Below are 57,292 nucleotides of genomic sequence, written 5' to 3'. Positions count from 1 at the left end.
CGCTCGCCGCCGGCGAGATCGACGTGCTGCTCGTCTCGCCGGAACGACTCGCGAACCCGTCCTTCGGGCGGCGCGTGCTCGACGCTCTCGAGGGCTCGCTCGGCCTGCTCGTGATCGACGAGGCGCACGCGGTCTCGGACTGGGGCCACGACTTCCGGCCGGACTACCGCCGCGTGTCCGACGTCCTCACCCGGCTGCACCCGCAGACCCCGGTGCTGGCCACCACCGCCACCGCCAACGCCCGCGTCACCGAGGACGTGGCCGCCCAGCTCGGCGACGCCACGCTGGTGCTCCGCGGGCCGCTCGCGCGCCGGTCGCTGCAGCTCAACGTCCTGCCGGCGCTGGCGCCGATCACCCGGTACGCGTGGGTCGCCCGGCACCTGCCGGACCTGCCCGGCTCGGGCATCGTCTACGCGCTGACGGTGGCCGACGCGGAACGGCTCGTCGACGGCATCCGCGCGGTCCACGGCCCCGGGTACCCCGTGGCCGCGTACACCGGCAAGCTCGACCCGGACACCCGCGCCCGCCTCGAGGATGCGCTGCGCGCGAACGAGATCAAGGCGCTCGTCGCCACCTCGGCGCTCGGCATGGGCTTCGACAAGCCGGACCTGGGCTTCGTCGTGCACGTCGGCTCGCCGCCCTCGCCGGTCTCGTACTACCAGCAGGTCGGCCGTGCCGGCCGCGCCATCGACCACGCCGTCGTCGCGCTGCTCCCGTCGGAGTCCGACGCGGGCGTCTGGGACTACTTCGCCACCGCGACCATTCCCGATCCGCAGCTGATGGACCGCGTGCTCGCGGCCCTCGCCGACGACGAGACGGGGGGCGGGCAGTCCGCCATCGCGCTCGAGGCCTCGACCGGCATCCGGCGCACCCGGATCGACCTCATGCTCAAGCAGCTCGCGGTCGACGGCGCCGTGGAGCGGGTGGAGGGCGGCTACCGCGCCACCGGCGCGCCCTGGCACTACGACGGCGCCCACTACGACGGGATCGTCGCCACCCGCCGCCGAGAGGCGGACATCATGCGGGCCTACACGCGCGGCGAGCGCTGCCTGATGCAGCTGCTCACCGAATCGCTCGACGATCCCGAGGCCGCGCCCTGCGGCCGCTGCTCGGTCTGCCTCGGGCACGTCCCCGACGGACTGGGCGAGCCCGTCCCGCCGGACACCGCGCGGGCGGTCGCGGGGGCGCTGCGCTCCCAGAGCCAGGTGCTCGAGCCGCGCAAGATGTGGCCGGGCGGCGTCGCGGGCCGCAAGGGCCGGATCCAGCCCGACCTCGCGGCCGAGCCCGGCCGGGTGCTGGTCTTCGCGGACGCCCCGGAGTGGACGGGCACCGTCGGGGCGGCGCGCTCCGGCGATTCCCAGGCGATCGCCGACCTCGCCGACGCCGCCGTCGCGGCGCTCTCGCGGTGGCGCGACCAGTGGCGCGCCCGGCCCGAGGTCGTCGCCTCCCTGCAGCTGACCGACCGCCCGGCCCCCGTCGAGCCGGTCGCCGACCGCATCGCCGAGGTGGGCCGGCTGGACCGCGTGAGCCTGCCGGTGCCGCGCGGCCCGGCGCCCGGGCGCGACGCCTCCGGGGCACAGGAGGCCGCGCACTGGCTGGACGCGATCGACGCCGCTCCCGCCGCGGAGGCGGTCCGCGGCAGATCGGTGCTCCTCGTGGTCGACGAGTCCGGTACGGGCTGGGCCGTGACCGTCGCGGCGGCCCGGCTCCGGGAGGCCGGAGCGGCCGTGGTGTTGCCGCTGGTGGTGCACCGTCCCGCCTGACCCGCGCGAGATGTGGAACACTGGAACACCGAGTGCCGCTCAACACTGGGTGGCCGCATATGCGGGCCTACCGCGACCCGACCACGGAGGATTAACCAATCATGGGCAATTTGCTGCTGCCCCTTCTGCTCGTCCTGATGCTCGTCTTCATGTTCTTCCAGTTCCGGAAGCAGAAGAAGCAGATGAACGAGACCATGGAGATGCAGGCCGCCCTCACCGTGGGTACCAAGGTCATGACCAGCACGGGCCTGTACGGCACCGTCGTCGGCCTCGGCGAGGACACGATCGACCTGGAGATCGCCCCCGGCATCAGCACCACCTGGGTGCGGCGCGCCGTCGCCAAGGTCCTGACCCCGGAGGAGCTCGACGCTCCGTCGATCGAGACCATCACCGAGGACGAGGGCCAGATCGACCTGGACAAGCGCTCCGAGGACCGCTGACCCGCATCACCGTCACCACCGACGAACTTCTCCGGCGGACCTCCGCCGGGGAAGTTCTCCACGCCGAGGAGTCGTAACCGCCCGTGGCCAGGAAAACATCGAGCAGCGACCGCACCGAGTCGCGGCTCCTCATCGCCTTCGGGCTGATCTTGATCGCGGTCTTCGGGCTGGTGTTCTTCACCGGTGACCGCGAGCCGACGCCCAAACTCGGCATCGACCTGCAGGGCGGCACCTCCGTCGTGCTGCAGGCCGTCACGCCCGACGGGAAGGCGCCCGAGGCGGAGAAGATGGAGCAGGCGCGCGACATCATCAACAAGCGCGTCAACGGTCTCGGCGTCTCCGGCTCGGAGGTCAAGATCAGCGGGCGGAACCTGATCATCACCGTGCCCGGCTCCGACGGCGACCAGGCCCGCACCCTCGGCCAGACGGCCCAGCTCAAGGTGCGCCCCGTGCTGGCGACGCAGGCGGCTCCCGCGGTCAACACGCCCGCGCCCGACCTGACCGATCCGGCGGCCGCGAAGAAGGCGATCGACGAGGCGCGCGCCACGCGCCAGTCGACCGACCCCGCGGTGCAGAAGAAGGCGATCGAGACCCTCAACTGCAACGCCCCGTCGGACCCGCTGGCCGGCAACGACGACCCGTCGAAGCCCCTCATCACCTGCGATCGGCCCGACGAGCGCAAGGAGGGGCAACCCAGCGCCGTCTACACGCTGGGCCCCGCGATCATCGACGGTCAGTCGATCAAGAACGCCTCCTCGGGTATTCCGCAGAACCAGGTCCAGTACGTCGTGACCCTTGAGTTCACCGGCGAGGCCTCCCGGGTGTGGGCGGACTTCACCTCGAAGAACGTCGGCAAGCAGGCCGCCTTCGTCCTCGACTCGCAGGTCATCACCGCGCCGAACATCAACGGCCCGATCACCGGCGGCCAGACCCAGATCACGGGCGACTTCAACCAGCAGACGGCCGGCGACCTGGCGGGCGTGCTCAAGTACGGCTCGCTGCCGCTCTCGTTCAAGCCCGGCACCGCGCAGACCGTGAGCGCGACGCTCGGCTTCGAGTCCCTCAAGGCCGGCCTCATCGCCGGCGCGATCGGCCTGGTCCTCGTGCTCATCTACGCGCTGGCCTACTACCGCGCGCTCGGCGTGCTCGTCGCGCTGTCGCTGGCGCTGTCGATCGCCCTGCTCTACGGCCTCCTCGTGCTGCTGGGCCGGTGGATCGGCTACTCACTCGACCTCGCGGGCATCGCCGGCATCATCATCGGCATCGGCATGACCGCCGACTCCTTCGTCGTCTACTTCGAACGCATCAAGGACGAGATCAGAGAAGGCCGGAGTTTCCGGTCCGCGGTCCCACGCGGCTGGGCGAGCGCCCGCCGCACCATCTGGACGGGCAACGCGGTCTCGCTGCTCTCCGCCGTCGTGCTGTACGTGTTGGCGGTGGGCGACGTGCAGGGCTTCGCCTTCACGCTCGGCCTGTCGACCATCCTCGACGTCGTCATCGTCTTCCTCGTGACGCACCCGCTCGTGTACTTCGCATCGAAGACCGAGTTCTTCGCCAAGCCGTCGATGAACGGCCTCGGCGCCGTGGCCGCGATCGGCCGTGAGCGCAAGCGCGCCGCAGCTACCACCGGGGAGGCGTCCGCATGACCGACACCAGCATCGAGAGCGAGAAGAAGGCCTCGTTCTTCACCAAGCTCTACACCGGCACCGGCGCCTTCGACATCGTCGGCAAGCGCAACCGGTACTACCTCGCGACCGGTGTCATCATCGTGATCGCCATCCTGGGCATCCTGATCCCCGGCTTCAAGTTCAGCATCGACTTCGAGGGCGGCACGCAGATCTCGTTCCCCGTGGGGAACGCCCAGGTCGACACGGCCAAGGTGCGCGAGACGGTGCGCGAGGCGACGGGCGTCGAGCCCTCGGCCGTGCAGACCGCCGGCACCGGCGCGGCGCAGACCTACCAGGTGGCGCTGTCCGAGCTGAGCAACAACCAGATCACCCAGGCGCGGGACGCCCTGTTCGAGACCTTCCACCCGCCCGCGCAGGACGGCAAGCCGGCCGAGAACACGATCAGTTTCTCGGGCGTGAGCTCGACCTGGGGCGATCAGATCACCCAGCGCGGACTCCTGGCGCTCGCGGTCTTCCTCGTGCTGGTCACGGTGTACATCGCCGTCCGCTTCCGCGAGTGGGACATGGCGCTCGCCGCGCTCGCGTCGCTGTTCTTCGACGTGGTGGTCACGGCCGGCGTGTACGCCTGGTCCGGTTTCGAGGTCAGCCCGGCGACGGTGATCGGCCTGCTCACGATCCTCGGCTTCTCGCTGTACGACACGGTCGTCGTCTTCGACAAGGTCGAGGAGAACGTGCGCGGCGTGCTCAACACCAGTAGGCGCACGTACGCCGAACAGGCGAACCTCGCGATCAACCAGACGCTCATGCGCTCGATCAACACCACAGTGATCTCGGCGCTGCCGATCATCGCGCTGATGGTCGTCGCCGCCGGCATGCTCGGCGTCGGCACGCTCATGGACCTGGGCCTGATCCAGCTGGTCGGCGTCGTGGTCGGCACCTACTCGTCGGTCTTCTTCGCGGCGCCGCTGCTGGTCACGCTCAAGGAGCGCCGCCCGCAGTACAAGGCGCACAACGAGAAGGTGCTGGCCCGCCGGGCGCGCGCCGAGGCAGGGGAGACCGCCGACGCGGTGGCCGCGACGGATTCGGGCGCGGTGCAGCTCGACAAGGCGCCGGCCCGCCCGCAGACCAAGCGCAGCCGTCGTCGTGACTGACGCGGCCCGCGCGGCCGTCGCCGCGCACACGCGGCACGTCGCCGGCTTCCCGGAGCCGGGGGTGGTCTTCGCGGACCTCACGCCGGTCTTCGCCGACGGTGCCGCACTCGCCGCCGTCATCGACGGACTCGCGGCGGCCGGTCGCGGGCCGGACGGCGACGCCACCGTCGACCTGGTGGCCGGGCTGGACGCGCGGGGCTTCCTCCTGGGTTCCGGCGTGGCCCTGCGCCTGGGCGTGGGCACTCTCGCGGTGCGGAAGGCCGGCAAGCTGCCGCCGCCCGTGCTGCGTGAGGAGTACCAGCTCGAATACGGCTCCGCGGCGCTGGAGATCCCCGCGGAGGGCATCGCGCTGGAGGGCAAGCGGATCCTCATCGTCGACGACGTGCTCGCCACCGGCGGCACCGTCTCGGCGGCGGTCGCGCTGCTGCGGCGCGCGGGCGCGATCGTCGACCGCGTCTCGGTCGTCCTCGAGCTCGAGGCGCTCGGCGGACGCGCCCGACTGCAGGAATTGCCCGGCGGTGCCATCGCGGTGTCGGCTATCTCGGTAGGCTGAATCCCTAGTCCAGTCACGTCGTCCGGGCGGGGAGGCACCATGTCGCTGCAGTCTCAGGGTTCCGACTCCGCGGGTACGCCTGTCGCCTCGTCGCAGCCGGCCCCGCCCAACCTCGAGACGACGGGCTCGACCACCCGCCGGGTCCGGGCGCGCCTCGCCCGCCGGATGACGGGCACGCGCAACCACGTCCGGCCGGTCCTGGAACCGCTGGTGGCCCTGCACCGGGAGGTGTATCCGAAGGCGGACGTCGCGCTGATCGAGCGCGCCTACGACGTCGCGGAGCAGCGGCACGCCAGCCAGATGCGCAAGTCGGGCGACCCGTACATCACCCATCCGCTGGCCGTGGCGACGATCCTCGCCGAGCTGGGCATGGACACCACGACGCTGGTCGCGGCGCTGCTGCACGACACCGTCGAGGACACCGGGTACACGCTCGAGCAGCTCACCGCCGAGTTCGGCTCCGAGGTGGCGCACCTCGTGGACGGCGTCACCAAGCTCGACAAGGTGGCGCTCGGCAACGCCGCCGAGGCCGAGACGATCCGCAAGATGATCATCGCGATGGCCCGCGACCCGCGGGTGCTGGTGATCAAGGTCGCGGACCGGCTGCACAACATGCGCACGATGCGCTTCCTGCCGCCGGAGAAGCAGGCCCGCAAGGCCCGCGAGACCCTCGAGGTGATCGCGCCGCTCGCGCACCGCCTGGGTATGGCGACGGTGAAGTGGGAGCTGGAGGACCTGGCCTTCGCCATCCTCCACCCGAAGAAGTACGACGAGATCGTGCGGCTCGTCGCCGACCGCGCACCGTCGCGCGACACCTACCTGGCGGCCGTGCGCGCCGAGATCAACGGCGCGCTGTCGGCCCAGCGGATCGTCGCCGACGTGCAGGGACGGCCCAAGCACTACTGGTCGATCTACCAGAAGATGATCGTCAAGGGCCGCGACTTCGACGACATCCACGACCTGGTCGGCGTGCGGATCCTGTGCGACGAGGTGCGCGACTGCTACGCCGCGGTCGGCGTGGTCCACTCGCTGTGGCAGCCGATGGCCGGCCGGTTCAAGGACTACATCGCGCAGCCGCGCTACGGCGTCTACCAGTCGCTGCACACCACGGTGATCGGCCCGGAGGGCAAGCCGCTCGAGGTGCAGATCCGCACCCGGGAGATGCACCGCACCGCCGAGTTCGGCATCGCCGCGCACTGGCGGTACAAGGAGACCAAGGGGCGCTCCGGCGGCGGCGCCAAGGGCTCGGACCTGACCGAGGTCGACGACATGGCGTGGATGCGCCAGCTGCTCGACTGGCAGCGGGAGGCCGCGGACCCGGGGGAGTTCCTCGAATCGCTCCGCTACGACCTCGCGGTCAAGGAGATCTTCGTCTTCACCCCCAAGGGCGACGTGATCACGCTGCCCGCGGGTAGCACCCCCGTGGACTTCGCCTACGCCGTGCACACCGAGGTGGGTCATCGGTGCATCGGCGCCCGCGTCAACGGCCGGCTCGTGGCGCTCGAGCGCAAGCTCGAGAACGGCGAGGTCGTCGAGGTCTTCACCAGCAAGGCCGAGAGCGCGGGCCCGTCGCGCGACTGGCAGACGTTCGTCGTCTCCCCGCGGGCCAAGGCCAAGATCCGGCAGTGGTTCGCCAAGGAGCGCCGCGAGGAGGCGCTGGAGAACGGCCGCGACGCCATCGCCAAGGAGGTGCGCCGTTCGGGCCTCCCACTGCAGCGCCTGACGAACGCGGAGTCGATGGCGGGGATCGCCAAGGAACTGCGCTACGCGGACGTCTCCGCGCTGTACACGGCCGTGGGCGAGCACCAGGTGTCCGCGCACACCGTCGTGCAGCGGATGCTCGAGCAGCTGGGCGGCATCGAGGAGGCGACGGAGGAGCTGGCCGAGCGCAGCACCCCGTCGACGATCTCGGGTCCGACCGCGACGACCGACGTGGGCGTGCTCGTCACCGGGCAGCCGGGCGTGCTCGCGAAGCTCGCCAAGTGCTGCACGCCCGTGCCGGGCGACGAGATCGTCGGCTTCGTGACCCGCGGCGGCGGCGTCAGCGTGCACCGCACCGACTGCACCAACGTCGCCGAGCTCCGCAAGGAGCCCGAGCGCTTCCTGGACGTGAAGTGGGCGCCGTCCGCGTCGTCGGTGTTCCTGGTCGCGATCCAGGTCGAGGCGCTCGACCGGCACCGCCTGCTCTCGGACGTGACGAAGGTGCTCGCCGACGAGAAGGTCAACATCCTCTCCGCCTCGGTGACCACGTCGCGCGACCGGGTCGCCGTGTCGCGCTTCACCTTCGAGATGGGGGACCCGAAGCACCTCGGGCACGTGCTCAACGTCGTGCGCAACGTGGAGGGCGTCTACGACGTCTACCGTGTGACCTCGGCGCAGTAGCGTTCCGCCGGCACCGCACGGTCGCGGCGCGCCCCGAACGACGAAGGCCCCCGCCGGAGCGGGGGCCTTCCTCGTACGTCGGACTACTGGCCGGCGAGGGCCATGGTGGTGATGTTCACCGGGTCCTTGGGCTTACCGTCGGTGACGGGGGTGCCCGGCTTCGGGGCCGGGTCGCCCGGCTTCGGGACGATGCCCTTCTTCGCGATCATCTGCAGCACGGTCAGGCCGGCGTCATCCGTCTTGCCGATCACCGAGTAGTTCGCGGGCAGCGTGGTGTCCTTGTAGACGAGGAAGAACTGGCTCGAGCCCGTGTTGTAGGTGCCCTCCTGGCCCGTCTGCGGGTTCGACTGCTGGTTCGCGTTCGCGACGGCGATCGTCCCGGCCGGGTAGATCACGTTCTGCGAGGCCGCCATCGGGTTGGCCTCCGCGGTCGCCGGCTTGAGGAACTTCGGCGCCTCGTCGGGCGAGGTCCAGCTCGGGCCGCCGAGGCCGGTGGCCGACGGGTCGCCGCACTGCAGCACGTAGAGGCCGCTCTTCTTGTCGGCGGCTTCGCTGGCCGTCTCGCGGTGGCAGGTCGTGGCGTCGAAGAACTTGGCCTGCATCAGTGCGACGAAGGTCTCCACGTTGCACGGCGCCTTCGAGCGATCGAGCTCGAAGCCGATGGGGCCCGCGTTGGTGGTGATGGTGCCCGTCATGGTGCCGGTGTTCGGGACGTCCTTGCCCTCGGGCTTGGTGAGCGACTTGTTGCGCTCGGCGAGCCTGTCCAGCTGCGGCAGCTGCTTCTCCGCCTCCGCGATCGTCTTCTCCGAGGCGTCGGTCTGCTCGATCGCCGCGTCGATCTGCTGCTTGAAGGAGGCCTGCTGATCCGCGGGCATCGTCGGCAGGCGCTTCTGCGCGTCGGCGATCTGGGTACGCATCGTCGCGATCTGCTTCTTCTGCGCGTCGAGGTTCTTGCGCGCATCGGCCGCGGGGTCGCGGTCGCCGAAGTCACAGGTCACGTGGAGCGACTTGTACTTGTTCTCCGCGGCCACGCGCAGGGGAGCGCGGGGACCCGCCGGGACCCAGATGTAGGCGGCCACGACGGCGGCCACCGCCACCACGGCGACACCTGCTCCGATGGCCTTCACCTTGCGCTTGCGCGCGTCGGACTCACGCCGCTCGTTCTGCTTGGCCAGCTTCTCGCGGGCTGCCTGGCGGCGCTCTTCATTGCTCGGCACGGTGTGACGACCTCCTCATTACCGACATCCGGCGGGCACAACTGATCGCCAAGTCTGCCAGCTAAACCTGATAGACGCCGTCACCGGGTCTGGTGCCACAATGGTCGGATGCTGATCACCGGATTCCCCGCGGGGGTGTTCCAGACCAATTGCTACGTCGTCGCGGCCGGTCCGGACTCCGACGCCGTCGTCATCGACCCCGGTCAGGACGCCGTCGCGCCGCTCAAGCAGTTGCTGGCCGAGCATCGCCTGAACCCGGTCGCGGTCCTGCTCACGCACGGTCACCTCGACCACACGTGGACCGCGCAGCCCTTCGCCGACGAGTACGGCATCCCCGTCCACATCCACGACGGCGACCGGGCGATGCTCGCGGATCCCGCCGTCGGCATCGGCGCCGCGCTCGGCGCGATGATCGGCGACCAGGTCTTCGTCGAGCCGCAGAAGGTCATCGACCTCGTCGACGGCGAGCCCGTCACCCTCGCCGGGATCACGTTCGGCGTGGACCATGCGCCGGGCCACTCCGCGGGCTCGATCGTCTTCACCGTCGAGGCCCCCGCCGTCGACGGTGCCGGAACCCCTGTCGAGGGCGAGACCGTCACCGTCGCCTTCGACGGCGACGTACTGTTCCAGGGTTCGATCGGCCGGACGGACCTGCCGGGCGGCAGCCACGAGCGGCTCCTCGAATCCATCGCGGCGAAGCTGCTGCCCCTGCGCGACGACACCGTCGTCCTGCCCGGGCACGGCCCCGCCACCACCATCGGACGGGAGCGGGCGTCGAACCCGTTCCTGCAGGGCCTCACCGGCACGCAGACGCCGGGTGAGCGGAAAGGACGATACGGACTGTGAGCGCCGGTAGCTTCCAGGCTCCCAAGGGCATTCCCGACTACATCCCGGTGCCGTCGGGGGAGAAGAACAGCTCCGCCGACTTCCTCGCCGTGCGCACCGCGCTGCTGCGGGCGACCGCCGAGGCGGGATACGGCTACATCGAGCTGCCGATCTTCGAGGACACCACGCTGTTCGCGCGGGGCGTCGGCGAGTCGACGGACGTGGTCGCGAAGGAGATGTACACCTTCGCCGACCGCGGCGACCGCTCGGTGACGCTGCGCCCCGAGGGCACCGCGGGCGTGGTCCGCGCGGTGCTGCAGCACGGCCTCGATCGCGGCCAGCTGCCGGTGAAGGCGGCCTACGCGGGCCCGTTCTTCCGCTACGAGCGTCCCCAGGAGGGGCGTTACCGGCAGCTGCAGCAGGTGGGCATGGAGGCCATCGGCGTGGACGACCCGGCGCTGGACGCCGAGGTGATCGCCGTGGCGGACCGGGCCTACCGCAGCGTCGGGCTCGACGGCTTCCGGCTGGAGGTCTCGAGCCTCGGCGACGCGACGTGCCGCCCGCAGTACCGCGAGAAGCTGCAGGAGTTCCTCTTCGCGCTCGACCTCGACGAGGAGACCCGGCGTCGCGCCGAGATCAACCCGCTGCGGGTGCTCGACGACAAGCGGCCCGAGGTCAAGGCGATGACCGCCGATGCGCCGCTCATGATCGACAACCTCACGGCGGAGCCGAAGGAGCACTTCGAGAAGGTGCTCGGCTACCTCGACGCGCTGGGCGTGCCCTACGTGGTCAACCCGCGGCTGGTCCGCGGGCTCGACTACTACACCAAGACCTGCTTCGAGTTCGTCCACGACGGCCTCGGCGCGCAGTCGGGCATCGGCGGCGGCGGCCGGTACGACGGCCTCGTCGAGCAGCTCGGCGGCCGCGAGGGCGTCACCGGCGTCGGCTTCGGGCTCGGCGTCGACCGCACGCTCCTGGCGCTCACGGCGGAGGGGAAGCGCGCACCGGCGGCGCCCCGCGTGGTGGCCTTCGGCGTGCCGCTCGGGGACGCCGCGCGCGACGCCATGGTGCCGCTGCTCGGCCGCCTGCGCCTGGCCGGCGTCGCGGCCGACATGGCCTACGGGAACCGCGCCATGAAGGGCGCGATGAAGGCCGCGGACCGTTCGGGCGCCCGCTTCGCGCTGATCCTGGGTGATGCGGAGCTCGAGCAGGGCGTCGTCATGGTCAAGGATCTGGCGAAGGGGGAGCAGCGCGCGCTCCCGATCGATACCGTCGTGGACGTGATCGTGACCGAGAGCGCCGAGAGCGCAGGGTAGCCCGCGTGTCGTCCAGTCCCGCCGAGCCCGGCGCCCGCGACCCGCGGGAGCTGAGCGCGGAGGACGCCGTCGATGTGGATCTGATCCCGCCCCGCGTGGTGCTGCCGAAGGTGCGCCGCGCGGTGGCGGTGGGGCTTCTCGTTACCGTCGTGGTCGCCGTCGTCGTGACCGTTGTGGCGGGCCCGGTGTGGGGCACCGCGGTGCTGCTCGCCGGTGCCGCGCCGGGCCTGGGCGGGTACCTCGGCGTCGCGCGGCGGCGCGTGGTGCTCGATCACCGCGTGCTCACCCGGCGGACGCTGCGCACGCAGCGGGTCAACCTCATGGACGCCGACGAGGTCGACCTCGTCGCCGAGGTGGCGCGGTTCGCCCAGGTGTCGTTGCGCATCCGGCACGGGAGGACGACGGTGCGCCTCCCGGTCGCCCTGTACGAGGGGCCCGGCCGGGGCCGGGTGCGCGGCCGCGAGCTGCCGATGCTGGGCACCCGCCGGCTCGCGGAGGCGCTGGACCGCAACCGTCGCGCGGAGGTGCGTGACATCGGGCGGGTGCTCGCGGAACAGTCCAGGTCGCAGGCCTCGTCGACGCCGATGCGCGACCGCCCGCTGTTCCGCGCGGCCGGGATCGCGCGGGAGGTCGGCGGCGCCGAGGAGCTGGTCTTCACGGCCGACGAGGTGGACGAGATCGCCCGGCCGCCGTGGTAGACGCGCGGTGTTCGAACGCTTGACTGCGCTCGAACAAAATGTTCGACTAGCGGTGTGCGATGGGACGGTCAGCTGCTGAGTGATGCCGGTTCGGGCGTGCGTGCGCTGCCCGGCCTCGAGGGCGTGGGGCGCACGGTCACGACGCCCGAGTTCGAGGGCATCACCTTTCACGAGGTGCTCTGCAAGAGTGCGCTGAACAAGCTGCCGGAGTCCTCGGCGATGCCCTTCTCCTGGACCGTCAATCCGTACCGCGGGTGCACCCATGCGTGCACGTACTGCTTCGCCCGGTCGAGCCACGAGTACCTCGAGTTCGATGCCGGCGGCGATTTCGACTCGCAGATCGTGGTGAAGACGAATCTCGTCTCGGTGCTCAAGAAGGAGCTGCGCCGCGCGTCGTGGAAGGGCGAGCCGGTGGCGCTCGGCACCAACACGGACCCGTACCAGCGCGCCGAGGGCCGGTACCGGCTCATGCCCGGCGTCATCGGGGCGCTGGCCGGCGCGGGCTCGCCGATCTCGATCCTCACCAAGGGCACGCTGCTGCGGCGCGACCTGCCGCTGCTCACCACGGCCGCGACGCGCGTGCCGGTGCAGCTGTCGGTGTCGCTGGCGCTGCTCGATCCTGAGCTGCAGCGCTCGCTCGAGCCCGGGACGCCGAAGCCCGAGGCCCGGTTGGAGCTCATTCGGGCCATTGCGGACGCGGGCTTCGACTGTCACGTGATGGTCGCGCCGGTCGTGCCGTATCTCACTGACGACGCCGTCTCGCTGCGTGCGCTGATCGCGGCGCTCGCGGATGCCGGGGCGGCCAGCGCCTCGGTCATGGCGCTGAATCTCACGGGGCGGTACCGGGACTGGTTCCTCGGGTGGCTGTCGGAGAATCATCCGATGCTGGTGCGGCGCTACCGCCAGCTGTACGGCTCCACCGGCCGGGTCTCGGCCGACTACCGCACGCACCTGCGCGCCCGCGTCACGCCGATGCTCGAGGAGTTCGGGCTGCTGCGCCTGGAGGATCCGTATGCGAGCCCGCCGCAGCGTGCGCCGCGCACCCCGCGGGTCCACGGCTCCGCCGCGCCGGACCTGCAGGAGTCGCTCTTCTAGACAGGTGCGTAACCAATGCGTTACGCTTCTGAGGTGAGCGTCTTCGCGGCCATCGCCGACCCGGTGCGTCGGCGGATCGTGCTGCTGCTGAGCGCGGCTCCGATGACCGCGGGGCAGATCGCCGCCGAGTTCGACATCAGCCGGCCGGCTGTCAGCCGGCATCTGCGCGTGCTCCGCGACGCGGGCGTCGTCGAGGGCGGACCGTCGGGCGAGGACGGGCGCGAGCGCTCGTACGCGCTGCGGCTCGCCGCTCTCGAGGAAGTCGACGGCTGGCTGGCGCGGGTTCGCGGCCCCGCCCGGCTCGCGGGCCTGCTCGCCTCGCCCGCGCTGGACACCGAGGTGCGCCGCACCCGGCGCGACCACGCCCGCGCCGCGGGCGGGACCACTGAGATCGACGGACCACGAGAACGGGGAACGGCATGACCAAGCAGGCGACGGGGCGCGTGGAGCCGACGGACGGCGGACGCGACCTGATTCTCGAGCGGTACTTCGACGCGGGCGTCGACGACGTCTGGGCCTCGATCACGGAGCCGGAGCGGACGGCGCGGTGGTTCGGCCCCTGGACGGGTGAGCCCGGCGTCGGATCCGTCGTGCAGGTGACGATGGGCTTCGAGGAGGGCGCTCCCGTCATGCCGATGACCATCACGGCGTGCGAGCCGCCCCGCAGGCTGGGCGTGCACTCCAAGGACGAGTACGGCGAGTGGAACCTCGAGGCGCTCGTCGAGCGGGACGGTGACCGCACCCGGCTGACGTTCGTCCACCACCTCGATGCCGCGGCCAACGCCACGGAGGTGGGGCCGGGCTGGGAGTACTACCTCGACGCGCTCGTCGCCGCCGAGACCGGCAGTGCGACACCCGATTTCGGCGACTACTTCCCGGCGATGTCGGTGCACTACGGCGGCGAGTGACGGGGCCGCCCTCGCGCCACTAATGAAAACGATTACTATTAGTGGCATGACCGACTCAGCCCCACTGCCCGTCACCGTCCTCTCCGGCTTCCTCGGCGCCGGCAAGACCACGCTCCTCAACCACCTGCTCACCAATCGCGACGGCCTGCGCGTCGCGGTGATCGTCAACGACATGAGCGAGGTCAACGTCGACGCCGCGCTGGTCGATCTCGGCGGCTTCGATCGCACCGAGGAGAAGCTCGTCGAGCTCAGCAACGGGTGCATCTGCTGCACCCTGCGCGAGGACCTCGTCGACGCCGTCGGGGCGATCGCGCGCCAGCGCACCCCCGAGGGGCTGCCCCGCTTCGATCACCTCGTCATCGAATCCACCGGCATCTCCGAGCCCATGCCCGTGGCCGCGACGTTCGACTGGACCTTCGACGACGGCAGCCGTCTCGGCGACCTCGCCGCCCTCGACACGATGGTCACCGTGGTCGACGCCAGCACGTTCCTCGGCGAGATCGCGCGCGGTTCCAGCCTCGCGCAGCGCGGCCTCGGCGCGGCCGCGGGCGACGAGCGGTCCATCGCCGACCTGCTCATCGACCAGGTCGAATTCGCCGACGTCGTGCTCATCAGCAAGCTGGATCTGGTCTCCGCCGCGGCCGGCGGCGCGGTCGAGGCGACCGTGCGGCGGCTCAATCCACGGGCGCGGGTGCGGCCGCTGCCGCGCGGCGAGATCGCGGTCGCCGAGGTGATCGGCACCGGCCTGTTCGATCACGAGGCCGCGTCGTCTGTCGCCGGATGGGACGACGAGGTGATTGGCGGCCACACGCCCGAGACGGAGGAGTACGGCATCTCCTCGACCGCCTACCGGGCCGACCGGCCGTTCCATCCGCAGCGGCTGCTCGAGTCGCTGGCGGAGGTGCGGGCGGTGCTCCGGAGCAAGGGCTTCTGCTGGATCGCGAGCCGTCCCGACCTGGTGGGCGTCTGGTCGCAGGCCGGGCCGAACCTCACCATCGAGCCCGCCGCCTACTGGTCCCAGGTCGACGGTGCGCCGCAGCAGGAGCTGGTCTTCATCGGCGTGCGCCTCGACGCCGAGCGGATGCGGGCCCTGCTCGACCGCGCGCTGCTCACCGACGACGAGGTCGCCGAGGGGCCGGCAGCGTGGGTGGAGTACCCGGACCGGCTACCGGCGTGGAACGTTCCGGCACACCGTCACTGAGCGGTGAGGGCGCGCCTGGCGGCACCCGTCGCCGCCGCGGCGACCTCCGGGATGAGCGCTAGGCGCGTGCGGCGCTCGAGCAGGTCCTCGGCCGTGATCGCGCCCTCGACGAGCGCGCCGAAGGCCAGCTCCGCGCCGGTGATCTCGGTGCCGTCGGCGACCGGCGCGGCGAGCGCCGGGTCGGCCGCGCCGAGCGCGACGACGACGGGAGCCTCGGTGCCGTAGGCTCGGACCAGCCGCTCCGGGGCGTCGACGCGCCGCAGGGCGTCCCGCGTCGCGGCGCCGACCAGGGGCAGCGTCCGGGTGACGCAGGGGCCGGCGGTCAGGCCCGATGCCGCGAGGGCGGCGTCGACGGCGTCCTCCGCCATCCGGCGGTACGTCGTGAGCTTGCCGCCGACCACGGTCACGAGGCCGTCGCCGCGGGTGAGCACCGCGTGCTTGCGGGAGACGTCGGCCGTCCGCCCCTCGCCGGAATCGAGCAGCGGGCGCAGACCGGCGAAGGTGCCGACGACGTCGTCGCGGGTCAGCGGCGTGCCGAGGGCCAGGTTCACCGTCGCGAGCAGGAAGTCGATCTCGGTGTCGGACGGCGTCGGCACGTCGGGCAGCGGACCGTCGGCCTCCTCGTCCGTGAGGCCCACGTAGACGCGCCCGTCCGGTTGCGGCAGCGCGAAGACGTACCGACCGAAGGCGCCGGGCACGGGCACCGTCAGGCCCGCGGTGAGCCCGCCGAACGTCTCCTGCCGGAACACGAGATGCGTGCCGCGGCTGGGCCGCAACGCGATCGCCGGGTCGACGGTGCCCGACCACACGCCGGTCGCGTTGACCACGGCCTTCGCGCGGACGGTCACCGAATGGCCGGTCAGCTCGTCGGTGATCGTGGCGGCGGTGCCCGTGACCTGCGAGGCGGCGCAGTGGGTGAGGATCGCCGCGCCGTGGCTCGCGGCGGTGCGGGCGATGCCCACGGTGAGCCGGGCGTCGTCGGTGAGCTGGCCGTCCCAGTTGAGGAGGCCACCCCGCAGGCCCGCGCGACGCACGGTGGGGGCCATCGCGATGACCTCTCCCGCGGAGATGCGGCGCGACCGGGCCAGCTCGGACGAAGGGGTGTGGGCGGCCAGGCGCAGCGCGTCCCCGGCGAGGAAGCCGACCCGGGTGAGCGCGGCGTCGCGGCGCCGGACGTCGCCGAGGAGTGGAACCACCTGGGGGAGAGGCCGGGTGAGGTGCGGAGCGATCACCCGGATCAGGGCGTCGCGTTCCACGGCACTCTCGTAGGCGATCCCGACTGCGCCGGAGGCGAGGTAGCGCAGGCCGCCGTGCACGAGCTTCGAGGACCAGCGGCTCGTGCCGAACGCGAGGTCGTGCTTCTCGACCAGCGCGACGCGCAGGCCGCGGCTCGCGGCGTCGAGCGCGACGCCGGTGCCGGTGACCCCGCCGCCGATGACAAGCAGGTCAACGGAGGGGTCGGCCGTCAGTGCGGCGAGGTCGGCGGAGCGGCGGGCGGCGGAGAGCCGGGAGGCGGGATCGATCGACTCGACGGTGGCGGTCACGGCGCGAGGTACCGGTCGATGAGGTCGAAGAGCTGGGCGTCGAGCAGGTCGGCGGACTCGGTGAACACGGGCCCGGTGAGCGCGGACGACCACGCGAGCTGCAGCACGACGGCCGCGTGCTCGGCGGGCTCGCCGGCGCGGATGCTGCCGTCGGCCTGGCCGGCGGCGATCCCGCCGGTGATGGCCTCCAGCTGGGCGCGCGACGTCCGGCCGGTGCGGTGCAGCAGGTAGGGCATGAGGAACTCGGGATCGAGCTCGATGATGCGGCGCAGCAGCGGGTGCGAGCGGGCAGCCGCGGTCACGTGCACGACGGTGCGCGCGACGGTCTCGCGGCCGGTGGCGCCGTCGAACAGGCCGACGCCGGTGAGCGCGGCGACGAACTCGCGCGTGGTCACGGCGGCGGCCAGGGCCTGGACGTTCGGGTAGCGGCGGTAGAGCGTGGCGCGGGAGACCTGCGCGGTGCGGGCGACGTCGGCCATCGTGGTGCGGCGGATGCCGATGGTGGCCATCAGGTCGCGCGCGGCGTCGAGGATCAGCTCGTCGTCGACGGCGTTGGCGGGTCCGCGCGTGGACGTTCCCCGAGGATTGAGATCCTGCGACATCATGTGTACAAATGTATCATGACTTCGTCCGAGGTGGATCTGCCCGTCGTCGCTTTCGAGCCCGGCCGCTGGGGTGATCCCGCGAACCCCATGCACCTGTCCGAGTCGGTGCTCGGCGCCCTCACGATGCTCGGCATCGAGGGCGGTCCCGGGGAGCCCGAGCAGCCCTTCCTCATGCCGTCGCGCGTCTCCGGCCGGGCCCTCGCGGCCCTGCAGAAGACGGGTGTGACGGTCGCCACCGACGACGCTACCCGGCTCGCGCACCTGCGCGGCTACTCCACGCCGGACCTGCTGAAGTTCCGTGCCGGCGACACCTCCGACGCGCCCGACGCGGTCGTCGTTCCGGCGACCGCGGAGCAGGTCGCCGAGGTGCTCGCCGTGTGTGCGGCCAAGGACCTCACGCTCAGCCCGTTCGCCGGCGGCACGTCCGTCACCGGCGGCCTCGCGCCCGAGCGCACCCGCCCCGTCGTCGCGCTGGACCTGCGCGGCCTGTCCGGCCTGATCGGCCTCGACGCGGTCTCTCAGATCGCGACGCTCGCAGCCGGGACCCGCCTGCCCGAGGCGGAGCGCCTGCTCGTGGAGCACGGCTACGAACTCGGCCACTTCCCGCAGTCCTACGAGGGGGCCACCGTCGGCGGCTGCGCCGTGACGCGGTCCGCCGGGCAGTCCTCGATCGGCTACGGCCGGTTCGACGAGATGGTCGTCGGGCTCACCGTCGCCACGCCGCAGGGCGTCGCCGAGATCGGCACCGCCCCCAAGTCCGCCGCCGGCCCCGACCTGCGACAGCTCTTCCTCGGCTCCGAGGGCGCCTTCGGCGTCGTCACCGCCGTCCGCGTCCGGGTGCACCCCGTCCCGACGGTCCGCCGCTTCTACGGCTGGCGCTTCCCCGGCTTCGCGGCCGGCGCGAACGCCATGCGCGTGCTGGCCCAGAGCTCCGTCCGCCCGACGGTGCTGCGCCTGTCCGACGAGGCGGAGACCGGCCTCAACCTCGCGAACCCCGGGGCCGCCGGTCAGGCGGCCGTCGGCGGGTGCCTGATGGTGGTGGGCTTCGAGGGCGACGAGCCCGATGTCGACTGCCGCGACGGCTACGTCTCCGCGCGCCTGATCGAGCTGGGCGGCGAGTTCCTCGGCGCGGAGCCGGGGGAGGCCTGGCGCGCCGGGCGGTTCCGCGGCCCGTACCTGCGCGACCCGCTGCTCGACGCGGGCGCGCTCGTCGAGACGCTGGAGACCGTCACCTTCTGGTCGAACGTCGACCGGCTCAAGGCCGACGTCACCGCCGCGCTCACCACCGCCCTCGGCGAGCAGGGCACGCCGGCCGTGGTCATGTGCCACATCTCGCACGTCTACCCGACCGGCGCCTCGCTGTACTTCACCGTGATCGCGAAGGCTCTGGAAGATCCACTGGCCCAGTGGGGTGCCGCGAAGGCCGCCGCCAACGCCGCGATCCGCGCCGCGGGAGCGTCGATCACGCACCACCACGCCGTCGGCACGGACCACCGCGCCACCTACCTGGAGGAGGTCGGCGACGTGCAGGTGACCGCGCTCCGTGCGGTCAAGGAGGCCCTCGACCCGCAGGGCGTGCTCAACCCCGGGATCCTGCTCCCGTGACCGCCACGGATGTCATCGCCGTCCTCAACCCGATCTCGGGCGGCGGGATCGCGCGCACCCGGTGGGCCGCCGTCGCCGAGGAGTTGGCCCGCCGGGACGTCTCCACGGACGTCGTCGAGTCGACGTCGAGCACCGACGCGCGGCGGCTCGCTGAGGAGGCCGCCGCGTCGGGCGCGCTGACTGTCGCGGTCGGCGGCGACGGCCAGATCCGCGAGGTCGCCACCGGCGTCCTCCGCGTGCCGGGCGCACCCATGGGCATCGTCACCGCGGGCCGCGGCAACGACATGGCCCGCCACCTGCGCATTCCCGACGAGGCGTCGGCCATCGCCGACGTGCTCACCGACGGCCGCCGCAAGGACCTCGACGTGCTCACCGTCGGCGGCGAGATCGCCGTCGGCAACGTCTACGTCGGCCTGGACTCGGTGGCCACCGAGCTGATCAACAAGCTGCGCTGGATGGGGCCGCTCGCGTACCGCCTCGCCCCGGCGATCGCCGCGCTCCGCTGGAAGCCCGCCGCCTTCCGGATCGAGGTCGACGGTGCCGTCCACGAGGGCCCGGTGCACATGGTGGTGATCGCCAACTCCGGCTGGTACGGCAGCGGCCTGCACATGGTCCCCGCCGCGGCGTCCGACAACGGCCGCATCGAGGTGCTCGCCGTCGACGGTGCCGGGAACAAGCTCAAGCTCATCAGCGCGATGGGGGAGGCGAAGACCGGCGCCCACGTCGCGCGGGCCGAGGTCCTGACCTTCAGCGGCCAGGAAGTCGTCGTCAGCGCCGACCGCCCGATCCCCGTTCACGCCGACGGCGACTACCTGCAGGAGCTGCCCGTCACCGTCGGGATCCGCACCGCCGTCCTCCCGGTCCTCGTGCCCCGCTGACGCTCAGACGATCGCGGCGCGCAGGGTGTCCAGGCCCATGCCGCCGAGCGCCAGGGCGTCGCGGTGGAAGTCCTTGACCGTCGATCCGGGGTGCGCGGCGAGGTAGGCGTCGCGGGTCTGCTGCCACACGCGCTGGCCCACCGAGTACGACGGTGCCTGCCCGGGCCAGCCGAGGTAGCGGTGGTACTCGAAGCGCAGTTGCTCGTCCGACATGGCGACGTGCGAGCGGAGTAAGGCCCAGCCCTTGTCGTAGGTCCAAGCCCCGCCGCCGACCTCGGCGGGCGCCTCGAAGTCGCAATGCACGCCGATGTCGAGAACGACCCGCGCCGCGCGGAGGCGCTGGGAGTCGAGCATGCCCATGAGGTCGCCGTCGTCGTCGAGGAATCCCAGGTCGCGCATCAGGCGTTCGGCGTACAGCGCCCATCCCTCGCCGTGGCCGGAGGTGAACGAGTAGAGCTTGCGCCACCGGTTGAGCGGCGCGATCACGGCCTGCCCGATCTGCAGATGATGGCCGGGCACGCCCTCGTGATAGACGGTCGTCTTCTCCTGCCAGGTGTGGAACTCGGTGACACCGGGCGGCACGGACCACCACATCGAGCCCGGCCGGGTGAGGTCCGCGGACGGGCCGGTGTAGTAGATCCCGCCGTTGCTGCTCGGCGCGATCCGGCAGTCCAGGTGATGCAGCTCGGCGGGGATGTCGAAGTGCGCGCCCGCGAGCGCGGCCACCGACTCGTCCGACGTGCGCTGCATCCACTCGCGCAGAGCGTCGGTGCCCTGCAGCGCGTACCGCGGCTCGGTGTCGAGCCTCGCCAGGGCCTCCGCGACGGTCGCGCCCGGGTACAGGCGGGCCGCCACCTCGTTCTGTTCGGCGACGATCGAGGCGAGGAGTTGCCGGCCCCAGGCGTAGGTCTCCTCCAGATCGACGGCCGTGCCCAGGAACACTCGTGAGTGGAGCGGGTACGCCTCCCGCCCGACACCGAGGCCGCCGGGCTGGTCCACGGCGATCGCCGAGGGGGCGATCTCGGTCTCGAGCACCTCCGCGAATCGGCTGAAGGACGCGCGGATCTCATCGGTGAGGCCCGGCGCGACGTCGGCCGCCCGAGCGGCGTTGGCCGCGACCTGCTCGCCTGCCTCGCGGGCCTGCGCTAGTACTTCGCGGACCTGGAGCGCGGGGAAGGGCCAGGCCCCGTCGGCGAGGCGGGCCCGCAGGCCGGAGACGGCCGACTCGACCGCCTGCGGCACAGCCGCGAGGCGCGGCGCGAGGCGCGGGTCCCCGTCGGGCATGAGGTCGAAGACGTCGCGGATCGCCTGCAGTGGGGAGGCGATGACGTTGAGGTCGCCGACGGTCCGCCCCGCGTCCGCGAGCTCGATCTCGACGCCGAGCCGCTCGCGTAGCGCGTCCGCGGTGACCCTGTCGGCGTCCGACTCCGGCGTCAGTGTTGCGAGCTCGGCGAGCGTCTCGCGCGCGACGACGATCCTGGCGGCGACGCCCGCAGGGGAGAAGTCGGTGAGCCGGTCGTCGAAGTCGGTGATCCCCACCGCGGTGGCCTCGATCGGATCGACCTCGGCGAGCCGCAGGGCCAGACGGTCCGCCAGGGCGTCGATCGGCGTGGGGGTGGGAGTGGTGTCAGCCATGCCCCGAGGTTAGGGGAATCGTGGCCGGAAGGGGATCGGGTTGTTCGCGCACCGCTCAGTGCCTGCGGTCGCGGCGATCGGAGTACGCCGACGCGGCGCCGTTCAGCGCAGCGATGCAGAGCAGGGCCACGGCCGTGAGCGCCCAGAATCCGGGAGTGCCCCAATGCATGTGGTGCGCGAGCTCGAAGGTCTCCTTGAGCGCGATGAGCGCGGCGCCCGCGGCCACGATCATCCGCGCGCGCGACCGCGAAGTAGCGGGCCAGGTTCGCCGACTGCGCCGGAGTCAGCACCGTCGTGAGGGTCCTAGATCGCCTGCAGCGGGATCACGTTGAGATCCCCGACGGTCCGTCTACCTCGGCCAGGTCGATCTCCACGCCCAGCCGCTGGCGAAGCGCGTCCGCGGTCACCCGGTCGGCGTCTGATTCGGGGCGAGGACCGCGGTGGTCTCGATCGGATCGGCTGGACGGTGCACAAACTGGTTGTCCAGCGCATCGATCGGGGTGAGAGTGGGCGGCGTGGCGGTCACTCGACGCTTGAATGCCAGGTTTGCGGCTGCACTTGGGGGTGATTCTCAACGCATTGGACCGAGTGCTCCCTCCAACTCAGTTTCCGCCAGCGCTGACGTCTGACGGTCCGTAGACGGCCTCAAGCGGGGTGTCGCCGGGCACCCAATATGGGATCTGGAAGTTGCCATCGCAAGGCGTCCCACCGCATGGTACGTATTTCTCAGTGTCGGCAAAGGATGTGGCTGAACTGATTGTGCCCATGGAGATGGCAACCACAGCCCCGATCAGAACACTGCGAGCCGAAATCATCTTCATGATTCTAACCTTCCCTCGTGTCTAGTTGATTTCCCAAACAAACGTACCAAAGGTTGTCGGCCATTGAGCGCCGGTTCGGCTATCCGTGATCGTCAGATGTTGCCGCTGAAGGTGTCGCACTGCGCCGGGGCGCCGGTGCGGTAGCCCTGCGAGAACCACCGCACGCGCTGCTCGGACGTACCGTGCGAGAAGGACTCGGGGTTGACGTTGCGGCCCGCGTTGCGCTGGATCGTGTCGTCGCCGATGGCCTGCGCCGTGGTGATCGCTTCGGAGATCTCCTCCTGCGTCAGCGGCTTGAGGATCGCGTCGTCGCCCTTGTCGGCGTGGGCTGCCCAGACGCCGGCGTAGCAGTCGGCCTGCAGCTCGACGCGGACTGAGCCGCCCTGCGCGCCGCGGCCCTGCTGGGCCTTGTTGATGTCGCCGAGGAGGGTCTGCACGTGGTGGCCGAACTCGTGGGCCACGATGTACTCCTGCGAGAACGGCGCGTTGGTGCCGCCCATCTTCTTGATCACGCGATCCATGAAGTCGAGCTGGAACACGGCGACCTGGTCGCTCGGGCAGTAGAACGGACCCGTGTCGGCGCTCGCCACGCCGCAGGCGGTGTTGATGGACTGTGCGTCCGAGGGCATGATCTTGGTCCCGCCGCGCGGGGGCTGGTAGCCGCGCAGGACGGTCGGCCACACCTTGTCGAGTGAGATGGTGGTCGCCTTGATGCGGCAGGTGGTGTTCTTATTCGCGTCGGCGCCCGTCTTGCAGGCCGCGAGGTCGCGATTGACCTGCTCCTGCCCGGCGCTGATGCCTTGACCGGAACCTTGGCCCTGCTGGGACTGCTGCGGGACACCACCGGTGCTCCCGGTGAGGAAGTAGATGATCAGGCCGATCACGACCGTGCCGATGCTGCCGCCGCCGATCACCATGCCGCGGCCGAGGCCGCCACCTCCGCCCGCGCTGACGTTGCCGCCGCTGAGGTCGCTGTCATCCCGAAAGGTCATGCGCACAGCATTCCATGACAGGGGTGAGATCGTGAACCGGTTCGCCCCGTAGCATGACAGGCGCTCGAAGATTCCCCGTCGAAAGGACACCCCGAAAGTGCTGCGCACTCACCTGGCCGGATCGTTGCGTGCAGAGGATGCCGGCACCGTCGTCACCCTCGCGGGCTGGGTGGCGCGTCGGCGTGACCACGGCGGAGTGATCTTCATCGACCTGCGCGACAGCTCCGGCGTCGCCCAGGTCGTCTTCCGCGAGTCGGACGTCGCCGAGCAGGCGCACCGGCTGCGTTCCGAGTACTGCGTGCTGGTGACCGGCACCGTCGAGAAGCGGCCCGAGGGCAGCGAGAACCCGAACCTGCCGTCGGGCGCCATCGAGGTCAACGTGACCGAGCTGATCGTGCTCAACGAGTCGGCGCCGCTGCCCTTCCAGCTCGACGAGGAGCCGGGCGAGGAGGCGCGCCTGAAGTACCGCTACCTGGACCTGCGTCGTGAGGCCCCCGCGGCCGCGATCAAGCTGCGCAGCCAGGCCAACGCGGTGGCGCGCAACATCCTCGCGCTCAACGACTTCACCGAGATCGAGACGCCGACGCTGACCCGCTCCACCCCGGAGGGCGCCCGCGACTTCCTCGTGCCCGCGCGCCTGCGCCCCGGCACCTTCTACGCGCTGCCGCAGAGCCCGCAGCTGTTCAAGCAGCTGCTCATGGTCGCCGGCATGGAGCGGTACTACCAGATCGCGCGCTGTTACCGCGACGAGGACTTCCGCGCCGACCGGCAGCCCGAGTTCACCCAGCTCGACATCGAGATGAGCTTCGTGGACCAGGAGGACGTGATCGCCCTCGGCGAGCAGATCGTCAAGGCACTGTGGTCGCTCATCGGCCACGAGATCCCCACCCCGATCCCGCGCCTGACCTACGCCGAGGCCATGCGCCGCTTCGGCTCGGACAAGCCGGACCTGCGCTTCGGCCTCGAGCTCGTCGAGTGCACCGAGTACTTCAAGGACACGCCGTTCCGCGTCTTCCAGGCGCCGTACGTCGGCGCCGTCGTGATGCCGGGCGGCGCGAGCCAGCCCCGTCGCCAGCTCGACGCGTGGCAGGAGTGGGCGAAGCAGCGCGGCGCCCGCGGCCTCGCGTACGTGCTGATCGGCGAGGACGGCGAGCTGACCGGCCCCGTCGCCAAGAACCTCTCGGACGACGAGCGCGCCGGCCTGGCCGCGCACGTGCACGCCGAGCCGGGCGACTGCGTCTTCTTCGCCGCCGGCCCCACCAAGACGATGCGCGCCCTGCTGGGCGCGGCCCGCGGCGAGATCGCCGACAAGCTGGGCCTCATCAAGGAGGGCGACTGGGCCTTCACCTGGGTCGTCGACGCCCCGCTGTTCGAGCCGGCCGACGATGCGACCGCCTCCGGCGACGTTGCCGTGGGCGACGGCGCCTGGACGGCGGTGCACCACGCCTTCACCAGCCCCAAGCCGGAGTCGGTCGACACCTTCGACACCGACCCGGGCAGCGCCCTGGCCTACGCCTACGACATCGTCTGCAACGGCAACGAGATCGGCGGCGGCTCGATCCGTATCCACCGCAAGGACGTTCAGGAGCGCGTGTTCGCGATCATGGGCATCGACGAGGAGCAGGCCCGCGAGAAGTTCGGCTTCCTGCTCGACGCCTTCTCCTACGGCGCCCCGCCGCACGGCGGCATCGCCTTCGGCTGGGACCGCGTCGTCTCGCTGTTGGCCGGCGCGCCGTCGATCCGCGAGGTCATCGCGTTCCCGAAGTCGGGCGGCGGCGTCGACCCGCTGACCGACGCGCCCGCGGCCATCACGGTGCAGCAGCGCCGCGAGTCGGGCATGGACGCCAAGCCGAAGAAGCCGGAGCAGGCCGCGGCGGACCAGGGCGCCGAGCAGAAGTAGCCGCGTGCGCCACATCCGGGTGATCAGCCCGCCCGATCGGACCGATGCGGTGCTCGCGCTGCTGCGGTCGCGGCCGGGCGTCACCCACATCACGCTGGCGCCCGGCACGTCGCTCGTCCCCGCGGGCGACGTGCTCAGCGCGGAGGTCACCCGGGAGGCCGCGCACCGCGTGCTGCAGGGCCTCGAGGAGCTCGGCATCCCCGCCGACGGCGCCGTCACCGTCTCGACGCTGGACACGGTGCTCTCCGATGCCGCGGACGCGGCCGAGAAGGCGGTGCCCGGCGACCCGTCGGACGCCGTGGTCTGGGAGGAACTGACCGCCCGGACCCGCGAGGAGTCGACGCTCAACTCGACCTTCCTGGCCTTCCTGGTGCTCGCGGTCCTGCTGGCCGCCGTCGGCGTGGTGACCAACTCGCCGGTCACGGTGGTCGGCGCGATGGTCGTGGGGCCCGAGTTCGGGCCGCTCGCCGCGATCGCGGTGGCGCTCGCGACGCGTCGACTGCACTTCGCGATGCGTCCGGTGATCGCGCTGTCGGTCGGTTTCCCCGTGGCGATGCTTTGCACCTGGCTGGGCGCGGAGGCGGCGCTCGCCGCCGACCTGTTCACCGTGGACGTCCTCGACTCCGCGGGCCAGGTCGACTTCATCTACCGCGTCGGGCCGTTCTCGCTCATCGTCGCGCTGCTCGCCGGCGCCGCCGGCATGATCTCGATGGTCACCGCGAAGTCGGCCGCCCTCGTGGGCGTCTTCATCTCCGTCACGACGGTGCCCGCCGCCGGCTACGCCGTGGTCGCCGCGACGGTCGGGGAGTGGCAGCGCGCCCTTGAATCGACGGGGCAGCTCGCGATCAACCTGGTCGGCATCGTTGTCGCGGGTGTCCTCGTGCTGGTCCTGCGGCCCGCCGCGTGGCGCGACATGCGGGAGCAGGTGGGCCTGTGAGCATCGACGCGCTCCGCGACCTCGACGCGGCCGGCCTGCGCCGGCTCTCCGCGCGGGTCCGCGGCCTCATCGACGACGAGGGCATCACCTACAACGCTCTCGACGCCCTTCCCGCCGCCCACGACCCGGCCGTCCCCGGGGCGGCGACCGAACCGGGACCGTGGCGGCTCGACCCGCTGCCGGTACTGCTCGGCGCGGAGGAGTGGGACGCCCTCGCCCGCGGCGTCGCGCAGCGCTCGCTGCTGCTCGACGCGGTCCTCAAGGACTTCTACGGCGAGCAACGCACCCTGCGCAGCGGCACCGTGCCGCCGGAGGTGCTCTTCGCGCACCCCGGCTTCATCCGGCGCGCCGTCGGCGTCCCGTCGCCCGGCCCGCGCTCGCTGTTCCTGCACGGCGTCGACCTCGGGGAGGCGGCCGGCGACGAGGTGACCGGCTACGTCGCGGTCGCGGACCGCACCCAGGCCCCGTCGGGCGTGGGCTACGCGCTCGCCGACCGCCGGGTGACCTCCCGCGCCCTGCCGCGCGAGCTCCGGGCCGAGACGCCGCGTCCCGTCGCGTCCTTCGCGGCGGCCCTGCGCGTCCAGCTGGTCGAGGCGGCCCCGCCCGGCGTCGACGACCCGACCGTCGTCGTGCTCAGCCCCGGCTCGTTCTCCGAGACCGCCTTCGACCAGGCCTACCTCGCGTCGGTCCTCGGCTTCCCGCTCGTCGAGGCGTCCGACCTGACGGTGCGCGACGGGGGCGTGTTCATGCGCTCGCTCGGCCGGATGAAGCGCGTCCACGTGATCCTGCGGCGCGTCGATTCCGAGTTCTCCGACCCCCTCGACCTGCGTACGGACTCGCAGCTCGGGGTCGTCGGCCTGGTGGAGATGATGACCCGCGGGGCGGTCACCGTCGTCAACACGCTCGGCTCGGGTGTCCTCGAGAACCCCGCCCTGCACGCCTACCTGCCGCAGCTGTGCCGCGACCTGCTCGACGAGGACCTGCTGCTCCCGTCCACGCCGACGCTGCACGCCGCCACCCCGGCAGGACGCGCCGCGGTCGACGGCCCGCTCGACGACCGGCTCGTGCTGAACTTCGCCACCGGCGAGCGCTTCGCGGGCGCGGCGCTCGCCGAGGACCGGGCCACCGACCTGCGACGACGGATCGCCGCCGACCCGACGGTGTGGTGCGTCAAGACGCTCGTGCGCTTCACCGGCCGGCCCGCCGTCGAGCGCGGCGCCGTCACCGAGCGCGGCTTCGCCCTGCGCGCCTTCGCCCTCGCGCAGGAGTCCGGATACACGGTGCTGCCGGGCGGCCTCGGCCAGGTGCTGGTCGACGGTGCCGACGGCGCCCTGCTGCACTCGTCGGCCGCCCGCGACGTATGGGTGCCCTCGTCGGAGGAGCTGCGCGCCCCCGCCCGGGTGGCGACCGCGCCCCGCTCGGGCCGGATCGGCGCCGCCGCGAGCGGCCCCGTCGCGACGCCGCGCGTGCTCTCGGACCAGTTCTGGATCGGGCGGTACGCCGAGCGCGCCGAGGCCACCGTGCGGATGCTGTCGATGGCGCACGACCGGAGCCGCGAGTTCCGGCACCGGCCGTGGCAGGCGGGCGCCGACGTGCTGCAGCCGCTGCTCGACGCCGTCGTCGAGGCCACCGTGACCGATCAGCTCGGCCCGATCGTCGTGGAGGGCACGGAGCAGACGGACGTGCTCGCGCGCCTGCGCCGTCTCACCCTCGACGTCGACGTGCCGGGCAGCGTCGCGCACTCGGGCGTGCGGCTGCGGTCCTGCCTGCGGGCCGTGCGCGACCAGATGTCGACCGACACGTGGCTGGTGCTCAGCGGCGCCGAGCGCTCGCTCGGGCGGCTCGCGGCCGACCGCGACGACGCGGGGGAGCAGCTCGACCAGACGCTCGGCGAGGTCCTGGTCTCGCTGCTGGCCTTCGCCGGCCTCGGCCGGGAATCGCTGGTGCAGGACCCGGCCTGGCTCATGATGGACGCCGGCCGCCGCATCGAGCGCGCGCTGCAACTCACCGCCGTCACACGGGCGATGGTGGTCCCCGAGAATCCCGCCGAGATCGAGGCGGGCCTGCTCGACGCGTACCTCGTGACGTGCGAGTCCGCCGTCACCTACCGTCGCCGGCACCGCGCCGTCCTCCGCGCGGGCGCCGCCGTCGACCTGATGTTCCTCGACGCGACCAACCCGCGCTCGCTCGTCGCCGCGCTCACCGCCCTGTCCGCCGACCTGGCGCAGCTGCCCGACGAGCTGCGCAGCGCGACGTGCGAGCGCACCGTCGGCGAGGTCCTGGCGCAGCTGGGGCGGTTCGACCTCGACGACGCCGAGACGATCGTCGACGGGCGGCGGTCGGAGGTCGAGGCACTGCTGGACGCCGTCGACGAGGGCGTGCGGGAGGTCTCCGACGTCCTCGAGCGGACGCGGTTCGCCCCGCCCGCCGCCGCACGGCCGATCTGGGTGGGGGTGCAGTCATGGGCCTGAGTTTCTCGCGCCGCACCGAGGACTCCCGGACCCGCCGGTACCGCGTGGTGCACGAGACCACGTACACCTACGACGCGGAGGTCACGTCCAGCTTCGGGCGCTGCTACCTCTCGCCGCGGGAGCTGTCCGACCAGCGGGTCGACGAGCACGCCATCATCGTCGGGCCCGAGCCCTCGGACCGCTCCGAGGGCGTCGACGCCTACGGCAACACCGACACCTACTTCCACGTGACCACGCCGCACACCCGGCTCCTCGTCCGCGGCGAGTCCCTCGTCGAGGTGGACCCGCTGGACCGGGCGATCACCGACGAGGGACCGGCGCTCGCGCCGTGGGAGTTGGCCCGGCCCGTCGGCGAGGCGGGAGCGCTCGCCGCGCAGTACCGGCTCGACCAGCGGCCGCCCGAGATCGACGACGCCGTGCGCGCCTACGCCGACGCGATCTTCACCCCCGGGAAGCCGCTGGTGGAGGCCGTCGAGGAGCTGACCACGCGGATCTACACGGACTTCGCTTACAAGTCGGGCGCGACGAACGTCTCGACCCGCGTCGGCACCGTGATGGAACGCCGCGAGGGCGTCTGCCAGGACTTCGCGCGCGTCGCGATCGCCTGCCTGCGGTCCAAGGGCCTCGCCGCGCGGTACGTCTCCGGTTACCTCGCGACCGAGCCGCCGCCCGGCCAGGACCGGGTCGTCGGCGCCGGCGCCACCCACGCGTGGGCCGCCGTATGGCTGCCCGGCGACGCGTGGTTACCGTTCGACCCGACCAACAACAAGTTCGTCGACGAGCGGCACGTGACCGTCGCCTGGGGCCGCGATTACGAGGACGTTCCGCCCCTGCGCGGCGTCATCTACACCGAATCGAAGGGATCGAAGATCCATGTCTCCGTGGACGTCGCGCCCCTGCCCGACTGAGGTAGGTTGGAAGTGATGGTCACCGCGCTGGGGTACGAGACGACGAGGGCGGCCCTTTCCGCGGTGGAGGGCCTGCTGGGTCGCCGGGTCGGCGCCTCCGTCGACCTGGGGGAACCCGAGGATCTGGGTGGTTCCGGCCGCACGCTCGTGATGCGCGTGCGGGTGCTGCACAACAACCCGCTGCTGCCGCGGTCCGTCGTGATCAAGCAGTTGCGCGCCGCCGACCACACTGACAAGGACCACTCGGAGGCCTTCGCCCGCGAGGGCGCCGCCTACAAGTTCGCGACCGCGCTGCCGGTCGACGCGCGGCCCGGTCCGCAGCTCCTGGCGTCCGATGCGGAGCAGCGCATCCTCGTGCTCCAGGACCTCGGCGAGGGCGAGACGATGGGGGACCTGCTGCGGCGCACGCCGTCGTCGGGCGCCGCCACGGTGCTCTCCGCCTGGGCGCAGGCCCTCGGCCGCATGCACGCCGGCACCTACGGCCGCGAGCGCGACCTGTCGGTGCTCGCCCGCCGCGAGCACACGGACTCGCGCCACGACCCGGTCGCCGGCGAGGCCGCCCGCGCCGCCGAGGCCGTGCCGGCCGCTGTCGGCGGGGTCGACGATGCCGCGCGCGCCGTGCTCGACGCCGCGGTCGCCCTCTTCACCGAGGGGCCGTTCCGAGCGTTCAGCCCGTCCGACGTCGGTCCCGACAACACCCACGTCGTGGGTGGCGCCGTGCGCTTCCTGGACTACGAGTGGGCCGGCTTCCGCGACGGCGCGCTGGACGTGGCCTACGCGCTGCTGACCTACCCGGACTGCACCGAGGACGGCCACGACCCCGACCTCGACGTCGCGATCGTGGAGGCCTGGCGCTCGGAGGTCGTGCGGCTGTGGCCGCGCCTCGCCGACGACGTCTCGCTCCGCCGCCACGTGACCACGGCCAAGCTGGCCTGGCTCACCCTGGCCACCTACTGGGCGCTCGGCCTCGATTCCGCCAGCCGGATCGACGCCGGCCACCTCGACAGCCTGCCGGCGTGGTCGTACGACGACCTCGCGGCGCGCTGGGACCGGCTGGCCGCGGCGGATCCGCGGGTCCGCGACTTCGCCGTCGCGGCCGCCGCGAAGGTCCGGGCGCTGTGACCCGCCCCGCGGAGGTCCGCACCCGGTGACCGGCTCCCTGTTCGGCGACGACGGGGACCTCGGAGCGCCACCCGAAGCACCCCCGTCCCGGGGACCGGTCGAGTTCGTCCCCACCCACGCGGGCACGCCGCTCGCGGTCCGCATGCGGCCCCGCGACCTCGACGAGGTGCTCGGGCAGGAGCACCTGCTCGGCCCCGGGACGCCGCTGCGCCGGCTCATCGACGGTGCGGGCGCGGCCAGCGTGATCCTGTACGGCCCGCCCGGCACCGGCAAGACGACGATCGCCTCGCTCATCTCCGGCGCGACGGGCCGCCGGTTCGAGGCGCTGTCCGCCCTCTCGGCGGGCGTCAAGGACGTGCGCGCCGTCATCGAGCTGGCCCGCCGCCGCCTCCTCGTCGACGAGCAGACGGTGCTCTTCATCGACGAGGTGCACCGGTTCTCCAAGGCGCAGCAGGACGCACTGCTCGCGGCCGTGGAGAACCGCGTCGTGCTGCTCGTCGCGGCCACCACCGAGAACCCCAGCTTCTCGGTGGTCTCGCCGCTGCTCTCGCGCTCCCTCATCCTGCAACTGCGCCCGCTCGAGCCCTCACACATCTCCGAGCTCATCGACCGCGCCCTGTCGGACCCGCGGGGCTACGACGGCGCGCTCACCATCGCCGACGAGGCCCGCGAGCACCTCGTGCGCCTGGCCGGCGGCGACGCCCGGCGCTCGCTCACCGCGCTCGAGGCGGCCGCGGACGTGACGCTGGGCGAGGGCGGCGACGAGATCACCCTGGAGGCCGTCGAGTCGTCGATCGACACCGCCGCCGTGCGGTACGACCGGGCGGGCGACCAGCACTACGACGTGATCAGTGCCTTCATCAAGTCGATCCGCGGCTCCGACGTCGACGCGGCGCTGCACTACCTCGCCCGGATGATCTCGGCGGGCGAGGACCCGCGGTTCATCGCCCGCCGCCTCGTCGTGCACGCCTCCGAGGACATCGGCATGGCCGACCCGCAGGCGCTGCTCGTCGCGACTGCCGCGGCGCAGGCGGTCCAGCTCATCGGCATGCCCGAGGCGCGGCTCGCGCTGGCGCAGGCCACGATCCATCTTGCCTCGGCGCCCAAGTCCGACGGGGTCGTCGCGGCGATCGGCGCCGCGATGGGCGACGTGGCGGCCGGCAAGGCCGGGCCGGTGCCGCCGCACCTGCGCGACGGCCACTACGCCGGCGCGGAGAAGCTGGGCAACGCCCAGGGCTACGTCTACCCGCACGGGGTCCCGGGCGGCGTCGCCGCGCAGCAGTACCCGCCCGACGACCTGGTCGGTGTCGACTACTACGCCCCCACCGATCACGGTTTCGAGCGGGAGATCGGCCCGCGGGTGACCCGGCTGCGCGGGATCCTCCGGCGTCGGTGACGCGACGGCCGGACCGGGCCGAGGAACGCACGTGCGCCGGGTGTCGGCGCGTCGGTAAGGTGGTTGGGTCGCTGTAACGCTCGAAGACACTCAGAACGCGAAGGATCGCTGTGCAGACCCATGAGATTCGGAAGCGGTTCACGGACCACTTCGTCAAGGCCGGACACACCCAGGTGCCGAGTGCATCGCTGGTGCTGAACGACCCGAATCAGCTGTTCGTGATCGCGGGCATGGTGCCCTTCGTGCCGTTCTTCCTGGGCCAGCAGACCCCGCCGTACGACCGCGCCACGTCGATCCAGAAGTGCGTCCGCACCCTGGACATCGAAGAGGTGGGCATCACCACGCGGCACAACACCTTCTTCCAGATGGCCGGCAACTTCAGCTTCGGCGACTACTTCAAGCGCGACGCCATCCGGTTCGCCTGGTCGCTGCTGACGAACCCCGTCGAGGACGGCGGCTTCGGGATGGATCCCGAGCGCCTGTGGTCGACGGTCTACCTCGACGACGACGAGGCCCGCGACCTGTGGCTCGAGGTCGGCCAGGTCCCCGAGCGCATCCAGCGCCGCGGCATGAAGGACAACTACTGGTCGATGGGCATCCCCGGCCCCGCCGGCCCGTGCTCGGAGATCTTCTACGACCGCGGCCCCGAGTACGGCGCCCCGGGTGGCCCCGAGGCCGACGAGGACCGCTACATCGAGATCTGGAACCTCGTCTTCATGCAGAACGAGCGGGGCCAGGGCGGCGGCAAGGAGAACTTCGAGATCCTCGGCGAGCTGCCGAAGAAGAACATCGACACCGGCATGGGCGTCGAGCGCGTCGCGTTCCTGCTGCAGGGCGTCGACAACGTCTACGACACCGACCTGCTGCGCCCCGTGATCGATCGCGCGCAGGAGCTCACCGGCCAGCGCTACAACGCCGGCGACGCCGAGCACGACCGCCTGTTCCGCGTCATCGCCGACCACACCCGCACCGCCGTCATGCTCATCCAGGACGGCGTGAACCCCGGCAACGACGGCCGCGGCTACGTGCTGCGCCGCCTGCTGCGCCGCGTCGTCCGCTCGGCCCGCCTCCTCGGCGCCACCGGCGAGACCATGGGCGACTTCGTCGACACCGTCATCTCGACGATGACGCCGTCGTACCCCGAGCTCGCCGACGACGCGCAGCGGATCCGCACCGTCGCCACCGGCGAGGAGCAGGCCTTCCTCAAGACCCTGGAGCAGGGCACCACCCTGTTCGGCAACGCCGTCGACGCCACCAAGTCCTCCGGGAAGACGGTGCTCTCCGGCGACGACGCCTTCACCCTGCACGACACCTACGGCTTCCCGATCGACCTCACGCTGGAGATGGCCGCCGAGGCCGGCCTGCAGGTCGACGAGGAGGGCTTCCGCGGCCTCATGGCCGAGCAGCGCCAGCGCGCCAAGGACGACGCGAACTCCCGCAAGTCGGCGCTCGCCGACCTCTCGGTGTTCCGCGAGTTCCTCGACCGTGGTCCCACCGAGTTCACCGGCTTCGACGAGCTGGTCTCCGACGCCCAGGTGCTCGGCCTGGTCAAGGACGGCGTCCGCGTGCCCGTCGTGCACCAGGGCGACGACGTGGAGATCGTGCTCGATCGCAGCCCGCTCTACGCCGAGGCCGGCGGCCAGCTCTCCGACATCGGCACCATCACCACGGCCGCCGGCGCGCAGATCGTCGTCACCGACGTGCAGCGCGTCGCCAAGACGCTGTGGCGCCACCAGGGCACCGTCGCCTCCGGCGAGGTCTCCGAGGGCGACACCGTCACCGTCGCCGCCGACGCGGGCCACCGCCACGGCAGCACCCAGGGCCACTCCGGCACCCACCTCGTGCACGCCGCGCTGCGCCAGGTGCTCGGCCCCAACGCCGTCCAGGCGGGCTCGCTCAACAAGCCCGGCTACCTGCGGTTCGACTTCCGCTGGTCCGGAGGCCTGAACGGCGACCAGCGCACCGACATCGAGCGCGTCACCAACGAGGCCGTCCAGGCCGACTACGCGGTGCACACCGATGTCACGGACCTGGAGACCGCCAAGCGGCGCGGCGCGATGGCGCTGTTCGGCGAGAACTACGGCGATCAGGTGCGCGTCGTGGAGATCGGCGGCCCGTTCTCGATGGAGCTGTGCGGCGGCACGCACGTCGCCAGCTCGGGCCTCGTCGGCCCCGTCACCGTGCTCGGCGAGAGCTCCGTGGGCTCCGGCGTGCGGCGCGTCGAGGCGTACGTGGGCCTCGACTCGCAGAAGTACCTCGCCAAGGAGCACGCGCTCGTCTCGGCGCTGTCCAGCTCGCTCAAGGTGCCCTCCGAGGAGGTGCCCGCTCGCGTCGAGTCGCTGGTCACCCGCCTCAAGGACGCCGAGAAGGAGCTGGAGAAGCTCCGCGCGCAGGCCGCCCTCTCGGCGCTGGCCGAGCTGGCCTCGTCGCCGGAGCGCGTCGGCGCGGTCCGCCTCGTGGCCGCGAAGGCCCCGCAGGGCGTCACCGCGGGCGAGCTCCGCGGCCTGGTCACCCAGCTCAAGGGCCGGCTCGGCGCCGAGCCCGCCGTCATCGCGCTGTTCGCGGTCGACGGCGACAAGGTCCCGTTCGTGGTGGCCGCCAACGACGCCGCCCAGGACCTGGGCGTCAAGGCCGGCGACGTGGTCAAGGCCGCGGCGCCGTCCGTGGGCGGCCGTGGCGGCGGCAAGGCCGACATGGCGCAGGGCGCGGGTTCGGACGCCTCCGGGGTCGACGGTGCCCTCACCGCGGTCCGGGCCGAGGTCGCGCGGACGGTCGGCGCCTGACGGTGAGCGGCGCGGAGCCCGCCTGGGAGCGGGGCCGGCGGCTGGCCCTCGACGTGGGCAAGGCCCGCATCGGGGTGGCCGTCTGCGACCCCGACGGGATCCTCGCGACGCCGGTCGAGACGGTGCGCGCCGCGAAGGACGGGTCGGACCTGCGCCGGATCGCGCAGCTCGTGGTCGATTACGAGCCGGTCGAGATCGTGATCGGCATGCCGCGCACCCTCCGCGGGGAGCACGGCGCGTCGGCGAAGATGGCCGAGGGTTTCGCGCGGCGGCTCGCCGGGGTTCTCGGTGCCGCGAGCACGACGCCGCCCCGGGTATGTTTTTTCGATGAGCGCTTCACCACCGTCACGGCGCAGCGGGCGCTGCGCGAGAACGGGGTGCGGGCGAAGGAGCAGCGAGCGGTGATCGATCAGGCCGCCGCGGTGGCCATCCTCCAGGGATGGCTCGACGAGCGGAGGCCGGTGTCCGGTCCCGAGGAGGTCGACGAGTGAGCGACGGCTGGAACAACGAGCGCGCCGATCCGGTGGCGGTCGGCGAACAGCGGTCCACCCGCTCGGAGCGGCGCCGCGCGGCGCAGCGCGAGCGGATCAAGCGCCGTCGCCGCGTCGCGCTGCTGTCGCTGATCGTCGTCTTCCTGGTCGTCATCGGCGGCGTGCTGTGGACGGTGCGCGGCTCCCTGTTCGGCGGCGGCTCCACGCCCGAGGATTACGCCTCCGGGCAGGCGGGTCCCGAGGTCGTGGTCCACATCGAGGGCCAGAACAACTCCGACTTCGCGCAGAACCTCGTGGACGCGGGCGTGGTGAAGTCCGTGGGCGCGTTCAACCAGGCGGCGGGCGACAAGCCGATCTCCGCGGGCTACTACGAGCTGCGCAAGTCGCTGCCGGCGTCGGAGGTCGTCACCATGCTGGTCGACCCGGCGCGGTCGCACCGCGTGGGCATGCTCAACGTCTCCGCCGGCGCCGTCCTCGACGACAAGCGCAGCAAGGACAACAAGGTCGCGCAGGGCATCTTCAGCCAGCTCTCCGCCGCCACCGCGCACACCGTCGACGGCGTGAAGAAGCAGACTCCGAAGGCCGAGTTCGTCAAGGTCGCTTCCGCCGCGTCGGTCGCCGACCTGGGCGTCCCGGAGTGGGCCGCCGCCACCGTCACCCGGCTCAAGGGCGATCACCGCCGCATCGAGGGCCTCATCGCGCCCGGCGTCTGGGACCAGATCGATCCCGCGGGGACGCCGACCGCCATCCTCAAGCAGCTCATCACCGCATCGGCCAAGCAGTACGAGGCGCAGGGCCTGCTCACCGCGAGCCGGACGTCCCCCGCGAAGCTGGCGCCGTACCAGGTGCTGGTCTCGGCGTCGATCGTCGAGCGCGAGGTCAACCAGGCCGACGACTACCCGAAGGTCGCGCGGGTGATCCTCAACCGTCTCGCGAAGAACCAGAAGCTCGAGATGGACTCGACGGTCAACTACGGCGAGGCCGTCACCGGCATCGACGTCGCGGGCGAGAAACTGCTCAAGAAGACCGAGTGGAACACCTACGCCAAGACGGGCCTGCCGGCCACGCCGATCGGCGCCGTCGGCACCGACGCGCTGGTCGCGACGGAGAACCCCGCGCCCGGGCCGTGGCTGTACTTCGTCACCGTCGACAGCAAGGGCACCACGCTGTTCACCGACGACTTCGCCCAGCACGAGCGCAATCGGCAGAAGGCGTGCGACACCAAGTTCCTCACCGTCGGCTGCGGTCCGTGACGCGGCGCGCCGCCGTCCTCGGCAAGCCGATCACCCACTCGCTCTCGCCCGTCCTGCACGGCGCGGCCTTCGCCGCGCTCGGCCTGGACTGGACCTACGAGCGGATCGAGTGCGACGCGGAGGCGCTGCCCGGCCTCGTCGGCGGTCTCGGCCCCGAGTGGGTCGGCCTGTCGGTCACAATGCCGGGCAAGTTCGCGGCGCTGGAGTTCGCCGACGAGCGCACCGAGCGCGCCGTCACGGTCGGCTCCGCCAACACCCTGGTCCGTACGGAGTCGGGCTGGCTCGCCGACTGCACGGACGTCGACGGCGCTGCCGGCCTCCTCGCCGAGTGCGGCGCTGCGGGGGAGTCCGCGGTCGTCGTCGGCGCGGGCGGCACGGCCCGCCCGGTGTTCGCCGCGCTCGCCGAGCGGGGTTTCACCCGCACGACGGTGCTCGCCCGCTCGGAGGAGAGGGCGCAGGGCGCGCTCGCGTGCGCCGAGGCCTTCGGGCTGACGGCCGCCTGGGCGCCGCTCACCGCGGCGGCGGTTCCGCGGGCCGACGTGGTCGTCTCCACGCTGCCCGGCGCCGCCCAGCCCGACGACTTCCCGCTGATGGACGCGCTGTCGTCGGCGGCGCCCGCCGTCGCGGACGTGGCCTACGACCCGTGGCCGACACTGCTCGTCGCCGCCGCGGAGTCGAAGGGCGCGCGCACCGCCGGCGGCCTGACGATGCTGCTGCACCAGGCCTTCCGGCAGGCGGAGTGGTTCACCGGCAGGCCCGCGCCGCGGGAGGCGATGGCGACGGCGCTCGCCGCCGCGAGGGAGGCCCGATGAGCACCGACTTCCGCTACCGCTTCCGGCCGCGGTACTACGAGATCGACCGCCAGGGCGTCATGTTCAACATGTGGTACCTCGGCTACGTCGACACGGCGATCGGCGAGTTCTACGCCGATCGCGGCACGCCGTACGAGGCGATGATCGCCGCGGGCTACGACTCGCAGGTGGTGCACGTCGAGCTCGACTACGCCGCGGGGCTGACCGACGAGGGCGACACCGAGCTCGTCATGCGGACCGGCAGGATCGGCACGAAGAGCTTCACGATCGAGTTCGTCTTCGTCACCGATCTCGACGCCGGCGAGCCGACCGAGGCCGTCGCCGGGCGGATCGTCTACGCCGTGATCGCCGCCGACGGCTCGGGCTCCATCCCGATTCCCGATGCGCTGCGCGAGGCCCTGCAGGCCTGACACACTGGCCCCGTGGAGTGGGGGCTCTTCGGGGGTGTCTTCCTGGCGTGGTGCGCCGCGCTGTGCTGGTTCGACGTGCGGGAACGGAGGCTCCCGAACGTCCTGACCCTGCCCGCCGCGAGCGTCGCTCTCGCCGGCTCGCTCTGGGCCGTGTTAGACGGTGACTCCGCCCCGCTGGTCGGAGCCGCCGTCTGGACCGCGGTGAACGGCGCCGCCTTCCTCGCGCGCGGCATGGGTGCGGGCGATGTGAAGCTGGCGCCGGCCCTCGGTGCCGCCGTCGCCTGGTCGGGTGGCGTCCCCGCGGTAATCCTGGTGATCCTCGGCGCGCAGCTGGTCACGCTGGCCTGGGCGCTCACCACCCGCGACCGCACGGTGCCCCACGGCCCGCCGATGATCGCCGCCGCGCTGTTCGCGGGGTTCGCGACCTAGGGCCAGCCCGGTGCGGCCGGAACCGTTCCGGCGGCGACGGCGTCCGCCAACTGGGCATGGTCGCGACTGTTCTGCTCGGCGTACGCGAACGCGAAGTCGGTGAAGGCGTCGGCCACGCGCGGAGCGGCGCCCAAGTAGCCGTCGATCTGCGCGGCGTCGCCGCTGCGGGCGTGGGCGCGGGCGAGGACGTGGCCGCAGGCCTCGGCGAACGCCGGGAGCCGGGGCGCGATGACGGCGCCGTCGGGGATCACCTTGCCGTCCCGGAACTGCCGGACGTAGTAGTCCATCCCGTCGATCGAGGTCCAGCCGACGAACATGTCCGTGGAGGCCTGGATGAGGCGTTGCCCCTGCACCACCCGCGCCCCGTGGGTCGAGTACCGGCTAGGCCCCAGGAACTGTTCGTAGACGGAGGGGCCGGCCTGTTTGACCTGGAGGAACAGCGCGTCGCCCGTGCGGCGTTCCTCGCTCAGCGTGAGGAACACCCGCATGCCGACGCTGCCGACGCCGACCACCTGCTGGACGGCGTCGACGAGGTCGTAGCGCGACCACAGGTGCGCGATGTGGTCGGCGATGCTCTCGCGGTACTGCGTGACGATCGTGTCGAGCTGTTCCGCGTACTCGCTGAGGGCGTGCGTGCGGTACGGCGGATCCTCGATGATCTGGCGGGTCCCGTCGACCAACTGTGTGAACTTCTTGAGGGCCCCGCGCTGGGAACGCTTGTCGGCGCGCTTCTCGATCTGCTCCTCCACCCGATGCTCGTCGTCGGGCGCGAGATACTCGGCGAGCTGCGTGACGTCGACGTTGTCGTACCAGATGTCCAGCTCCGGCCACGAGGCGTACGTCGAGATCCACTCGCGATAGCCCTGGTAGCCGCGGCGCACCGCCTCGCGGGCGACCTCCGAGGTGAGCCCGTTGCTCTCGGCGAGGATGACCAGGCTGGTGAGGAACCGCTTGACGTCCCATTCGAAGGGCCCGGGCAGGGTCTCGTCGAAGTCGCGGAGATCGAACAGGAGGTTGCGCTCGGGGCTGCGCCACATGCCGAAGTTGAGGACGTGCGCGTCGCCGCAGAGCTGCACCTGCAGGTCCGTGTGCGGTGCGGACGCGAGGTCCGCCGCCATGACCGCGGCGGCGCCGCGGTAGTAGGTCCAGGGTGACGCCGCCATGCGGCCGTGCCGGATGGGCAGGAGGGCGGTGTCGCGGATCGCGTTCTGCGCGAGGATCGTCTCCAGTGCATCGTGGCCCCGGGTCTCGGGATTCCACACCCCGATGGCGCTGCGGGGCGCCTGCTTCCTGGCTGCCTTGCCCGCTGCTGCGGGTGCCGTCGCGTCTCCGGCGCCGGTGATCGGAGTGTTCATGATCGCAGTGTGCGTCCTCGCGGGCCGCGTGCGGTGGCGAATGGCAGGGAATCTTCGTGCGATCTTCATATTCGGCGAACGCCGCCGCCCGATTCCCTTGGATCCACGGTGAGCGCAAGGGGTCACAGACGAAACCGCGCGGCATACCGTCGAATCCGTGACCGCACCGACCTCACGCCCTGTCCTCGGGATAGCCCTGGAGCCGTTCGGCTGGCATCCCGCAGCGTTCGCGGAGGTCGGCGCGGATCCACTGGAGGCCACCTCCGCGGAGCACTGGGTTGGGCTGGCCCGCTCCGCGGAGGTGGCCGCCGCCGACCTCGTGACCTTCGAGGACTCCTTCTCGCTCACCGCCCGCGACCGCCTCACCGGCCGGTTCGACGCCACCCTGCTCGCCGCGCGCGTGGCGCCCGCGGTCCCGCGGATCGGCCTGGTCCCCACGGTGACCGCGACCCATACCGAGCCCTTCCACGCCTCGAAGGCGATCGCGACGCTCGACTACGTCAGCGGCGGTCGCGCCGGCGTGCTCCCCGCCACCACGGGCGACGCGGCCGACGCGGCCCTCTTCGGCCGGAAGGCGCCGCAGGACGCGGCGTCGCGCGCCGCCGAGGCCCGCGAGTACATCGAGGTGCTGCAGGACCTCTGGGACAGCTGGGAGGACGAGGCCATCGTCAAGGACCTCGCCACCGGCCGGTTCGTCGACCGGGACCGGCTGCACTACATCGACTTCCAGGGCGAGAACTTCGCCGTCAAGGGACCGTCGATCACGCCGCGGCCCCCGCAGGGGCGGCCTCCCGTGATAGCGCGGGTCACCGACGCCGCCTCCGAGTCCGTGGCCGCGGACGCCGACGTCGCGATCGTCCCCGCGGCACCCGACGATCAGCTCGCCGAGACCGCCCGGCGGCTCCGCGCCGCCGGCGTCCCGCTGCTGCTGGTGGACGTCACCGTCCACCTCGCCGACTCGGAGCGGACCGCGCTGCGCCGCATCGAGAAGCTGGACCGGCGCGAGCCCGCGGACGACGACACGCTCGTCTTCGCCGGGACGGGGGAGTCCCTGGCGCGCACCGTCTCCGCGTGGCAGTCCCTCGGCTTCGACGGTGCCCGCCTGCGCCCCGGCGTCAACGCCGTCGACCTGCCCCGCCTGCGCTCCGCGTTCGCGCCGCTCCTCCCCGGAGCCCCGCGGACAGGAACTTTCCGCGAGATCCTCGGCCTCGCACCCGCGGTCAACCGTTTCGCCGCTGTGAAGGGAGCCTGATGACCGGGCTGAACGTCCTCGACCTCGCGCCCATCCCGGACGGCGGCACACCGTCGGACGCGCTGCGCAACACCCTGGACCTCGCGCGCCGCGCCGAGGACTGGGGCTACGGCCGGTACTGGGTCGCCGAGCACCACTTCGCGCACGTCGCGAGCGCCGCCCCGGCCGTGCTGATCGGCGAGATCCTGGCCCGCACGAGCCGGATCCGCGTCGGCTCCGCGGCGGTGCTCATCGGCTTCACCACTGCGCCCGCCGTCGCCGACGCCTTCGGCGTGCTGGCCGCGCTGCATCCCGGCCGGGTGGACATCGGCCTCGGCCGGACCGGCCAGCGCCTGCGGACGCCCCCGCCGGGAGCGCCCGCGCCGAACCCCGCGATCGTCGCCGGCTACGAACAGCTCTACCACCCGAAGGCCGAGCCCCCGAGCTACACCCAGCAGGTCGAGGACGTCCTCGACCTGGTCGGCGGCACGTTCACCGCCGACGGGCACGCGCTGCGCTCCCCGGTCGCGGAGGCGGCCCGGGACGCGCCCGTGTGGATCTTCGGCAGCAGTGCGGGGGAGAGCGCGCAGCTCGCCGGTGCCCGTGGCCTGCCCTTCGTCGCCAACTACCACGTCAGCCCCTCCAGCACGTTGGAGGCGGCGCGGGCCTACCGCGAGGCCTTCGGGCCCTCCGACCGCCTCGCGGCGCCGCACCTCGTGGTGAGCGCCGACGTGGTGGTCGGCGACACCGACGCCCAGGCGCGGGAGCTCGCTGCCGGCTTCCCCGCCTGGGTGCACTCGATCCGCTACGGCACCGGCGCGATCGCCTACCCGCGCGACAGCGCCGGCCTCAGCGACGAGGAGCGCGCGAAGGTCGCCGACCGGACCGACACCCAGTTCGTCGGCGAGCCCGGCCGCGTCGCCGACGGGTTGCGTGCCCTCGTCGAGCGCACCGGTGCCGACGAGCTGGTGATCACCTCGGTCACCCACGATCACGCCGCGCGGCTGCGCAGCCACGAACTCCTGGCCAAGGAATGGGGCCTCCTGTGACCGCCGACCGCGCCGACGTCCCCGTCCGGGAGGGCGTGCACCGCAAGCCGATTCACCTCGCCGCGCACTTCCCCGGCGTCAATCACAACACGGTGTGGTCGGATCCCGCGGCCCGCAGCCAGGTGGAGTTCGACTCCTTCGTCCACCTCGCGCGCGCGGCCGAGCGCGCCAAGTTCGACTTCTTCTTCCTCGCCGAGGGGCTGCGGTTGCGCGAGCACCTCGGCCGGATCCACGACCTCGATGTCGTGGGCCGCCCGGACACGTTCACGGTGCTCGCCGCGCTGGCCGCCGTCACCGACCGGATCGGCCTCGCGGGCACCATCAACACGACCTTCAACGAGCCCTTCGACGTGGCGCGGCAGTTCGGCACGCTCGATCACCTCAGTGGCGGCCGCGCGGCCTGGAATATGGTCACCAGCTCCGACGCCTTCACAGGCGAGAACTTCCGCCGCGGGGGATACCTCGCGCACGCGGACCGGTACCACCGCGCCGACGAGTTCGTGACCGTCGCGCGGAAGTTCTGGGACGGGTGGGGCGACCGCGACGTCGTGCACCACGGGGCGCAGTTCGACGTGCGCGGCACCGCGCCGCTGCCACCGTCGCCGCAGGGGCACCCCGTCCTGCTGCAGGCGGGGGACTCCGGCGAGGGACGCGACTTCGCCGCGGCGCAGGCCGACGCGATCTTCACCCGGCACGGCTCGCTCGAGAGCGGCCGCACCTTCTACGCCGACGTCAAGCGTCGCGCCGCCGACCGCGGCCGGAATCCTGACCACCTCAAGGTCTTCCCAGGTGCCGCCGCCGTCGTCGGTGATACGCCGGACGAGGCGCAGGAGAAGGCGCGCGACATCCGGCGCCGGCAGGTCAGCCCGCAGACCGCGCTGAACTTCCTCGAGCAGGTATGGGGCCGGGAACTGCAATCCTTCGACCCCGACGGTCCGCTGCCCGACGTGGATCCGGTCTACGACGCCCCGGCGGTGCAGGGCCGCGTGCTGCACGCCGATCCCCGCGAGATCGTCGCCACCTACCGCGCCCGGGCCGAGGCCGGCGGCCTCTCCATCCGCGAGCTGGTCATCGAGCTCAACACCCGGCCGCAGTTCGTGGGGACGGCCCAGCAGGTGGCCGACGAGATCGACACCTACATCCAGGCCGACGCCGCCGACGGCTTCATCCTGGTTCCGCATCTCACGCCCACCGGGTTGGACGAGTTCATCGACGGCGTGGTCCCGCTGCTGCAGGAGCGGGGGGCCTTCCGTACCGAGTACGCGGGCACCACCCTCCGCGATCACCTCGGCCTGCCCGTCCCGGGGACGGCGTCGGGGGCGCAGCGCGCCGGTTAGCGCCTCTTCACTGGATTGCCTCGCGCGCCCGGCTCGAACCGGTTAGCGTGCGGCCATGAGCCGTGCGATGCGTCCCGATCTGTCCGGTGTCGACCCCCTCGTGGTCAACCTCACCCACCGCGTGTGCCTGGGCGACCTGCCCACCCGCGCCGCCCGCTCCTTCGGCGATCGCATCGCGCTCGTCGACGGCGGCACGACGGTGACCTACCGCGAGCTGGAGAGCCGCTCGAACGCCCTCGCCCGGGGCCTCCAGGCACGCGGGTACGGCCGCGGCGACGCGATCGCCCTGCAGCTGCAGAACCGGTGGGAGTTCGTGGTCTCCCTGTTCGCGTGCGCGAAGCTCGGCGTCGTGGCGATGCCGCTGAACCTGCTGCTGGGACCGGGCGACGTCGCGTACCAGCTCGGCGACAGCGGCGTCCGCGCCGTCATCACCGAGGACGTCTTCGCGCCCGCGCTCACCGCGGCCCTCGAAGCCGCCGACCACCGGGTCGAGGCCGTCCACATCGTGGCCAACGGCGGCGGCGTGCTGCCCGCCGAGGTGGGCGGCGTCCCGTCGACCGCCTTCGCCGACCTGCCCGACGCGGACGACGCCGTCGTGGAGACGATCGTCGAGGACCGGGACATCCTGCACTGCCTGTACACCTCGGGGACCACGGCCCGGCCGAAGGGTGTGGTCACCAGCCATGTCGCGGTGCACATCTCGGCGCTGTCCTCCGCGGTCGCGCTCGGCGTGCGGCCCGACGTGCAGCCGGCGGTGCAGCCGATCGCGCTGCCGCTCTTCCACGTCACCGCTCTCGACGCCCTGCTCATGCCGATGCTCGTCACCGGTGGCACCGCGGTCCTCCTGCGCGGCTTCGACCCGGCCGCGCTCGCGGGCGCCTTCGTCGACCACCGGGTCACGCACCTGACGCTGCTGCCGATGATGTGGGCGGCCCTGCTCACCCGCCCCGAACTCACCGACGAGAACACCGCGTCGCTCCTCACCGGCCTGTACGCGATGGCGCCGATGCCGGCCGAGCTGCTGACGGCGTTGCGGGCCCGGTTCCCCGGCGCCGCCATCATTCTCGGTTCCGGGCAGACGGAGACGACCCCGGCGTCCGAGGTGCAGTGGACCGGCCACCAGGGCGTCAAGGACGACTCCTGGGGCCCGGCGACCGTCTCGACCGACGTCGCGATCATGGGCGACGACGGTGCGCTGCTCCCGCCGGGTGATGTCGGCGAGATCGTCTACCGCGCACCGCAGCTCATGGAGGGTTACTGGAACAACGCCGCGGCGAACACGGAGGCCTTCGCGCACGGCTGGTTCCACGGCGGCGACATCGGATACCTGGACGACGAGGGCGTCGTCTACTTCACCGACCGCGCGAAGGACATCATCAAGTCGGGCGGCGAGAACGTCTCCTCGGTGGAGGTCGAGCGCGTCCTGCTCGGCCACGACGCGGTCGCCGAGGTCGCCGTCGTCGGCACCCCGCACGAGCGCTGGGGCGAGGCGGTGACGGCCTTCGTCGTGACGTCTCCGTCGGGCGAGGCCGACGGTGACGCCCTCCTCGACTACGCCCGGCAGAACCTCGCGGGGTTCAAGGCGCCCAAGGAGATCGTCTTCGTCGACGCCCTTCCGAAGACCGCGACCGGCAAGATCCAGAAGAACCTCGTCCGGACCCTTCGGGAGACGCACACGTAGTCCACTTGCGCCAGTCGGACTAGTAGCACTGGTCCGATAAGTGTAAGATGAGCTCATGCGCACCATCACCAGCACTGAGGCGAAGGCCAAGCTGAACGCCGTGCTCGCCGAGGTCGAGCGGACAGGCAGTCCGATCACCGTCACCTCGCACGGCCGCGCGGTGGCGGTCATCTCGCCCGCGAGTCCTCGGACGCGCACGTTCGGACAGTTCCCCGGCCTCACCATCCCTGACGACTTCGATGAGCCCCTTCCCTACGATGAGCTCGACGCCTGGGATTCCGCTTCGTGACCGCCGTCCTGCTCGACACCAACGCTCTTCTGTGGCTGGTCAAGTCGCCTGAGCTGGTCGCCCCACAGGCGCTCGCCGTGGTCGGGGATCCCGGCAACGACCTGTTCGTTTCGGCCGCTTCCGCCTGGGAGATCGCGATCAAGACTCGCCTCGGTCGCCTCGACGGATCGGGAATCCTCTCGAGCTGGAAGGAGACGCTGGAGTCCATGGCGGCGCAGGAGCTGGCGATGGACTCGGCGGACGCAACCCTGGCAGGGCAGCTCAATTGGGAGCATCGAGACCCGTTCGACCGCATGATCGTCGCCCAGGCCACGCGTCGGGGGCTGGCGATCGCGACCAGCGACCGCGTCATCAGGCAAGGTGCCATGACACCGATCATCGCCACCACGTAGCGCCTAGGGCCTGTGACCGATCCGGTCAGGCCGCCGACGACAGGGCGGGCAGCAGGCCGCGTGCGTCGGTGAGGATCTGCTCGTAGTCGCGCACGTCGAACTCGTACGGCAGTTCCAGACGGAACTCGGTGACCGGCCCGGATTCCGGGGAGAACGCGGGGTCGGCGCCGAGCCGCTCGGCGATCTCCGCGATCGGCCCCACGAGATCCTCGGCGAACAGCGTGCGCTTGTCGCCGTGTGGCGTCAGCGTCCGCTCGTAACGCGACCGCGCGTACTCCCGGTACCGCGCGACGGTGGCCCGGTCCGCGCTGTCCGTCGGCACGATCACCCGTCCGACGGCGACCCGCTTGCCGGCCCCGCCGGCGGCGCGGAAGGCGTCGATGAGGGTGGCCTGGACCGTGCCGAAGTCTTCGGAGTCGATGCCCGCGGCCGAGACGATGTTGCCGGTCAGCAGGTGCAGGCCGGCCTCGCCGGTCCACCGCGACGAGCCGAGCGAGGTTCCGCCGTACCAGGAGCGGTCCGCCAGGCCGGGGGTGTGCGGCTGCAGCCGGGGCCGCTGCACGTTGCCGGGGGACTCGATCCGTGCGGTCTCGTCGCCGAGGTACGCGCCGCGCAGGTGCTCGACGGTGCGCGCCACCCGCGCGTGCCCGAACTCGAAGGTGCGCCAGTCGCCCTCGAAGACGACGTCGGCGAGCAGGTCCGCATGCGGCATCCCGGTGGAGAAGCCGGGCTGCAGCCTGCCCCGGGAGAGGGCGTCCGCGAGCGACAGGTCCTCGGCCAAGCGGAACGGGTTCTCGTAGCCGATCGGGATCACCGCGGTGCCCAGCTCGATGGTCGACGTGCGCTGCGAGGCCGCCCCGAGGAACACGGCCGCGGAGGAGATGCCGTGCTCGAGGTGGCGCTGGCGCACCCAGGCGCCGCGGTAGTCCAGGCGCTCGCCGAATTCGATGAGGCGCAGCGTGTCCTCGAGACCGGAGGCGGGATCGTCGTCGACGTAGTTGCCCGGCGTGAGGAAGGCCAGCGACTCGATCGCCATCGGTCAGAACCCCGCGGTCGGGTTGATCTCGGACTTCGGCAGTGCCGAGGTCGGGACCTTCCACTTCTCGAAGAGCCGCTGGTACTCGCCGCGCGCGATGAGCGTGTTGATCGCCTGCGAGATCGCGGGCGCGATGGGGGAGCCCTTGGCCGTCACGAAACCGACCACGGTGGTGGAGTACTCACCGAGGAACTTCGTGCCGGGCACCTTGTCCACCAGGTAGCGCAGCGAGAGCGTCGGCCCGAAGTAGGCGTCCACCTTGTTGTTCTGCAGGCTGAGGATCACGGCGCCCTGGTCGTCGAGGTACTGGACGGTGTACGCGGGCTTGCCCTTCGACGTGCACTGGTCGACGCCCTTCTCCAGGATCTGCTGGAAGGTGGTGCCCGAGCCCGTGACGATCTTCTTGCCGCACAGGTCCTCCAGCGTCTTCACGCTCGTCAGACCGGAGTTCGACGAGCCGACGAAGGACTGGCCGTCGTTGAGGTAGGTCGCGAAGTCGACGACCTCGAGGCGCGGCTTGGTGACGCCGAAGTTGCCCTGGCCCACCTGGTACCGGCCGTTCTGGACGCCCGGGATGATCGTGGAGAAGGTCCCGATCTCCTGCTTCCAGGTCACGCCGAGGGCCTTGGCGACGGCGTTGCGGAGGTCCACGTCCAGGCCCACCGGGTTGCCGTCGGGGACCTCCCCGGCGTGCGGCAGGTTGTTGATGCCGGGCTGCCGGGTGAGCCCCAGCGTCAGCTCCTTCGTGCCGGCCGGCAGCAGCGCCTGGGAGGCGGGGTCCACCGCGACGGACGACACGACGTCCTGCGTCGGGATCGGGTAGCTCGAGCTCTGTGCCGCCGGATCGGACGAGCCGCCGCACGCCGAGAGGAGCGTGGCGGCGGCGATCAGGGGCAGGGCGAGCAGGGCGCGGCTGCGCATGGGGTCTCCTTGGACTCGGATCTAGCGGGGGATCAGCGCACGGCCGCGAGGAATTCGCGGGTGCGGGGGTGCTCGGCATCGGCGAAGATCGCGTCGGGCCGGCCGGTCTCGACGATGCGGCCGTCGTCCATGAAGATCACGGTGTCGGCGACGTCGCGGGCGAAGCCGATCTCGTGCGTCACCACGACGAGGGTCATGCCCGACTCCGCGAGGTCCCGGATCACGGCCAGCACCTCGCCGACCAGCTCCGGGTCGAGCGCCGAGGTGGGCTCGTCGAAGAGCACGACGTCGGGACGCATGGCCAGGGTGCGGGCGATCGCGACGCGCTGCTGCTGGCCGCCCGAGAGCTGCGACGGGTACGCCTTTTCGCGGCCCGCGAGCCCGACGCGGGCGAGGAGCTCGCGTCCGCGCTCGGCGGCTTCGGCGGGGGAGACGCCGGTGGCGAGCTGCCCCTCGGTGAGGTTCTCCAGGACGGTGAAGTGCGGGAACAGGTTGAACTGCTGGAAGACCATGCCGATGCGGCGGCGTTGGCGCGCCACGTCCCGGGGGTGCAGTTCGCGGAGCACGGTGGCATCGCCGCGGAGGCCGGCCTCGCGGTAGCCGATCAGGTCGTCATTGACGCGGACGTACCCGTCATCGGGGCGCTCCAGGTGGTTGATGCAGCGGAGCAGCGTCGACTTCCCGGACCCGGAGGGGCCGAGGATGATGGCGACCTCGCCCTGCGCGACGTCCAGGTCGACGCCGCGCAGCACCTCGGTGCCGCCGAAGGACTTCCGGAGCCCGCGGACCTCGATCGCGCTCATGCCCGGTCTCCCGTCGTGCGGACGGTGCGGGGGAGCCGGGGCCGCAGGCGGGCCGCGTCGGCGAGGATCTCGCGGAACGGGCGGGCGTCCCGTCGGCCCCGGTTGAACCGGCGCTCGATGAAGTACTGGCCCACGGCCAGCACGGAGGTGATCACGATGTACCAGATGGTCGCCACCAGCAGCAGCGGCATCACCTTGAAGTTCTGGTTGTAGACCAACTGCACCGAGTACAGCAGATCGGTCACGGCGATGACGCTGACCAGCGACGTGGACTTGAGCAGCCCGATCAGCAGGTTGCCGGACGCGGGGATGATGGCGGGCATCGCCTGTGGGAGGACGATCCGGCGGAAGATGCGGCGCGGGCTCAGGCCCAGCGACCGCGCGGCCTCCGTCTGGCCCGGGTCCACCGAGACGAGGCCGCCGCGCACGATCTCGGCGGCGAACGCGGCCACGTCGATGGTGAGCGCGATGAACGCTGCGACCAGCCCGCCGATCAGGTGGGTGGTGTTGAACGTGACGAACTCGGGCCCGAACGGGATGCCCAGCGACAGTGTCGGGTACAGCGAAGCGAGCTGGAACCAGAAGAGCAGCAGCACCAACGGCGGGACGGACCGCACGAGCCAGACGAAGACGAAGGACACCGTCTGGAGCACCGGGCCGCCCCACAGCCGCATCGCCGCGAGCCCGATCCCGAGCACGAAGCCGGCAGCGAAGGTGATCGCGGTGAGCCACAGCGTGAGCCACAGGCCCTTGAGAACCGCCTCCTGCGTGAAGTAGTGGGCGACCGTGGGCCATTCGAAACGCTCATTGGTGACGAGCGTGTGCACCAACATCGCGCCGAGGACGGCCACGACGGCGGCCGCGATCCATCGTCCGGGGCGGCGCCGCGGCACGAGACGTACCGGTGCCGCGGAGGTGTCCGTCGGCGGGCCCTGTGCGGCCCGCGACGGGGAGAGAATCGTTGTCGCCATGATGTCCGACCGTAAGTCGTTGGCGCGCAGAGAAGAAGGTTTTCAATCGCCCTGACCGGATGCGGCGATCCCGGAATCGAAGGCGTAGCGGACGGCGTGCGCACGGTCCCGGAGCTGCGCCTTCGCGAACAGATTGTTGATGTGCGTCTTGACCGTCGACTCGCTCACGAACAGCCGCGCGGCGATGTCGCGGTTCGCGAGACCGTCGGCGATGAGCCGCAGCACCTCCGTCTCGCGGGGCGTCAGGTCGGCGGGCGTGACCGCCGGGGTCGACGGTGCCCGCCCGGCACCGGAGCCCCCGGTCGCCGACGTCAGCAGGCGCTGTTGCACCTGCGGATCGAGCACCGACTGTCCTGCGGCGGCCGCGGTGATCGCGGCGGCGATCTCCGCCCGCCCCGCGTTCTTCGTGAGGTAGCCGCGGGCGCCGGCCTGCAGGCCGCGGAGGATCGACTCCTCGTCGTCGAACGTGGTGAGCAGGACGACGGCGGTGTCCGGCGCGTCGGCGAGGACGCGCTCGGTGGCGCCGGCGCCGTCGAGGTTCGGCATCCGCAGGTCGGTGAGCAGCACGTCGGGGCGTTGCTCGCGGACCAGCGCGACCGCCTCGACCCCGTCGGCGGCGGCCCCGACCACCGCGATCCCGGGCATCAGGTCGAGCATCGCGGCGAGCGCCTCGCGCACCGCGGCCTGATCGTCGGCGACCACCACTCGGATGTCGTTCACTCACAGCTCCTTAATCGGATCGGACGGGCGGGGCAGGACCAGGCGGACCGCCCAGCCGCCGTCGCCGGTCGGCCCGGCGTGCAGCGAGCCGCCGGCCTCGGCCGCGCGCTCGCGCATGCCGATCAGCCCCATGCCGGAGCCGTGGACGGCGGTCGCGGTCCCGGCCCCGTTGGTGACGGTGAGCTCGGCACCGTCGGGCACGGGGGAGAGGCGGACGGCGACGGGCGCGCCCGCGGCGTACCGTCGGGCGTTCGTGATCGCCTCCTGGGTGACCCGCAGGACCGCCCGGGCCTGCGCGGCTGTCAGCTCGACCGGTTCGGTCGCGACGGTCTCGTCGGGGCCGTCCGCGAGGGCGGCGAGCGTCGCGGGCAGATCGACGGTGTCCTCCCGCAGCGCGTGCACGGCGCCGCGGGCCTCGGTGACGCCGTCCGCGATCGCGCCGCGGGCACGCTGGACGGCGGCGCGGGCGTCGTCGGGCCGGTTCGCCTCCAGGAGGGCGTCGGCGAGCTCGAGCTGCATACCCGCGCCGGAGAGGGTGTGGGCGAGGACGTCGTGCAGGTCGCGGGCGATGCGGGCGCGTTCGGCGAGCGCGCTGCTGCGCGACTCGGACTCCGCGGTCAGCTTCGTCTGTTCCACGAGCTGTTCGAGCGCCCGGGTGCGTTCGCGGCGGCTGCGACCGGCGATGCCGGCCCACACCGTCGCGGTGACCGAGACGCCGATCCAGATCGCGTTGAAGTCGGTGGGGCCGGTGAGCGATGCGGTCGCGGTGACGCTGGCGCCGGCGAGCACCGCGAGCGGGACGGAGATGCGGGCCGGGAACGCGCCGCCCAGGTGGACCGTCGAGATGTAGAGCAGGACACCGAGCGCGCCGTTCGGCTGGAGTGCGAACAGGACGCCGGCGGCGACCACCGTCGCAGCCTCGGTCGCGACCCGCCCGGGCAGCGGGACCCGGTCCTCCGGAAGGCACCGGACGACGACGCCGGCCGCGGCGATCGCGAAGAGGGCGGCGGTCCACGGGCTGTCGCGGTGGAAGTCGAGGGTCGCGCCGGCGACCACGACGCCGGCCACCGCGATGACGAGCGTGATCCTCGTCCGCAACCCGTCCAGCACCTCGTCATGATGGCACGCGATCGTGCGCCGTGCTTCCGACCCGCCCGTCGTTCGGCGGACCAGGAGATTCGCGATGGCTAACATCAAGTGCATGCGCGTGATCCTGACCCTGGTGGCCCTCGCGGCCGTCGCCGCGGGCGCGTGGTTCGCCTTCCTCGGGTGGGACCAGGAGTACTACGAGGTCGACGGTGTCGCGCAGGGGCCGTACCGGCCGTGGCAGGTGATCGCCTGCGGCGCCGTGATCGTCCTCGCGTGCACCGCGGCGTTCGCGTATCTGCGGCGCGTCTGGCTGCTGGCGGTGATCCCCGCGGTCGCGGTCGTGGGGTTCGCGGTGCCGTGGGCGGCCTGGGCGTCGCAGGACGACACCGGCCTGTGGGTAGTCGGCCTGCTGTTCCTGTTGGTTGGCGGGACGATGGGGCTGACGGCCTGGCTGGCGGTCGGGTATGGCGTTGTCGAGGCGTTCCGCGCGGTGCGGCGCCGGCGCACCGGGACCCGGTCCGCGTCGGGCCCCGGGGCGGGGTGGTGACGGTGCGTTCCGGCCTTCGTGCGGTCGTCGTCGTGGTCGGCCTCGTCGCGACGGTGACGGTGCTCGCGATCGGCTGGGTGGCCTTGCCCGACGGAGCCCTGCGGGTCGCATGCTTGATCGCGATCGTCTGGGCGGCGGCGGGCGCGCAGGTTCTGCTCGGTCGGGCGTGGGGCGTTGCCGTGCTCCCCGTGCTGACGGTGGCTGCCATGCTCGTGCCGATGACGATCGACGCGTCGGGCGAGCCCGCGGCCCACATGTGGCCGGTGGCGGTGGTGGGGGCGATCGTCTTCCTGATCCCGGCGCTGATCTGCTTCCTCGCGGCGGTCCACTGGGTCGCCGGGGTGGCGCGCCGGGAGCGCGCGCGACGGGCGGGGTGAGCAGCGTTCCGGCCGAGTGGGAAAATGGCCCGCATGTCTACGTCATCGATGTCCAGTGCCGCCGCCCACCTGACGGTGCACTCGATTATCGAGGCCCGTGAGCGGCTCGCCGGGGTGGTGTCGGTGAGCCCGCTGCAGCACTGCGAGCGGCTCTCCGCGCTGACCGGGGCCAAGGTCTACCTCAAGCGCGAGGACCTGCAGGTGGTGCGGTCGTACAAGATCCGCGGCGCGTACAACCTCATGGCGCAGCTCACCGAGGCGGAGAAGGCGGCCGGAGTGGTCGCGGCCTCGGCCGGTAACCACGCGCAGGGCGTCGCCTTCGCGTGCCGGGCGATGGAAGTGCACGGCCGGATCTACGTGCCGACCACCACGCCGAAGCAGAAGCGGGACCGCATCCGCGCGCACGGCGGCCGGTACGTCGAGCTGATCGCCACCGGCGAGACCTACGACGCCGCGGCAGCCGCCGCCCAGGAGGACGTCGCGTCGACGGGGGCCACCTGGGTCCACGCCTTCGACGACCCGCGCACCACGTCGGGGCAGGGCACCATCGGCGTCGAGCTCGTCGAGCAGCTCGACGGGGTCGTCCCCGACGTGACCGTCATGCCCGTCGGCGGCGCCGGCTGCTTCGCCGGGGTGACGCGGTACCTGCGCTCGCAGTCCCCGTCGGCCACGATCGTCGGCGCCGAGCCCGCGGGCGCACCGTCGCTGGCGCGCGCGCTCGAGGCCGGCGGGCCCATCGACCTGCCCACCATCGACCCCTTCGTCGACGGTGCCGCCGTCAAGCGGATCGGCTCCATCGGCTACGACGTCGCGGCGTCCGAGGGTGGGGTCGTGTGGCCCGCGCACGCAGTGCACGACGTCGCGGCCGGCGAGCTCGGCATCATCGAGGTCGACGAGGGCGCGATCTGCACCGCGATGCTGGACCTGTACCAGAACGAGGGCGTCATCGCGGAGCCCGCGGGCGCGCTGTCGGTGGCCGCGCTGGCGCAGCTACGGTTCGAGCCCGGCGCCACGGTCGTGTGCCTGCTCTCCGGCGGCAACAACGACGTCTCGCGCTACAACGAGGTGATCGAGCGGTCACTGGTGCATCAGGGCCTCAAGCACTACTTCCTGGTCGCCTTCCCCCAGGAGCCCGGCGCGCTGCGCCGCTTCCTCGACGAGGTGCTCGGGCCTGACGACGACGTGACGCTCTTCGAGTACGTCAAGCGCAACAACCGCGACACCGGCGAGGCCCTCGTGGGTGTGGAGCTGGGCCGCGCCGGCGATCTCGGCGCGCTGCTGGAGCGGATGGACTCCTCGCGCCTGCACTGCGAGCGGCTCGAGCCCGGTTCGCCCGCGTACCGCTACCTGACGTAGTCGCCCACGTATGCGCCTTGATGCATAATGACATCGAGGAGGTGCACTATGGCGAAACTGGAGCACGCTTTCGTGGGCGACTTCGACAGCGCGTTGGAGGTGCTCGACGCGCACATCATGGGTGGCAGTGCCTCGGCCACGTTCGAGGACGGAAGCACGATCGCGGCGGGTGGGGTTCGCGTCGCCGTGCGGGTGTACGAGCGATACAGCTACACCGGCTCCAACCGGGTGAGCCTGAGTCTCACGCTCGTGGGGCACGGGGAGGATCTGTATCTGACCGGGATCACGTCCGGCGGCAGTCAGGCGATGTTCTTCAAGGTCAACCGCTTCGGCGAGGACGCCTTCCTGAAGAAGCTCCAGCACGCGCTCGCTCAGCTCTGACGGGCGCGGGCCGCGATCATCAGGCGACCGAGACCGCGTGCTGCGCGCGGTGCGCGGCGACGCGCTGCTGCAGGAACCAGGTCTGCGCGTAGAGGGTGACGCCGATGAAGAGCATCGTCGTCACGCCGGCGAAGCCGCGGCCGGTGTGATCGCCCATTGCCATCGGCACCAGGACGTCGACGCCGATGTGCAGCGCGATCGCGACGATCCACAGGCCGATGGTGGCGGCGGTGCCCTGCCGCAGGTAGCGGCCGTCGGGGCCGGGGAAGACCTTCGTGGTCAACGCCCGCGGGTAGGCCAGCGCGACGGCGATGATCAGGCCCAGGACCGTGGCGACGACATGGCCCGCGCCGACCTCGCCGCCGCCCGAGACGTACTGCACGGTCTGGTAGAGGCCGACCGCGGCGAGGACCAGCGCGATGCGGGCGGTCTTGTCCTTGAGGGGGCGGGCCTGCAACTGGCGGTAGAAGATCCAGCCGACGGCGAGGACGGCGATGACGGCGGTGGTCGCTGTGTTCATGCCGATGACTCTGCCGCGATCGTCGCCGCGGCGGATCGACCGACGGGTGGAGATCCGGGTGGAGACGTAGCCTCGACCCATGCAGATCAGCGACACCCTCACGCCCGCCGTCGTCGATTTCCTCTCCGCGGGAACGCGCACCGGCCACCTCGCCTACCTCGCCGGGGACGGCCGCCCGCTCACCGCGCCGGTCTGGTTCGTCGTGGACGACGGTGCCCTCGTCTTCGCGACCGGCCGGGACACCCCGAAGGGTCGGCTGCTGGCGAAGGATCCGCGGGTCGCGGTGTCCGTGGACCTGCAGGAGCCGCCCTACGCGTTCGCGCAGGTGCAGGGCGTCGCGGAGCTCGTCGACGACTCCGACTACCTGCTGAAGATCTGTACCGCGTGCGGCGTCCGGTACATGGGCGCCGAGCGCGGCGAGGAGTTCGGCCGGCGCAACGCCGTCCCCGAGGAGATCGTCGTGCGCGTGCGCCCCACCCGCGTCCTGTTCAACGGCGACGTGACGGCCTGAGGCTCAGTCGAGCTCGTCGACGGCGCCCTTGATCAGCTCGAGGCTGCGCTTGCGCTCCGCGAGGCCGGGGATCATGCCGGAGATCATCAGCTCCTGCGGCTGGGTGCGGGTGAGCAGCTCGCGGAGCTCGTCGCGCACCGTCGCCTGCGAGCCGACGATCCACGCCGACGTGGTCGGGGCGATCGCGTGCTCCTGCTCGGGCGTGAGCGGCTGCGCCGCGGCCTGCTCGTAGGTCATCATCCGGCCGGGGTTGCCGGTGCGCACCCGGTACATTGACGCCTTCGCCGGGCCGGCGATGCGCTGGGCCTCCTCGTCGGTGTCCGCGGCCACGACGGTGACCGTCAGCATCGCGTTGGGGGCGTCGAGGTCGCCGGGGCGGAAGGTCTCGCGGTACTCGGCGAGCGCGGGCAGGGTGGCCTGCGGCGCGAAGTGCCGGGCGAAGGCGAAGGGCAGGCCCAGCAGGCCGGCGAGCTTCGCGCTGAACGTCGACGAGCCGAGCAGCCACATCTGCGGGTTCGAGCCGACGCCGGGGGTCGCGGTGATCGCCACGTACGGGTGGTCGGCGGGGAAGTCGTCGCGCAGGAACGCCCGGAGATGCGCGAGTGCCTGGGGGAAGTCGTCGACGGACTCGCTGACCTTGCCGCCGCGCAGCGCATGGGCGGTGAGCTGGTCGGTGCCCGGCGCGCGGCCGATGCCCAGGTCGATGCGATCGGGGAACAGCGCGTCGAGCGTGCCGAACTGCTCGGCTACGACGAGCGGCTGGTGGTTCGGCAGCATGACGCCGCCGGAGCCCACGCGGATCTTCTCGGTCGCCGCGGCGATCTGGCCGATCAGCACCGCGGGGGCGGAGCTGGCGATGCCCGGCATCGAGTGATGCTCGGCGACCCAGACCCGCTCGTAGCCGAGGCGTTCGGCCTCCTGCGCGGTCGCGATGGTGTCGCGGAGGGCGTCGCCGAAGGACGCACCGTCGACGACGGGGGCGAGCTCGAGCAGGGAAAGGCGAGGGCGGGGGAAGGGTGCTTCGGTCACAGAAGAGACAACCGGGGGCGACCCGGAAATCATCCCGGACCGCCCCCGTCGACGTTGTGGCGGTTGCTACACGAGCTCGCGCAGCGCCTCGATCTGCTTCACCCGGCCGGCCGCGTCCTCCGCGATCGGCACGACGTTGAGCACGGTCGCGCCGGCCTCCTCGAACGCGGCGACCCGCTCCTTGACGTAGCCCTTCGGGCCGATCAGGGAGACGCTGCGGGCCAGCTCGTCCGGCACAGCCTCCACCGCGGCGGCCTTGTCGCCGGCCAGGTACAGCTCCTGGATCCGGTCGGCCTCGGCGCCGTAGCCGTAGTTGGTGGCCAGCGTGTGATAGAAGTTCTTGCCCTTGGCGCCCATGCCGCCGATGTACAGCGCGAGGTGCGGCTTGACGAAGCCGAGCAGGTGGTCGACGTTCTCGCCGATCGCCAGTGCGGGCCCGGCGTAGACGTCGAGCTCGCCCAGCGCGGGATCGCGCTTGGCCTTGCCTTCGGCGACCGCGTCGCCCCACACGTCCTTGGCCTTCTCCGGCAGGAAGAAGATCGGCTGCCAGCCCTCGGCGACCTCGGCGGCCAGCGCCACGTTCTTCTGGCCGAGCGCGGCGAGCAGGACCGGGATGCGCTCGCGCACCGGGTGATTGATCAGCTTGAGCGGCTTGCCCAGGCCCGTGCCGCCGTCCTCCTGGGTGAGCGGCATCGTGTAGAACTTGCCGCGGTGCTCGAGCCGCTCGCGGCGCCACACCTTGCGGCAGATCTCGATGATCTCGCGGGTGCGGCCGATCGGCGCGTCGTACTTCACGCCGTGGAAGCCCTCGATCACCTGCGGGCCCGAGGCGCCCAGGCCCAGGATGAACCGGCCGTCGGACACGTTGTCCAGGCCCGCCGCGGTCATCGCGGTCAGCGTGGGCGTGCGGGTGTAGATCTGCAGGATGCCGGACGCCAACTGCACGCGCTCCGTCTTCGCGGCGAGGTAGCCCAGCGCGCTGACCGCGTCGAACGAGTACGCCTCGGGGACGAAGACGATGTCCAGCCCCGCCCGCTCCAGGTCGAGGACCTCGTCGGCCGTGGCCTTGAACCCGTCCGTGTAGTTGATGCCCAATCCGATTCGCATAAGCGTTAGGTTCTCACAAAGCAACCGCTTAGCGACAGAGTGCCCGCGGATTGTGGTCAGGTACCGCGGCGGAGCACGACGAAGGAGTGGCCGGGCACCGTCGTCGCGCCGTCCCGGACCGACGGTGCCTCCCAGGACAGCACGGGCGAGCCGCCGAACGGCGCCGTGACGGGCGCCGAGGTGAAGTTCACGACGAGCGTCAGGTCGCCCCGGTGCACGGCGAACCAGGTGGCCTCGCCCGGATGATCGCAGGCGATCGCTCGCAGGTCGTCGCCGGCGAGCGCCGGGTCGCGGCGCAGCGCGATGAGATCGCGGTACACGCCCGACAGCCGCGCGTGGCCGGGCCGCGCGGGCTCCGACCAGTCGAGATGCGAGGCGGCGAAGGTGTCCGGGTCCTGCGGGTCGGGCACGTCGCCCGGCG

General features: G+C 72.0%; 55 protein-coding genes (2 of these 55 running past the window's edge). 38 read left to right on the top strand and 17 right to left on the bottom strand.

Features of this window, described 5'->3' with window-relative positions; genetic code table 11:
- The 6 genes from WFK95_RS08300 to WFK95_RS08275 all read left to right on the top strand — a co-directional run.
- Nucleotides 1–1,763 carry the 3' portion of a RecQ family ATP-dependent DNA helicase gene (locus tag WFK95_RS08300; protein WP_336670423.1) on the top strand. The gene continues 346 nt to the left of window position 1, outside the view, so 1,763 of the gene's 2,109 nt are visible here — the last part of the coding sequence; its start codon lies off the left edge, out of view; it ends in the stop codon at nt 1,761–1,763.
- Between the two features lie 101 nt (nt 1,764–1,864).
- Complete coding sequence (yajC, locus tag WFK95_RS08295; protein ID WP_224644989.1) at nt 1,865–2,203, top strand: preprotein translocase subunit YajC; 339 nt, start codon at nt 1,865–1,867, stop codon at nt 2,201–2,203.
- 83 nt (nt 2,204–2,286) lie between these two features.
- Nucleotides 2,287–3,849: a protein translocase subunit SecD gene (gene secD / locus WFK95_RS08290; protein ID WP_224644990.1), complete on the top strand. Its 1,563-nt coding sequence runs from the start codon at nt 2,287–2,289 to the stop codon at nt 3,847–3,849.
- Nucleotides 3,846–4,982, top strand: coding sequence for a protein translocase subunit SecF (gene secF, locus WFK95_RS08285; protein WP_336670422.1), 1,137 nt, complete (start codon nt 3,846–3,848; stop codon nt 4,980–4,982). The genes secD and secF overlap by 4 nt, the downstream gene beginning before the upstream one ends.
- On the top strand, nt 4,975–5,535 hold the full coding sequence (locus tag WFK95_RS08280) for an adenine phosphoribosyltransferase (protein WP_224644992.1): 561 nt from the start codon (nt 4,975–4,977) through the stop codon (nt 5,533–5,535). The genes secF and WFK95_RS08280 overlap by 8 nt, the downstream gene beginning before the upstream one ends.
- Nucleotides 5,536–5,574: 39 nt before the next feature.
- A complete protein-coding gene (locus WFK95_RS08275; RefSeq protein ID WP_224644993.1) occupies nt 5,575–7,917 on the top strand; it encodes a RelA/SpoT family protein in 2,343 nt (780 codons plus the stop codon).
- An 83-nt stretch (nt 7,918–8,000) separates the two neighbouring features.
- Here WFK95_RS08275 and WFK95_RS08270 read toward each other — a convergent pair whose 3' ends face one another.
- A complete protein-coding gene (locus tag WFK95_RS08270) occupies nt 8,001–9,134 on the bottom strand; it encodes a peptidylprolyl isomerase (RefSeq protein ID WP_224644994.1) in 1,134 nt (377 codons plus the stop codon).
- Between the two features lie 108 nt (nt 9,135–9,242).
- On the opposite strand from WFK95_RS08270, the gene WFK95_RS08265 reads away from it, so the two are divergent.
- Genes WFK95_RS08265 through WFK95_RS08235 form a run of 7 tightly spaced genes read left to right on the top strand, consistent with a single transcriptional unit; the run spans nt 9,243 to nt 15,177 of the window.
- The gene (locus WFK95_RS08265) at nt 9,243–9,980 is read left to right on the top strand and encodes an MBL fold metallo-hydrolase (RefSeq protein WP_224644995.1); all 738 of its coding nucleotides are present in this window, start codon (nt 9,243–9,245) and stop codon (nt 9,978–9,980) included.
- A complete protein-coding gene (hisS, locus tag WFK95_RS08260; protein ID WP_336670421.1) occupies nt 9,977–11,275 on the top strand; it encodes a histidine--tRNA ligase in 1,299 nt (432 codons plus the stop codon). The genes WFK95_RS08265 and hisS overlap by 4 nt, the downstream gene beginning before the upstream one ends.
- Nucleotides 11,276–11,280: 5 nt before the next feature.
- Nucleotides 11,281–11,973 (top strand): hypothetical protein, encoded by a 693-nt coding sequence (locus WFK95_RS08255; protein WP_224644997.1) that lies wholly within the window; start codon nt 11,281–11,283, stop codon nt 11,971–11,973.
- Between the two features lie 54 nt (nt 11,974–12,027).
- Nucleotides 12,028–13,068, top strand: a complete 1,041-nt coding sequence (locus WFK95_RS08250; RefSeq protein WP_336670420.1) for an Rv2578c family radical SAM protein — start codon at nt 12,028–12,030, stop codon at nt 13,066–13,068.
- Between the two features lie 33 nt (nt 13,069–13,101).
- Nucleotides 13,102–13,491, top strand: a complete 390-nt coding sequence (locus WFK95_RS08245) for a metalloregulator ArsR/SmtB family transcription factor (protein WP_224644999.1) — start codon at nt 13,102–13,104, stop codon at nt 13,489–13,491.
- Entirely contained in the window at nt 13,488–13,976 is a 489-nt protein-coding gene (locus WFK95_RS08240; RefSeq protein WP_224645000.1) for an SRPBCC family protein, read from the top strand. The genes WFK95_RS08245 and WFK95_RS08240 overlap by 4 nt, the downstream gene beginning before the upstream one ends.
- A gap of 46 nt (nt 13,977–14,022) precedes the next feature.
- The gene (locus tag WFK95_RS08235; protein WP_336670419.1) at nt 14,023–15,177 is read left to right on the top strand and encodes a GTP-binding protein; all 1,155 of its coding nucleotides are present in this window, start codon (nt 14,023–14,025) and stop codon (nt 15,175–15,177) included.
- Here the strand turns inward: WFK95_RS08235 and WFK95_RS08230 are convergent.
- Together WFK95_RS08230 and WFK95_RS08225 are read right to left on the bottom strand one after the other, a co-directional pair.
- The gene (locus tag WFK95_RS08230) at nt 15,171–16,721 is read right to left on the bottom strand and encodes a glycerol-3-phosphate dehydrogenase/oxidase (protein WP_336670418.1); all 1,551 of its coding nucleotides are present in this window, start codon (nt 16,719–16,721) and stop codon (nt 15,171–15,173) included. The genes WFK95_RS08235 and WFK95_RS08230 overlap by 7 nt on opposite strands.
- Nucleotides 16,718–17,326, bottom strand: coding sequence for a TetR/AcrR family transcriptional regulator (locus tag WFK95_RS08225; protein ID WP_224645003.1), 609 nt, complete (start codon nt 17,324–17,326; stop codon nt 16,718–16,720). Before WFK95_RS08225 ends, WFK95_RS08230 begins: the two co-directional genes overlap by 4 nt.
- A 15-nt stretch (nt 17,327–17,341) precedes the next feature.
- Between WFK95_RS08225 and WFK95_RS08220 the strand changes: the two genes are divergently transcribed.
- Nucleotides 17,342–18,931 carry an FAD-binding oxidoreductase gene (locus WFK95_RS08220; protein ID WP_336670417.1) on the top strand — a complete coding sequence of 530 codons (1,590 nt, stop codon included), beginning with the start codon at nt 17,342–17,344 and terminating at the stop codon, nt 18,929–18,931.
- Entirely contained in the window at nt 18,928–19,809 is an 882-nt protein-coding gene (locus WFK95_RS08215; RefSeq protein ID WP_224645005.1) for a diacylglycerol/lipid kinase family protein, read from the top strand. The genes WFK95_RS08220 and WFK95_RS08215 overlap by 4 nt, the downstream gene beginning before the upstream one ends.
- Nucleotides 19,810–19,812: 3 nt before the next feature.
- Here the strand turns inward: WFK95_RS08215 and WFK95_RS08210 are convergent, their stop codons facing one another.
- The 3 genes from WFK95_RS08210 to ypfJ form a co-directional block, all read right to left on the bottom strand.
- A complete protein-coding gene (locus tag WFK95_RS08210; protein WP_224645006.1) occupies nt 19,813–21,444 on the bottom strand; it encodes a DUF885 domain-containing protein in 1,632 nt (543 codons plus the stop codon).
- Nucleotides 21,445–21,499: 55 nt separating this feature from the next.
- A complete protein-coding gene (locus tag WFK95_RS08205) occupies nt 21,500–21,676 on the bottom strand; it encodes a hypothetical protein (RefSeq protein WP_336670416.1) in 177 nt (58 codons plus the stop codon).
- Between the two features lie 681 nt (nt 21,677–22,357).
- Nucleotides 22,358–23,257 carry a KPN_02809 family neutral zinc metallopeptidase gene (gene ypfJ, locus WFK95_RS08200; RefSeq protein WP_336670415.1) on the bottom strand — a complete coding sequence of 300 codons (900 nt, stop codon included), beginning with the start codon at nt 23,255–23,257 and terminating at the stop codon, nt 22,358–22,360.
- A gap of 97 nt (nt 23,258–23,354) precedes the next feature.
- Between ypfJ and aspS the strand changes: the two genes are divergently transcribed.
- From aspS to WFK95_RS08140, 12 genes are all read left to right on the top strand, one after another.
- Nucleotides 23,355–25,157 carry an aspartate--tRNA ligase gene (gene aspS / locus WFK95_RS08195; protein ID WP_336670414.1) on the top strand — a complete coding sequence of 601 codons (1,803 nt, stop codon included), beginning with the start codon at nt 23,355–23,357 and terminating at the stop codon, nt 25,155–25,157.
- Between the two features lie 4 nt (nt 25,158–25,161).
- Nucleotides 25,162–26,094, top strand: coding sequence for a DUF389 domain-containing protein (locus tag WFK95_RS08190; protein WP_336670413.1), 933 nt, complete (start codon nt 25,162–25,164; stop codon nt 26,092–26,094).
- Complete coding sequence (locus tag WFK95_RS08185) at nt 26,091–28,565, top strand: circularly permuted type 2 ATP-grasp protein (protein ID WP_336670412.1); 2,475 nt, start codon at nt 26,091–26,093, stop codon at nt 28,563–28,565. Before WFK95_RS08190 ends, WFK95_RS08185 begins: the two co-directional genes overlap by 4 nt.
- A complete protein-coding gene (locus WFK95_RS08180; protein ID WP_224645012.1) occupies nt 28,556–29,473 on the top strand; it encodes a transglutaminase family protein in 918 nt (305 codons plus the stop codon). Before WFK95_RS08185 ends, WFK95_RS08180 begins: the two co-directional genes overlap by 10 nt.
- A 15-nt stretch (nt 29,474–29,488) precedes the next feature.
- On the top strand, nt 29,489–30,595 hold the full coding sequence (locus WFK95_RS08175; protein ID WP_224645013.1) for a hypothetical protein: 1,107 nt from the start codon (nt 29,489–29,491) through the stop codon (nt 30,593–30,595).
- A gap of 25 nt (nt 30,596–30,620) precedes the next feature.
- A complete protein-coding gene (locus tag WFK95_RS08170; protein ID WP_224645014.1) occupies nt 30,621–31,991 on the top strand; it encodes a replication-associated recombination protein A in 1,371 nt (456 codons plus the stop codon).
- Between the two features lie 110 nt (nt 31,992–32,101).
- The gene (alaS, locus tag WFK95_RS08165) at nt 32,102–34,774 is read left to right on the top strand and encodes an alanine--tRNA ligase (protein WP_336670411.1); all 2,673 of its coding nucleotides are present in this window, start codon (nt 32,102–32,104) and stop codon (nt 34,772–34,774) included.
- Nucleotides 34,775–34,776: 2 nt separating this feature from the next.
- Complete coding sequence (gene ruvX, locus WFK95_RS08160; protein WP_224645016.1) at nt 34,777–35,265, top strand: Holliday junction resolvase RuvX; 489 nt, start codon at nt 34,777–34,779, stop codon at nt 35,263–35,265.
- Nucleotides 35,262–36,518: an endolytic transglycosylase MltG gene (locus tag WFK95_RS08155; RefSeq protein WP_224645017.1), complete on the top strand. Its 1,257-nt coding sequence runs from the start codon at nt 35,262–35,264 to the stop codon at nt 36,516–36,518. Before ruvX ends, WFK95_RS08155 begins: the two co-directional genes overlap by 4 nt.
- Nucleotides 36,506–37,330, top strand: coding sequence for a shikimate dehydrogenase (locus WFK95_RS08150; protein WP_336670719.1), 825 nt, complete (start codon nt 36,506–36,508; stop codon nt 37,328–37,330). The genes WFK95_RS08155 and WFK95_RS08150 overlap by 13 nt, the downstream gene beginning before the upstream one ends.
- Nucleotides 37,327–37,740 carry an acyl-CoA thioesterase gene (locus WFK95_RS08145; protein WP_224645018.1) on the top strand — a complete coding sequence of 138 codons (414 nt, stop codon included), beginning with the start codon at nt 37,327–37,329 and terminating at the stop codon, nt 37,738–37,740. Before WFK95_RS08150 ends, WFK95_RS08145 begins: the two co-directional genes overlap by 4 nt.
- A gap of 12 nt (nt 37,741–37,752) precedes the next feature.
- Nucleotides 37,753–38,169 (top strand): A24 family peptidase, encoded by a 417-nt coding sequence (locus WFK95_RS08140; protein WP_336670410.1) that lies wholly within the window; start codon nt 37,753–37,755, stop codon nt 38,167–38,169.
- On the opposite strand, the gene WFK95_RS08135 is transcribed toward WFK95_RS08140, so the two are convergent.
- Complete coding sequence (locus WFK95_RS08135; RefSeq protein WP_336670409.1) at nt 38,166–39,524, bottom strand: DUF2252 domain-containing protein; 1,359 nt, start codon at nt 39,522–39,524, stop codon at nt 38,166–38,168. The genes WFK95_RS08140 and WFK95_RS08135 overlap by 4 nt on opposite strands.
- A gap of 157 nt (nt 39,525–39,681) precedes the next feature.
- Between WFK95_RS08135 and WFK95_RS08130 the strand changes: the two genes are divergently transcribed.
- From WFK95_RS08130 to WFK95_RS08105, 6 genes are read left to right on the top strand one after another with little or no spacing between them, the layout of a single operon-like run.
- Nucleotides 39,682–40,776 carry an LLM class flavin-dependent oxidoreductase gene (locus WFK95_RS08130; protein WP_336670408.1) on the top strand — a complete coding sequence of 365 codons (1,095 nt, stop codon included), beginning with the start codon at nt 39,682–39,684 and terminating at the stop codon, nt 40,774–40,776.
- Nucleotides 40,773–41,804, top strand: coding sequence for an MsnO8 family LLM class oxidoreductase (locus WFK95_RS08125; protein WP_336670718.1), 1,032 nt, complete (start codon nt 40,773–40,775; stop codon nt 41,802–41,804). Before WFK95_RS08130 ends, WFK95_RS08125 begins: the two co-directional genes overlap by 4 nt.
- Nucleotides 41,789–43,141, top strand: a complete 1,353-nt coding sequence (locus WFK95_RS08120) for an LLM class flavin-dependent oxidoreductase (RefSeq protein WP_336670407.1) — start codon at nt 41,789–41,791, stop codon at nt 43,139–43,141. The genes WFK95_RS08125 and WFK95_RS08120 overlap by 16 nt, the downstream gene beginning before the upstream one ends.
- A 55-nt stretch (nt 43,142–43,196) precedes the next feature.
- Nucleotides 43,197–44,822: a class I adenylate-forming enzyme family protein gene (locus WFK95_RS08115; protein ID WP_336670406.1), complete on the top strand. Its 1,626-nt coding sequence runs from the start codon at nt 43,197–43,199 to the stop codon at nt 44,820–44,822.
- Nucleotides 44,823–44,877: 55 nt separating this feature from the next.
- On the top strand, nt 44,878–45,111 hold the full coding sequence (locus WFK95_RS08110) for a type II toxin-antitoxin system Phd/YefM family antitoxin (protein ID WP_336670405.1): 234 nt from the start codon (nt 44,878–44,880) through the stop codon (nt 45,109–45,111).
- Nucleotides 45,108–45,503, top strand: a complete 396-nt coding sequence (locus WFK95_RS08105; protein WP_224645026.1) for a type II toxin-antitoxin system VapC family toxin — start codon at nt 45,108–45,110, stop codon at nt 45,501–45,503. The genes WFK95_RS08110 and WFK95_RS08105 overlap by 4 nt, the downstream gene beginning before the upstream one ends.
- 25 nt (nt 45,504–45,528) lie before the next feature.
- On the opposite strand, the gene WFK95_RS08100 is transcribed toward WFK95_RS08105, so the two are convergent.
- From WFK95_RS08100 to WFK95_RS08075, 6 genes are read right to left on the bottom strand one after another with little or no spacing between them, the layout of a single operon-like run.
- Nucleotides 45,529–46,539: an LLM class flavin-dependent oxidoreductase gene (locus WFK95_RS08100; protein ID WP_336670404.1), complete on the bottom strand. Its 1,011-nt coding sequence runs from the start codon at nt 46,537–46,539 to the stop codon at nt 45,529–45,531.
- A gap of 3 nt (nt 46,540–46,542) precedes the next feature.
- Entirely contained in the window at nt 46,543–47,460 is a 918-nt protein-coding gene (locus WFK95_RS08095) for an ABC transporter substrate-binding protein (protein WP_224645028.1), read from the bottom strand.
- Nucleotides 47,461–47,492: 32 nt separating this feature from the next.
- A complete protein-coding gene (locus WFK95_RS08090; protein WP_224645029.1) occupies nt 47,493–48,263 on the bottom strand; it encodes an amino acid ABC transporter ATP-binding protein in 771 nt (256 codons plus the stop codon).
- Nucleotides 48,260–49,234, bottom strand: a complete 975-nt coding sequence (locus WFK95_RS08085; RefSeq protein WP_336670403.1) for an amino acid ABC transporter permease — start codon at nt 49,232–49,234, stop codon at nt 48,260–48,262. Before WFK95_RS08085 ends, WFK95_RS08090 begins: the two co-directional genes overlap by 4 nt.
- A 42-nt stretch (nt 49,235–49,276) precedes the next feature.
- The gene (locus tag WFK95_RS08080; RefSeq protein WP_336670402.1) at nt 49,277–49,954 is read right to left on the bottom strand and encodes a response regulator transcription factor; all 678 of its coding nucleotides are present in this window, start codon (nt 49,952–49,954) and stop codon (nt 49,277–49,279) included.
- The gene (locus tag WFK95_RS08075; RefSeq protein ID WP_336670401.1) at nt 49,955–51,064 is read right to left on the bottom strand and encodes a sensor histidine kinase; all 1,110 of its coding nucleotides are present in this window, start codon (nt 51,062–51,064) and stop codon (nt 49,955–49,957) included.
- Between the two features lie 73 nt (nt 51,065–51,137).
- On the opposite strand from WFK95_RS08075, the gene WFK95_RS08070 reads away from it, so the two are divergent.
- From WFK95_RS08070 to WFK95_RS08055, 4 genes are read left to right on the top strand one after another with little or no spacing between them, the layout of a single operon-like run.
- Nucleotides 51,138–51,590, top strand: a complete 453-nt coding sequence (locus WFK95_RS08070; protein WP_336670400.1) for a hypothetical protein — start codon at nt 51,138–51,140, stop codon at nt 51,588–51,590.
- A complete protein-coding gene (locus WFK95_RS08065) occupies nt 51,587–51,967 on the top strand; it encodes a hypothetical protein (protein WP_336670399.1) in 381 nt (126 codons plus the stop codon). Before WFK95_RS08070 ends, WFK95_RS08065 begins: the two co-directional genes overlap by 4 nt.
- Before the next feature lie 33 nt (nt 51,968–52,000).
- Nucleotides 52,001–53,323 carry a threonine ammonia-lyase IlvA gene (gene ilvA / locus WFK95_RS08060; protein ID WP_336670398.1) on the top strand — a complete coding sequence of 441 codons (1,323 nt, stop codon included), beginning with the start codon at nt 52,001–52,003 and terminating at the stop codon, nt 53,321–53,323.
- 48 nt (nt 53,324–53,371) lie between these two features.
- A complete protein-coding gene (locus WFK95_RS08055) occupies nt 53,372–53,704 on the top strand; it encodes a DUF6054 family protein (RefSeq protein WP_224645034.1) in 333 nt (110 codons plus the stop codon).
- A gap of 19 nt (nt 53,705–53,723) precedes the next feature.
- On the opposite strand, the gene WFK95_RS08050 is transcribed toward WFK95_RS08055, so the two are convergent.
- Entirely contained in the window at nt 53,724–54,224 is a 501-nt protein-coding gene (locus tag WFK95_RS08050) for a hypothetical protein (RefSeq protein ID WP_336670397.1), read from the bottom strand.
- A 79-nt stretch (nt 54,225–54,303) separates the two neighbouring features.
- On the opposite strand from WFK95_RS08050, the gene WFK95_RS08045 reads away from it, so the two are divergent.
- Nucleotides 54,304–54,735 carry a PPOX class F420-dependent oxidoreductase gene (locus WFK95_RS08045; protein ID WP_224645036.1) on the top strand — a complete coding sequence of 144 codons (432 nt, stop codon included), beginning with the start codon at nt 54,304–54,306 and terminating at the stop codon, nt 54,733–54,735.
- Nucleotides 54,736–54,738: 3 nt separating this feature from the next.
- Here the strand turns inward: WFK95_RS08045 and WFK95_RS08040 are convergent, their stop codons facing one another.
- From WFK95_RS08040 to treZ, 3 genes are all read right to left on the bottom strand, one after another.
- Nucleotides 54,739–55,764 (bottom strand): LLM class flavin-dependent oxidoreductase, encoded by a 1,026-nt coding sequence (locus WFK95_RS08040; protein ID WP_224645037.1) that lies wholly within the window; start codon nt 55,762–55,764, stop codon nt 54,739–54,741.
- A gap of 66 nt (nt 55,765–55,830) precedes the next feature.
- Nucleotides 55,831–56,871 carry an LLM class F420-dependent oxidoreductase gene (locus tag WFK95_RS08035; RefSeq protein WP_336670396.1) on the bottom strand — a complete coding sequence of 347 codons (1,041 nt, stop codon included), beginning with the start codon at nt 56,869–56,871 and terminating at the stop codon, nt 55,831–55,833.
- A gap of 56 nt (nt 56,872–56,927) precedes the next feature.
- Nucleotides 56,928–57,292, bottom strand: partial view of a malto-oligosyltrehalose trehalohydrolase gene (gene treZ / locus WFK95_RS08030; protein WP_336670395.1) — the end only. The gene runs 1,375 nt beyond the window's last position; the window shows 365 of its 1,740 coding nt (coding positions 1,376–1,740); its start codon lies beyond the right edge, outside the window; the stop codon is at nt 56,928–56,930.

Origin of the sequence: Tsukamurella sp. USMM236 (assembly GCF_037148755.1) — a bacterium.
GTDB lineage: Bacteria > Actinomycetota > Actinomycetes > Mycobacteriales > Mycobacteriaceae > Tsukamurella.
This window is presented reverse-complemented; position numbering and strand designations above follow the sequence as displayed.

Bases quoted from the DNA above. Each gene is read 5' to 3' on its own strand.
- WFK95_RS08145 (WP_224645018.1), top strand. From the start codon at position 37,327: ATGAGCACCGACTTCCGCTACCGCTTCCGGCCGCGGTACTACGAGATC.
- WFK95_RS08050 (WP_336670397.1), bottom strand. From the start codon at position 54,224: ATGAACACAGCGACCACCGCCGTCATCGCCGTCCTCGCCGTCGGCTGG.
- WFK95_RS08265 (WP_224644995.1), top strand. From the start codon at position 9,243: ATGCTGATCACCGGATTCCCCGCGGGGGTGTTCCAGACCAATTGCTAC.
- yajC (WP_224644989.1), top strand. From the start codon at position 1,865: ATGGGCAATTTGCTGCTGCCCCTTCTGCTCGTCCTGATGCTCGTCTTC.
- ilvA (WP_336670398.1), top strand. From the start codon at position 52,001: ATGTCTACGTCATCGATGTCCAGTGCCGCCGCCCACCTGACGGTGCAC.
- secF (WP_336670422.1), top strand. From the start codon at position 3,846: ATGACCGACACCAGCATCGAGAGCGAGAAGAAGGCCTCGTTCTTCACC.
- WFK95_RS08210 (WP_224645006.1), bottom strand. From the start codon at position 21,444: ATGGCTGACACCACTCCCACCCCCACGCCGATCGACGCCCTGGCGGAC.
- WFK95_RS08205 (WP_336670416.1), bottom strand. From the start codon at position 21,676: ATGATCGTGGCCGCGGGCGCCGCGCTCATCGCGCTCAAGGAGACCTTC.
- WFK95_RS08085 (WP_336670403.1), bottom strand. From the start codon at position 49,234: ATGGCGACAACGATTCTCTCCCCGTCGCGGGCCGCACAGGGCCCGCCG.
- WFK95_RS08120 (WP_336670407.1), top strand. From the start codon at position 41,789: ATGGGGCCTCCTGTGACCGCCGACCGCGCCGACGTCCCCGTCCGGGAG.
- WFK95_RS08275 (WP_224644993.1), top strand. From the start codon at position 5,575: ATGTCGCTGCAGTCTCAGGGTTCCGACTCCGCGGGTACGCCTGTCGCC.
- WFK95_RS08070 (WP_336670400.1), top strand. From the start codon at position 51,138: ATGGCTAACATCAAGTGCATGCGCGTGATCCTGACCCTGGTGGCCCTC.
- ypfJ (WP_336670415.1), bottom strand. From the start codon at position 23,257: ATGACCTTTCGGGATGACAGCGACCTCAGCGGCGGCAACGTCAGCGCG.
- WFK95_RS08175 (WP_224645013.1), top strand. From the start codon at position 29,489: ATGGTCACCGCGCTGGGGTACGAGACGACGAGGGCGGCCCTTTCCGCG.
- WFK95_RS08055 (WP_224645034.1), top strand. From the start codon at position 53,372: ATGGCGAAACTGGAGCACGCTTTCGTGGGCGACTTCGACAGCGCGTTG.
- WFK95_RS08225 (WP_224645003.1), bottom strand. From the start codon at position 17,326: ATGATGTCGCAGGATCTCAATCCTCGGGGAACGTCCACGCGCGGACCC.
- WFK95_RS08095 (WP_224645028.1), bottom strand. From the start codon at position 47,460: ATGCGCAGCCGCGCCCTGCTCGCCCTGCCCCTGATCGCCGCCGCCACG.
- WFK95_RS08240 (WP_224645000.1), top strand. From the start codon at position 13,488: ATGACCAAGCAGGCGACGGGGCGCGTGGAGCCGACGGACGGCGGACGC.
- WFK95_RS08235 (WP_336670419.1), top strand. From the start codon at position 14,023: ATGACCGACTCAGCCCCACTGCCCGTCACCGTCCTCTCCGGCTTCCTC.
- WFK95_RS08100 (WP_336670404.1), bottom strand. From the start codon at position 46,539: ATGGCGATCGAGTCGCTGGCCTTCCTCACGCCGGGCAACTACGTCGAC.
- WFK95_RS08035 (WP_336670396.1), bottom strand. From the start codon at position 56,871: ATGCGAATCGGATTGGGCATCAACTACACGGACGGGTTCAAGGCCACG.
- WFK95_RS08135 (WP_336670409.1), bottom strand. From the start codon at position 39,524: ATGAACACTCCGATCACCGGCGCCGGAGACGCGACGGCACCCGCAGCA.
- WFK95_RS08220 (WP_336670417.1), top strand. From the start codon at position 17,342: ATGACTTCGTCCGAGGTGGATCTGCCCGTCGTCGCTTTCGAGCCCGGC.
- WFK95_RS08110 (WP_336670405.1), top strand. From the start codon at position 44,878: ATGCGCACCATCACCAGCACTGAGGCGAAGGCCAAGCTGAACGCCGTG.
- WFK95_RS08180 (WP_224645012.1), top strand. From the start codon at position 28,556: ATGGGCCTGAGTTTCTCGCGCCGCACCGAGGACTCCCGGACCCGCCGG.
- WFK95_RS08115 (WP_336670406.1), top strand. From the start codon at position 43,197: ATGAGCCGTGCGATGCGTCCCGATCTGTCCGGTGTCGACCCCCTCGTG.
- WFK95_RS08045 (WP_224645036.1), top strand. From the start codon at position 54,304: ATGCAGATCAGCGACACCCTCACGCCCGCCGTCGTCGATTTCCTCTCC.
- WFK95_RS08090 (WP_224645029.1), bottom strand. From the start codon at position 48,263: ATGAGCGCGATCGAGGTCCGCGGGCTCCGGAAGTCCTTCGGCGGCACC.